The organism is Enterobacter cloacae complex sp. SHL012, from assembly GCF_049237505.1.
Lineage (GTDB): Bacteria > Pseudomonadota > Gammaproteobacteria > Enterobacterales > Enterobacteriaceae > Enterobacter > Enterobacter kobei.
This window is the reverse complement of record NZ_JBMKIZ010000005.1, coordinates 115343-171869: the sequence shown is the minus strand read 5'-3', so window position 1 is coordinate 171869 and position 56527 is coordinate 115343. Positions and strand designations below refer to the sequence as shown.

At 54.7% G+C, this 56527-nt stretch carries 55 protein-coding genes and 1 other RNA gene (2 of these 56 cut by a window edge); 27 read left to right on the top strand and 29 right to left on the bottom strand.

What is annotated here, in order from left to right; genetic code table 11:
* From acrA to ACOTY9_RS17505, 6 genes are all read left to right on the top strand, one after another.
* A protein-coding gene (acrA, locus tag ACOTY9_RS17530; protein ID WP_348565992.1) for a multidrug efflux RND transporter periplasmic adaptor subunit AcrA crosses the window boundary here: on the top strand, positions 1-687 show its 3' portion. The gene continues 507 nt to the left of window position 1, outside the view; 687 of the gene's 1194 nt are visible here — the last part of the coding sequence; the start codon falls outside the window, past its left edge; it ends in the stop codon at positions 685-687.
* Between the two features lie 22 nt (positions 688-709).
* On the top strand, positions 710-3856 hold the full coding sequence (acrB, locus tag ACOTY9_RS17525; protein ID WP_014882803.1) for a multidrug efflux RND transporter permease subunit AcrB: 3147 nt from the start codon (positions 710-712) through the stop codon (positions 3854-3856).
* A gap of 511 nt (positions 3857-4367) precedes the next feature.
* A complete protein-coding gene (tomB, locus tag ACOTY9_RS17520; RefSeq protein ID WP_008499288.1) occupies positions 4368-4742 on the top strand; it encodes an Hha toxicity modulator TomB in 375 nt (124 codons plus the stop codon).
* A gap of 27 nt (positions 4743-4769) precedes the next feature.
* Entirely contained in the window at positions 4770-4988 is a 219-nt protein-coding gene (locus ACOTY9_RS17515; protein ID WP_014882802.1) for an HHA domain-containing protein, read from the top strand.
* A gap of 209 nt (positions 4989-5197) precedes the next feature.
* Positions 5198-5749 carry a maltose O-acetyltransferase gene (gene maa, locus ACOTY9_RS17510; RefSeq protein ID WP_348565991.1) on the top strand — a complete coding sequence of 184 codons (552 nt, stop codon included), beginning with the start codon at positions 5198-5200 and terminating at the stop codon, positions 5747-5749.
* A gap of 118 nt (positions 5750-5867) precedes the next feature.
* Positions 5868-6335: a YlaC family protein gene (locus ACOTY9_RS17505; RefSeq protein WP_014882800.1), complete on the top strand. Its 468-nt coding sequence runs from the start codon at positions 5868-5870 to the stop codon at positions 6333-6335.
* Here the strand turns inward: ACOTY9_RS17505 and ACOTY9_RS17500 are convergent.
* Positions 6307-7767, bottom strand: a complete 1461-nt coding sequence (locus tag ACOTY9_RS17500; RefSeq protein ID WP_348565990.1) for a PLP-dependent aminotransferase family protein — start codon at positions 7765-7767, stop codon at positions 6307-6309. The genes ACOTY9_RS17505 and ACOTY9_RS17500 overlap by 29 nt on opposite strands.
* A 101-nt stretch (positions 7768-7868) precedes the next feature.
* Here ACOTY9_RS17500 and ACOTY9_RS17495 point away from each other — a divergent pair, with 101 nt between their 5' ends.
* A complete protein-coding gene (locus ACOTY9_RS17495; protein ID WP_348565989.1) occupies positions 7869-8579 on the top strand; it encodes a GNAT family protein in 711 nt (236 codons plus the stop codon).
* Here ACOTY9_RS17495 and ykgO read toward each other — a convergent pair.
* Together ykgO and ACOTY9_RS17485 are read right to left on the bottom strand one after the other, a co-directional pair.
* A complete protein-coding gene (gene ykgO, locus ACOTY9_RS17490) occupies positions 8576-8716 on the bottom strand; it encodes a type B 50S ribosomal protein L36 (protein ID WP_003859006.1) in 141 nt (46 codons plus the stop codon). The two genes, ACOTY9_RS17495 and ykgO, sit on opposite strands and share 4 nt — an antisense overlap.
* 2 nt (positions 8717-8718) lie before the next feature.
* Positions 8719-8979 carry a type B 50S ribosomal protein L31 gene (locus tag ACOTY9_RS17485; protein WP_010428154.1) on the bottom strand — a complete coding sequence of 87 codons (261 nt, stop codon included), beginning with the start codon at positions 8977-8979 and terminating at the stop codon, positions 8719-8721.
* 221 nt (positions 8980-9200) lie between these two features.
* Here ACOTY9_RS17485 and ACOTY9_RS17480 point away from each other — a divergent pair, with 221 nt between their 5' ends.
* Positions 9201-10766, top strand: coding sequence for an EAL domain-containing protein (locus ACOTY9_RS17480; protein WP_348565988.1), 1566 nt, complete (start codon positions 9201-9203; stop codon positions 10764-10766).
* A 37-nt stretch (positions 10767-10803) separates the two neighbouring features.
* Here ACOTY9_RS17480 and ACOTY9_RS17475 read toward each other — a convergent pair whose 3' ends face one another.
* The 3 genes from ACOTY9_RS17475 to ACOTY9_RS17465 all read right to left on the bottom strand — a co-directional run bounded on the left by ACOTY9_RS17475 (position 10804) and on the right by ACOTY9_RS17465 (position 15757).
* A complete protein-coding gene (locus ACOTY9_RS17475) occupies positions 10804-13896 on the bottom strand; it encodes a beta-galactosidase (RefSeq protein ID WP_348565987.1) in 3093 nt (1030 codons plus the stop codon).
* A 102-nt stretch (positions 13897-13998) separates the two neighbouring features.
* The gene (locus ACOTY9_RS17470; protein WP_348565986.1) at positions 13999-15069 is read right to left on the bottom strand and encodes a LacI family DNA-binding transcriptional regulator; all 1071 of its coding nucleotides are present in this window, start codon (positions 15067-15069) and stop codon (positions 13999-14001) included.
* Positions 15070-15145: 76 nt separating this feature from the next.
* Positions 15146-15757 (bottom strand): YczE/YyaS/YitT family protein, encoded by a 612-nt coding sequence (locus ACOTY9_RS17465; RefSeq protein ID WP_014882793.1) that lies wholly within the window; start codon positions 15755-15757, stop codon positions 15146-15148.
* An 87-nt stretch (positions 15758-15844) separates the two neighbouring features.
* Here ACOTY9_RS17465 and ACOTY9_RS17460 point away from each other — a divergent pair, with 87 nt between their 5' ends.
* Positions 15845-17266, top strand: a complete 1422-nt coding sequence (locus tag ACOTY9_RS17460) for a PLP-dependent aminotransferase family protein (protein ID WP_348565985.1) — start codon at positions 15845-15847, stop codon at positions 17264-17266.
* A gap of 81 nt (positions 17267-17347) precedes the next feature.
* On the opposite strand, the gene ACOTY9_RS17455 is transcribed toward ACOTY9_RS17460, so the two are convergent.
* From ACOTY9_RS17455 to ffs, 3 genes are all read right to left on the bottom strand, one after another.
* Positions 17348-17563 carry a hypothetical protein gene (locus ACOTY9_RS17455; RefSeq protein ID WP_023310588.1) on the bottom strand — a complete coding sequence of 72 codons (216 nt, stop codon included), beginning with the start codon at positions 17561-17563 and terminating at the stop codon, positions 17348-17350.
* Positions 17560-17811: a hypothetical protein gene (locus ACOTY9_RS17450; RefSeq protein ID WP_023310587.1), complete on the bottom strand. Its 252-nt coding sequence runs from the start codon at positions 17809-17811 to the stop codon at positions 17560-17562. Before ACOTY9_RS17450 ends, ACOTY9_RS17455 begins: the two co-directional genes overlap by 4 nt.
* 261 nt (positions 17812-18072) lie before the next feature.
* Positions 18073-18169: signal recognition particle sRNA small type (gene ffs / locus ACOTY9_RS17445), an RNA gene on the bottom strand.
* Positions 18170-18339: 170 nt separating this feature from the next.
* Here ffs and ACOTY9_RS17440 point away from each other — a divergent pair.
* On the top strand, positions 18340-18651 hold the full coding sequence (locus ACOTY9_RS17440) for an MGMT family protein (RefSeq protein ID WP_014882790.1): 312 nt from the start codon (positions 18340-18342) through the stop codon (positions 18649-18651).
* Positions 18652-18684: 33 nt separating this feature from the next.
* Here the strand turns inward: ACOTY9_RS17440 and ACOTY9_RS17435 are convergent, their stop codons facing one another.
* The gene (locus ACOTY9_RS17435) at positions 18685-19212 is read right to left on the bottom strand and encodes a YbaY family lipoprotein (protein ID WP_014882789.1); all 528 of its coding nucleotides are present in this window, start codon (positions 19210-19212) and stop codon (positions 18685-18687) included.
* Between the two features lie 203 nt (positions 19213-19415).
* On the opposite strand from ACOTY9_RS17435, the gene tesB reads away from it, so the two are divergent.
* Positions 19416-20276, top strand: a complete 861-nt coding sequence (gene tesB, locus ACOTY9_RS17430) for an acyl-CoA thioesterase II (RefSeq protein ID WP_014882788.1) — start codon at positions 19416-19418, stop codon at positions 20274-20276.
* A gap of 95 nt (positions 20277-20371) precedes the next feature.
* Here the strand turns inward: tesB and amtB are convergent, their stop codons facing one another.
* From amtB to ACOTY9_RS17405, 5 genes are all read right to left on the bottom strand, one after another.
* Positions 20372-21658 carry an ammonium transporter AmtB gene (gene amtB, locus ACOTY9_RS17425; protein ID WP_014882787.1) on the bottom strand — a complete coding sequence of 429 codons (1287 nt, stop codon included), beginning with the start codon at positions 21656-21658 and terminating at the stop codon, positions 20372-20374.
* A gap of 35 nt (positions 21659-21693) precedes the next feature.
* The gene (gene glnK / locus ACOTY9_RS17420) at positions 21694-22032 is read right to left on the bottom strand and encodes a P-II family nitrogen regulator (protein ID WP_008503304.1); all 339 of its coding nucleotides are present in this window, start codon (positions 22030-22032) and stop codon (positions 21694-21696) included.
* Positions 22033-22252: 220 nt separating this feature from the next.
* A complete protein-coding gene (locus ACOTY9_RS17415) occupies positions 22253-24034 on the bottom strand; it encodes a SmdB family multidrug efflux ABC transporter permease/ATP-binding protein (protein WP_014882786.1) in 1782 nt (593 codons plus the stop codon).
* Positions 24027-25799 carry a SmdA family multidrug ABC transporter permease/ATP-binding protein gene (locus ACOTY9_RS17410; RefSeq protein WP_045134720.1) on the bottom strand — a complete coding sequence of 591 codons (1773 nt, stop codon included), beginning with the start codon at positions 25797-25799 and terminating at the stop codon, positions 24027-24029. Before ACOTY9_RS17410 ends, ACOTY9_RS17415 begins: the two co-directional genes overlap by 8 nt.
* 30 nt (positions 25800-25829) lie before the next feature.
* On the bottom strand, positions 25830-26288 hold the full coding sequence (locus tag ACOTY9_RS17405; RefSeq protein ID WP_008503307.1) for an Lrp/AsnC family transcriptional regulator: 459 nt from the start codon (positions 26286-26288) through the stop codon (positions 25830-25832).
* 115 nt (positions 26289-26403) lie between these two features.
* Here ACOTY9_RS17405 and ACOTY9_RS17400 point away from each other — a divergent pair, with 115 nt between their 5' ends.
* Complete coding sequence (locus tag ACOTY9_RS17400) at positions 26404-27450, top strand: PLP-dependent cysteine synthase family protein (protein WP_045281687.1); 1047 nt, start codon at positions 26404-26406, stop codon at positions 27448-27450.
* A gap of 41 nt (positions 27451-27491) precedes the next feature.
* Here the strand turns inward: ACOTY9_RS17400 and cof are convergent, their stop codons facing one another.
* A complete protein-coding gene (cof, locus tag ACOTY9_RS17395) occupies positions 27492-28310 on the bottom strand; it encodes an HMP-PP phosphatase (protein WP_348565984.1) in 819 nt (272 codons plus the stop codon).
* Between the two features lie 100 nt (positions 28311-28410).
* On the opposite strand from cof, the gene ACOTY9_RS17390 reads away from it, so the two are divergent.
* Together ACOTY9_RS17390 and queC are read left to right on the top strand one after the other, a co-directional pair.
* Positions 28411-30111, top strand: a complete 1701-nt coding sequence (locus ACOTY9_RS17390) for an SgrR family transcriptional regulator (RefSeq protein ID WP_088126519.1) — start codon at positions 28411-28413, stop codon at positions 30109-30111.
* Between the two features lie 66 nt (positions 30112-30177).
* Complete coding sequence (gene queC / locus ACOTY9_RS17385; protein ID WP_023332238.1) at positions 30178-30873, top strand: 7-cyano-7-deazaguanine synthase QueC; 696 nt, start codon at positions 30178-30180, stop codon at positions 30871-30873.
* A gap of 2 nt (positions 30874-30875) precedes the next feature.
* Here queC and ACOTY9_RS17380 read toward each other — a convergent pair whose 3' ends face one another.
* The 11 genes from ACOTY9_RS17380 to bolA all read right to left on the bottom strand — a co-directional run bounded on the left by ACOTY9_RS17380 (position 30876) and on the right by bolA (position 41957).
* On the bottom strand, positions 30876-31145 hold the full coding sequence (locus ACOTY9_RS17380) for an addiction module antidote protein (protein ID WP_421637390.1): 270 nt from the start codon (positions 31143-31145) through the stop codon (positions 30876-30878).
* 64 nt (positions 31146-31209) lie between these two features.
* Positions 31210-31545 carry a type II toxin-antitoxin system RelE/ParE family toxin gene (locus ACOTY9_RS17375; RefSeq protein ID WP_050862453.1) on the bottom strand — a complete coding sequence of 112 codons (336 nt, stop codon included), beginning with the start codon at positions 31543-31545 and terminating at the stop codon, positions 31210-31212.
* A gap of 48 nt (positions 31546-31593) precedes the next feature.
* Positions 31594-31992 carry a YbgC/FadM family acyl-CoA thioesterase gene (locus tag ACOTY9_RS17370; protein ID WP_252070346.1) on the bottom strand — a complete coding sequence of 133 codons (399 nt, stop codon included), beginning with the start codon at positions 31990-31992 and terminating at the stop codon, positions 31594-31596.
* 99 nt (positions 31993-32091) lie between these two features.
* The gene (locus ACOTY9_RS17365) at positions 32092-32472 is read right to left on the bottom strand and encodes a helix-hairpin-helix domain-containing protein (RefSeq protein WP_014882777.1); all 381 of its coding nucleotides are present in this window, start codon (positions 32470-32472) and stop codon (positions 32092-32094) included.
* Between the two features lie 148 nt (positions 32473-32620).
* Entirely contained in the window at positions 32621-34492 is a 1872-nt protein-coding gene (ppiD, locus tag ACOTY9_RS17360; RefSeq protein WP_023332234.1) for a peptidylprolyl isomerase, read from the bottom strand.
* Between the two features lie 212 nt (positions 34493-34704).
* The gene (gene hupB, locus ACOTY9_RS17355) at positions 34705-34977 is read right to left on the bottom strand and encodes a nucleoid-associated protein HU-beta (protein ID WP_002444653.1); all 273 of its coding nucleotides are present in this window, start codon (positions 34975-34977) and stop codon (positions 34705-34707) included.
* A 210-nt stretch (positions 34978-35187) separates the two neighbouring features.
* Positions 35188-37542, bottom strand: coding sequence for an endopeptidase La (gene lon / locus ACOTY9_RS17350; RefSeq protein WP_014882775.1), 2355 nt, complete (start codon positions 37540-37542; stop codon positions 35188-35190).
* 183 nt (positions 37543-37725) lie between these two features.
* The gene (gene clpX / locus ACOTY9_RS17345) at positions 37726-39000 is read right to left on the bottom strand and encodes an ATP-dependent protease ATP-binding subunit ClpX (RefSeq protein WP_014882774.1); all 1275 of its coding nucleotides are present in this window, start codon (positions 38998-39000) and stop codon (positions 37726-37728) included.
* 126 nt (positions 39001-39126) lie between these two features.
* Complete coding sequence (clpP, locus tag ACOTY9_RS17340; RefSeq protein ID WP_014069126.1) at positions 39127-39750, bottom strand: ATP-dependent Clp endopeptidase proteolytic subunit ClpP; 624 nt, start codon at positions 39748-39750, stop codon at positions 39127-39129.
* 260 nt (positions 39751-40010) lie between these two features.
* A complete protein-coding gene (tig, locus tag ACOTY9_RS17335; protein ID WP_348565983.1) occupies positions 40011-41309 on the bottom strand; it encodes a trigger factor in 1299 nt (432 codons plus the stop codon).
* 330 nt (positions 41310-41639) lie between these two features.
* Complete coding sequence (bolA, locus tag ACOTY9_RS17330; RefSeq protein ID WP_013095855.1) at positions 41640-41957, bottom strand: transcriptional regulator BolA; 318 nt, start codon at positions 41955-41957, stop codon at positions 41640-41642.
* A 305-nt stretch (positions 41958-42262) separates the two neighbouring features.
* Between bolA and ACOTY9_RS17325 the strand changes: the two genes are divergently transcribed.
* From ACOTY9_RS17325 to ACOTY9_RS17290, 8 genes are all read left to right on the top strand, one after another.
* Positions 42263-42841, top strand: a complete 579-nt coding sequence (locus tag ACOTY9_RS17325; protein WP_014882772.1) for a lipoprotein — start codon at positions 42263-42265, stop codon at positions 42839-42841.
* 45 nt (positions 42842-42886) lie between these two features.
* Entirely contained in the window at positions 42887-44362 is a 1476-nt protein-coding gene (ampG, locus tag ACOTY9_RS17320) for a muropeptide MFS transporter AmpG (protein WP_023332233.1), read from the top strand.
* 478 nt (positions 44363-44840) lie between these two features.
* Positions 44841-45788, top strand: coding sequence for a cytochrome o ubiquinol oxidase subunit II (gene cyoA / locus ACOTY9_RS17315; protein WP_014882770.1), 948 nt, complete (start codon positions 44841-44843; stop codon positions 45786-45788).
* 16 nt (positions 45789-45804) lie between these two features.
* Entirely contained in the window at positions 45805-47796 is a 1992-nt protein-coding gene (gene cyoB / locus ACOTY9_RS17310; protein WP_014168864.1) for a cytochrome o ubiquinol oxidase subunit I, read from the top strand.
* Entirely contained in the window at positions 47786-48400 is a 615-nt protein-coding gene (locus tag ACOTY9_RS17305) for a cytochrome o ubiquinol oxidase subunit III (RefSeq protein ID WP_008503324.1), read from the top strand. Before cyoB ends, ACOTY9_RS17305 begins: the two co-directional genes overlap by 11 nt.
* Positions 48400-48726 carry a cytochrome o ubiquinol oxidase subunit IV gene (locus ACOTY9_RS17300; protein WP_006176899.1) on the top strand — a complete coding sequence of 109 codons (327 nt, stop codon included), beginning with the start codon at positions 48400-48402 and terminating at the stop codon, positions 48724-48726. Before ACOTY9_RS17305 ends, ACOTY9_RS17300 begins: the two co-directional genes overlap by 1 nt.
* Positions 48727-48737: 11 nt before the next feature.
* A complete protein-coding gene (gene cyoE, locus ACOTY9_RS17295; RefSeq protein ID WP_014882769.1) occupies positions 48738-49625 on the top strand; it encodes a heme o synthase in 888 nt (295 codons plus the stop codon).
* A 149-nt stretch (positions 49626-49774) separates the two neighbouring features.
* Positions 49775-51136 (top strand): MFS transporter, encoded by a 1362-nt coding sequence (locus ACOTY9_RS17290; protein ID WP_014882768.1) that lies wholly within the window; start codon positions 49775-49777, stop codon positions 51134-51136.
* A 31-nt stretch (positions 51137-51167) separates the two neighbouring features.
* On the opposite strand, the gene ACOTY9_RS17285 is transcribed toward ACOTY9_RS17290, so the two are convergent.
* Entirely contained in the window at positions 51168-51659 is a 492-nt protein-coding gene (locus tag ACOTY9_RS17285; RefSeq protein WP_008503327.1) for a YajQ family cyclic di-GMP-binding protein, read from the bottom strand.
* Between the two features lie 121 nt (positions 51660-51780).
* Between ACOTY9_RS17285 and panE the strand changes: the two genes are divergently transcribed.
* Both panE and yajL read left to right on the top strand, forming a co-directional pair.
* Positions 51781-52692 carry a 2-dehydropantoate 2-reductase gene (gene panE, locus ACOTY9_RS17280; RefSeq protein ID WP_014882766.1) on the top strand — a complete coding sequence of 304 codons (912 nt, stop codon included), beginning with the start codon at positions 51781-51783 and terminating at the stop codon, positions 52690-52692.
* Positions 52655-53248 (top strand): protein deglycase YajL, encoded by a 594-nt coding sequence (yajL, locus tag ACOTY9_RS17275; protein WP_014882765.1) that lies wholly within the window; start codon positions 52655-52657, stop codon positions 53246-53248. Before panE ends, yajL begins: the two co-directional genes overlap by 38 nt.
* A gap of 132 nt (positions 53249-53380) precedes the next feature.
* On the opposite strand, the gene thiI is transcribed toward yajL, so the two are convergent.
* Positions 53381-54829: a tRNA uracil 4-sulfurtransferase ThiI gene (thiI, locus tag ACOTY9_RS17270; protein ID WP_014882764.1), complete on the bottom strand. Its 1449-nt coding sequence runs from the start codon at positions 54827-54829 to the stop codon at positions 53381-53383.
* A 191-nt stretch (positions 54830-55020) separates the two neighbouring features.
* Between thiI and xseB the strand changes: the two genes are divergently transcribed.
* The 3 genes in view from xseB to dxs are tightly spaced (at most 24 nt apart) and all read left to right on the top strand, a layout consistent with a single transcriptional unit that may run on beyond the window.
* Positions 55021-55263: an exodeoxyribonuclease VII small subunit gene (xseB, locus tag ACOTY9_RS17265; RefSeq protein WP_008503331.1), complete on the top strand. Its 243-nt coding sequence runs from the start codon at positions 55021-55023 to the stop codon at positions 55261-55263.
* A complete protein-coding gene (gene ispA, locus ACOTY9_RS17260) occupies positions 55264-56163 on the top strand; it encodes a (2E,6E)-farnesyl diphosphate synthase (RefSeq protein WP_014882763.1) in 900 nt (299 codons plus the stop codon).
* 24 nt (positions 56164-56187) lie between these two features.
* Positions 56188-56527 carry the 5' end (the start) of a 1-deoxy-D-xylulose-5-phosphate synthase gene (dxs, locus tag ACOTY9_RS17255; protein ID WP_014882762.1) on the top strand. The gene runs 1523 nt beyond the window's last position, so 340 of the gene's 1863 nt are visible here — the first part of the coding sequence; its start codon is at positions 56188-56190; its stop codon lies off the right edge, out of view.

Genomic DNA, 56527 nt, shown 5'->3' with positions numbered 1-56527 from the left:
AATCTGGCCTATACCAAAGTGACCTCCCCTATCAGCGGTCGTATTGGTAAATCTTCCGTCACGGAAGGGGCGCTGGTACAGAACGGACAAACCACTGCGCTGGCTACCGTGCAGCAGCTTGATCCGATCTACGTTGACGTAACCCAGTCCAGCAATGATTTCCTGCGCCTGAAACAGGAGCTGGCTAACGGCACCCTGAAACAGGAAAACGGCAAAGCCAAAGTGGAGCTAGTGACCAACGACGGTATCAAGTTCCCGCAGGAAGGGACTCTGGAGTTCTCCGATGTGACGGTCGACCAGACTACCGGTTCCATCACCTTACGGGCGATTTTCCCGAACCCTGACAAAAATCTGCTGCCAGGTATGTTCGTTCGCGCGCGTCTGGAAGAAGGCACCAATCCAACCGCACTTCTGGTTCCACAGCAGGGTGTGACCCGTACGCCACGTGGCGATGCGAGCGCGCTGGTTGTCGGGGCGGATGACAAAGTCGAAATGCGCAACATTACCGCCACTCAGGCGATTGGCGATAAATGGCTGGTGACGGAAGGTCTGAAAGATGGCGATCGCGTGATTGTTACTGGTTTGCAAAAAGTTCGTCCTGGTGCGCAGGTCAAAGCACAGGAAGTGAAATCTGACGATAAACAATCTGCTTCGGCCGCTGACCAGTCAGAAAAAACCAAGTCTTAACTTAAACAGGAGCCGTTAAGACATGCCTAATTTCTTTATCGATCGCCCCATATTTGCGTGGGTGATCGCCATTATCATCATGTTGGCCGGGGGACTTGCGATCCTGAAGCTGCCTGTCGCGCAATATCCAACGATTGCGCCACCGGCGGTGACAATTTCCGCAACCTACCCGGGCGCTGATGCGAAAACGGTGCAGGACACCGTCACCCAGGTTATCGAACAGAACATGAACGGTATCGATAACCTGATGTACATGTCATCAAACAGTGACTCAACCGGTACAGTACAGATCACCCTGACCTTCGAGTCAGGTACCGATGCTGACATCGCGCAGGTTCAGGTGCAGAACAAACTGCAGCTGGCAATGCCGTTGCTGCCGCAGGAAGTACAACAGCAGGGCGTGAGCGTCGAGAAATCGTCCAGTAGCTTCCTGATGGTTGTTGGCGTTATCAACACCAACGGCACCATGACGCAGGAGGATATTTCCGACTACGTGGGCGCCAACATGAAGGATGCCATCAGCCGTACTTCCGGTGTGGGTGACGTTCAGCTGTTCGGTTCTCAGTACGCGATGCGTATCTGGATGGATCCGAACAAACTGAACAACTTCCAGCTGACGCCGGTTGACGTGATTAACGCGATTAAAGCGCAGAACGCCCAGGTGGCAGCCGGTCAGTTAGGCGGTACACCACCTGTGAAAGGCCAGCAGCTTAACGCGTCCATTATCGCGCAAACCCGTCTGACCTCCGCCGATGAGTTCAGCAAAATCCTGCTGAAAGTGAATCAGGACGGTTCGCAGGTTCGCCTGCGCGACGTAGCGAAAGTGGAGCTGGGTGGCGAAAACTACGACATCATTGCGAAGTTTAACGGTAAACCGGCTTCCGGTCTGGGTATTAAACTGGCGACCGGCGCTAACGCCCTGGACACCGCCACGGCGATCCGCGCAGAGTTGAAGAAGATGGAACCGTTCTTCCCGTCAGGTCTGAAAATCGTCTACCCGTACGACACGACGCCGTTCGTAAAAATTTCGATTCATGAAGTGGTTAAAACGCTGGTAGAAGCGATTATCCTGGTCTTCCTGGTGATGTATCTGTTCCTGCAAAACTTCCGCGCGACGCTGATCCCAACCATCGCCGTGCCGGTCGTTCTGCTGGGGACCTTTGCCATCCTTGCGGCCTTTGGATTCTCGATAAATACCCTGACGATGTTCGGGATGGTGCTTGCCATCGGCCTGTTGGTGGATGACGCCATCGTAGTGGTAGAGAACGTCGAGCGTGTCATGGCGGAAGAGGGTTTACCGCCGAAGGAAGCAACCCGTAAATCCATGGGCCAGATCCAGGGCGCGCTGGTCGGTATCGCGATGGTACTGTCGGCGGTATTTATCCCGATGGCCTTCTTCGGCGGCTCTACCGGTGCGATTTACCGCCAGTTCTCGATTACCATCGTTTCCGCGATGGCGCTGTCGGTACTGGTCGCATTGATCCTGACGCCTGCGCTGTGTGCCACCATGCTGAAGCCCATTCAGAAAGGCGGTCATGGCGAGCATAAAGGGTTCTTCGGCTGGTTTAACCGCATGTTTGACAAGAGCACGCACCACTACACCGACAGCGTGGGCAACATCCTGCGTAGCACCGGTCGTTATCTGCTGCTCTATATCATCATTGTCGTCGGCATGGCCTATCTGTTCGTTCGTCTGCCAAGCTCGTTCCTGCCTGATGAAGACCAGGGCGTGTTCCTGACGATGGCGCAGCTTCCGGCGGGTGCATCGCAGGAGCGTACCCAGAAAGTGCTGGATGAAGTGACGGACTACTACCTCACCAAAGAGAAAGCGAACGTTGAGTCCGTGTTTGCGGTTAACGGCTTTGGCTTTGCGGGTCGTGGTCAGAACACCGGTATCGCCTTCGTCTCTCTGAAAGACTGGGCGGATCGTCCGGGCGAAGAGAACAAAGTTGAGGCCATCACTGGCCGTGCAATGGGGACCTTCTCGCAGATTAAGGATGCGATGGTCTTCGCCTTTAACCTGCCAGCGATTGTTGAACTGGGTACCGCGACCGGTTTCGACTTCCAGCTGATCGACCAGGGCGGTCTGGGTCACGAAAAACTGACGCAGGCACGTAACCAACTGTTCGGCGAGGTGGCGAAACACCCTGACCTGCTGGTTGGCGTGCGTCCAAACGGTCTGGAAGATACGCCGCAGTACAAGATCGATATCGACCAGGAGAAAGCACAGGCGCTGGGCGTGTCCATCAGCGACATCAATACCACACTGGGCGCGGCCTGGGGCGGTAGCTACGTGAACGACTTCATCGACCGTGGTCGTGTGAAGAAAGTGTACGTGATGTCAGAGGCGCAGTACCGTATGTTGCCGAACGATATTAACAACTGGTACGTTCGCGGCAGCAATGGTCAGATGGTTCCGTTCGCGGCGTTCTCAACGTCACGCTGGGAATATGGTTCACCACGTCTGGAACGTTACAACGGTCTGCCATCAATGGAGATCCTGGGTCAGGCCGCACCAGGCCGAAGCACCGGTGAAGCCATGAACCTGATGGAAGAGCTGGCGAGCAAATTGCCTTCGGGCATCGGCTATGACTGGACCGGTATGTCCTATCAGGAACGTCTGTCCGGTAACCAGGCCCCTGCCCTGTATGCCATTTCTTTGATTGTGGTATTCCTGTGTCTGGCGGCACTGTATGAGAGCTGGTCGATTCCGTTCTCCGTTATGCTGGTGGTTCCACTCGGGGTTATCGGTGCACTGCTGGCGGCTACGTTCCGTGGATTGACCAACGACGTGTACTTCCAGGTAGGCCTGCTGACAACTATTGGCTTGTCGGCGAAGAACGCGATACTTATCGTTGAATTCGCCAAAGACCTGATGGAGAAAGAAGGTAAAGGGCTTATCGAGGCGACGCTTGAAGCGGTACGTATGCGTCTGCGTCCTATTCTGATGACGTCACTGGCGTTTATCCTCGGCGTACTGCCGCTGGTTATCAGCTCTGGCGCGGGCTCCGGTGCGCAGAACGCGGTCGGTACTGGCGTGATGGGCGGTATGATCACCGCGACCGTGCTGGCTATCTTCTTCGTTCCGGTGTTCTTCGTGGTGGTTCGCCGCCGCTTCAGCCGCAAAAATGAAGATGTTGAGCACAGTCATTCGGTAGAACCGCACTGATACCGGTTTCACATCATAAAAAGGCCGCATTAGCGGCCTTTTTCATTTTAAGAAAAAATCATAAAATACGCTTATTGTGTTTTTATTTATTTTCTGCCAGCGTAACAGGACATATCATAAATAACGGATAACGTAATCCGAGAATACAGGATTTTTTTAAATTCATTTCTTCGGTCAGAGGGTTAGGAATATTCCTAATTAAAAGTTCGGAAAAACAGAACTCCGGATTTGAACTTTTTCTTCAGACGCAAACCTAAGCTAATGAAACGTAAGGAAGCTAACAAAACAAGCGTTAATCTGGATAAAAATGTTCCGTTCCGGATGAACATTTGCGTAGAGTCTCGCAGCCTGCGGTTTTATTTGTAATTTTTCGTAATAGCGCGGTGAAATCCAGACAGGAGTGGCTTATAGTTAGGTTATCAGGAACACAGCACTCATGTAGCTAAGTCAGTTGTATCCATCCCGACAATGATGTTCGGTGAGTAATAAATCACTCAGAAGGGGATGCGCTATGGACGAGTACTCGCCAAAACGGCATGATATCGCGCAGTTGAAATTTCTCTGCGAATCCTTGTACCATGACTGCCTTGCCAATCTTGATGAAAGTAACCATGGCTGGGTAAACGATCCAACGTCTGCCATCAATTTACAGTTGAACGAGCTTATCGAGCATATCGCTACCTTCGCACTTAATTATAAAATTAAGTACAATGAAGATAATAAGCTCATTGAGCAAATTGATGAATACCTGGACGACACCTTTATGTTGTTCAGTAGTTACGGCATTAACGCTCAGGATTTGCAAAAATGGCGCAAATCGGGAAACCGACTATTCCGCTGTTTCGTCAACGTGAGCAGAGCTAACCCCGTTAGCCTTTCCTGTTAAAATTATTACAATTACTAAGGTGAATTTATGTCTGAAAAACCACTCACAAAGGTCGATTATTTGATGCGCTTACGTCGTTGTCAGTCAATTGACACCCTCGAACGTGTCATTGAAAAGAATAAATACGAGCTTTCTGATAATGAACTGGCGGTATTTTATTCAGCTGCTGACCATCGCCTCGCTGAGCTAACGATGAATAAGTTATATGACAAAATCCCCACATCCGTGTGGAAATTTGTTCGTTGATCTTTGAAGTGTGTCTGTAGAGTTTCTACGCCACGTTCTAAGCTGTATTTACCTGTCCCGTTATGCTCCCTGTGCGAAAGCCAGGTCTCCGTGTTAAACGCGCTCATCAGCAACAATGTTGTGACTCTGCTCACATCGGCTTTTCGGGAACGTTCCCCTCCTGGCCAGTTGCGATTACCCTTCAGGAATCACATCCAGAGAGGTTTACGATGAGCATTGAAAAACAGAAGATGATTTCAGGTGAACATTACCGCCCGGGTGATGAGACACTACGAGCCGACAGACTGCGGGCACGCCATCTCATCCATCGCTATAACCACACTGCGCCTGATGAAAAAACAGAACGCCAGACCATTCTGGCGGAACTGCTGGGGCAAAGTGAAGGGGCTTATATTGAGCCGAGTTTCCGCTGCGACTATGGATATAACATTTATCCGGGCAAAAACTTTTACGCGAACTTCGATTGCGTGATGCTGGATGTGTGTCCTGTTCATATCGGCGATAACTGTATGCTCGCGCCGGGTGTTCATATTTATACAGCAACCCATCCCCTGGATGCGGAGGAACGTAATAGCGGCGTCGAGTTTGGTAAGCCCGTCACTATTGGCAATAATGTCTGGATTGGCGGACGGGCGGTCATTAACCCAGGCGTTACCCTGGGTGACAACGTGGTCGTCGCTTCCGGTGCCGTCGTGACGAAAGACGTCCCGTCTAATGTCGTCGTTGGGGGTAACCCGGCGAAGATCATCAAAACGCTGTAAGATCCCGGGGGAGTCAACTGTTATGGTCTTTTAGCGCCTGACTGTTACTTTTTTCAGCGGGATGGCTCCCCTAAAATTGGCAGACACCCTGTATTGTCTACACGCATAAAGGCAAAAAATGACCGAGATACAGCGCCTGCTTACCGCCACCATCGACGATCTTAACCTCCGCGAAAAGCGCGATAATCGCCCGCGCTTTAGCATCAGCTTTATCCGCAAACATCCCGGACTGTTTGTCGCAATGTATGCCGCCTGGCTGGCAACGCTTATTGTGATGCTGAAGTCCGAGACGCTGGTGGACTCCGTCTGGCTACTGGTTGTGTTATTTGTCGTCTTTAACGCTTTTTTCTTTTTCGACGTGAATCCCCGCTACCGTTACGAAGATATCGACGTGCTCGATTTCCGGGTCTGCTACAACGGTGAATGGTACAACACGCGTTTCGTGCCTGCGGAGCTTATCGAGAGCATCATGCACTCTCCGGCCGTTGAAACCGTGCAAAAAGAGAAGCTGCAAAAAATGGTTTCCACCAAAGGTCAGCTCTCTTTCTATGATGTCTTTACTCTTTCCCGCCCTGCTGCTGCGTAATTAACGCCTGCAGGCGTCGGATACCCGGCACAAACTGCGAAGCAGAGGTATTGCCATAGCCTAAAACCAGACCGGTTTGCCCCTGCTTCGCCTCCAGGTAGTACCCGCTCAGCGCAGCGGGTGCCAGCTGAAATGCCCTCGCCTTCTCCGCAAGCCTCTGGTCATCAATACCGTCAATCGTCACCGTCAGGTGCATCCCGCCCTCTCCGGCAAGAATACGGTGTGGGGTGTGAAGCGCTGTGCTCAGCGCCTCGCGCAGCTGGCGGTAACGTTTACGATAAAGCCGACGCATGGCAGTAAGATGACGGGCATAGTGACCTTCTTCAATGAACAGCGCGAGGGCGCGCTGCTCCGCACGATGCCCGCCGCGCAGCAGCGAGCCAATGGCAGCGCGCGACGCCTTCGCCAGTGCGGGCGGCAGCACCATAAACCCCATTCTGAGTGACGGAAACAACGTTTTGCTGAAGGTTCCGAGATACACAACAGGGGCGTTATTCACCATTCCCAGCATGGCCGGTACGGGCTCACCGGCATAACGGAACTCGCTGTCGTAATCATCTTCAATGATCCATGCGTTGTGCTGTCGGGCCAGCTCCAGCAACGCCAGCCGCCGCCGAGCGCTGAGCACGCTTCCGTAAGGGAACTGATGCGAGGGCGAAGTGAAAATCAGCGTGGGGGAAGGCGCATTCCGCCCTTCCCAGCACATTCCCTCATCATCCACCGGCATTCCCGTCATTGTCAGGCCGGTTTTGACAAAGGCACTTTTGGCCCCGGCGTAGCCGGGGTTTTCCACCCAGGCAACATCGCCAGGTTCGCTCAACAGTATCGTGCACAAATTAACCCCTTCAAGCGCCCCTTCGGTTATCACTATCTGGCTGGCGTCGCAGTCAATGCCCCGGGAAAGCGCGAGGTGGCGAGCAATCGCCGCACGAAGCGACGGCTCTCCGGCCGGATCGCCATACCCAAGCAGAGCGTTCCCCTCCTCGCGCAAGACGCGATCGTACAATCGCCGCCACAGCGGCAACGGGAAATAGTTGATGGCGGGCGTTCCCGGCGTAAATGCCATGACCGGAGTATCACGCTGCACCGGCGCAGGCAGATGAGTGACCCGTTTTGCCAGCACAACCTCAGGCGCCGGCAATGCCCGGACGCGTGCGCGATGCGCAAATTGAGCAACCTTTGTCCCCTGCCGGTTACGCAGCAAATAGCCTTCAAGCGTAAGCTGGTCCAGCGCCGCGTTAACGGTGTTCCGGGAAACCGCAAGCTGCTGCGCCAGCGTTCGCGAGCCGGATAGCTGGCTACCGGACTGAAGTTTCCCGCTGAGGATGGCCTCTCGCAAAGCCAGATAGAGCGCCCGCTGGAGTGTCTCGTCCCCACGCTTTTTCAGTGCAGCATGGAGCAAAGTATAAAATTCATCACCCGGTATATTCATCTCATCTCCTTGTGGTACCAACAAAACATAGCCAAGTGGTGCTTTTTAAGGAACCAGCAATTCACTAGTCTGAAGCTCTTTTCAACGTCACGGAAATGAAGATGAAGACATTCAATGAGTTTGGACAACCCGTGGGCGACGCCCTTATCGACTGGCAGCCTCGACCCCATCCGTCCCGGGTGGTACTGCAGGGGCGTTTTTGTCGGCTTGAACCGCTGCGCGTGGCGCATGCCGAGGCGCTCTTCTCCGCCTATTCCCTGGCCGAAGACACCCGTAGCTGGACGTGGCTGCTGCGCGAACCTGATGCCACGGCCGCTGAATATGCCAAATGGGTGGCGAGCGTGAGTGACTTATCTGACCCGATGCACTTTGCCGTCATTGATAATCAGACCCAGTCTCCGGTGGGAACGCTGGCCCTGATGCGGATCGATTCGAAAAACGGCGTCGTGGAGGTGGGTCACGTTCATTTCTCGCCCCTGTTGAGCCGCACGCCAATGTCGACAGAAGCGCAATACCTGCTGATGCGGTACGTGTTTGATACCCTGGGCTATCGGCGATACGAATGGAAGTGCAACAGCCTGAACGCACCTTCACGCAAAGCCGCACTGCGCCTGGGTTTTCAGTTTGAAGGGCGGTTTCGCCAGGCGCTGGTCATAAAAGGCCGTAACCGGGATACCGACTGGTTTTCGATTCTCGACAAAGAGTGGCCGGCGCTGGCGAGCGCCTTTGAAGGCTGGCTTGCCACCGACAATTTTACCGCCGATGGCAAACAGAAAAGATCCCTGGAAAGCTGGCGAGAAATACGCGCCTAGCGTCTTTTCTTACGCCCCTGAACCGCCTTAAAGCGCGGATTGGATTTGCAAATCACATATAAGCGTCCCTTGCGTTTGACTATCTGGCAATCCGGGTGACGCTGTTTTGCACTGCGCAATGAGTTAAGCACCTGCATCATTACCCCCGCTTCGCATTAAGAAAACCGCCAAAACGCTTACGGAAGCGCGCCGCGCTGCCATCTGTGGAGAACGTTTTTTGCTTACCGGTATAAAACGGGTGCGATTTCGAAGAAACCTCGATGGTGATGTATGGATACGTTTCACCGTCGAGTTCAATTTCGCGGTCAGTTTTAATGGTTGAGCCGACTTTAAAGTATTCATTGGCACTGGTGTCGTGGAATACCACAGTGCGATACGCTGGATGGATATCGGGTTTCATCATCAATCTCTCATGTTTTGTTATAACATAACAAAATAATATCCAGCCCTTGTTGAAAAAACAACCCCCCTTTTGCCACTGATATTTTACAGGTTTACCTGAGATAAAATAAAAACCAGGCCGCCCACGTGCTATAACTGTATCATTTCGCGGTAAAATCTTTCTCTTCAGGCAGGGAACTCAGCGTCCGGATTTCGACATATGAGAAAGGAAACGACAGCATGAACACCCGACATCTGGTCAGTCTGGTGACTGGCATACTTATCTTTTCTGTGCTGGTTCCCATTTGCCTGAGCATCTGGCTGGCGCATCGCCAGGCGGAAGAGAAATTTGTCGATGCGCTGGATAACTATGCTTCTCGTGTGCTGATACGAACCGACAGGGTCCTGGCTCAGGCAAAAGATGCGCTTAATCATCTGCAAACGTATGACGGCGTGCCGTGCAGCCCTTCGCATTTAAAAGAGATGCGCCGGGCCGCGTTTTCCTGGCGATATGTCCAGGAAGCGATCTATACCGACAACCTGAAACCACGCTGCTCCTCGCTGGAGCAATCCAGCCATGCCTCCCCCTTCCCCCCACCAACGCGCATTACCCGGGATGGTTACAGCGCATGGCTGACGGCGCAAAACGATCTGGGATTTCACCGCTACATGGTTGTGCTGGGCAAAGGCCGCTACCTTGTCATGATCGATCCTGACTCGCTGGTGGATGTGATCCCCTTCGGGGAAATAGCCATCGATGCCGCCCTGGTCGGAACCGCAACACACCGCATTTTTGCCAGCACTAATCCACTCGCGCCGCATATCCGCGAGATGATTCAGGAACGAGAGGGAGACCGCGTCCAGTACAACGGTTCAATGTACGTGATGAAGCCTGTCCCTGAGTTGGGCTTTAACGTCGTGACCTGGGCTCCGCTCAAACCTTTGGCTGATACCTGGCACAGGCAACTCCTTTTCTGGTTACCGTTTGGCATGTTGATAAGTTTGCTCGCCGCACTGTTTGTCTTGCGGATACTGCGTCGCATCCAGTCGCCCCGCAATCGCCTGCTTGACGCCATTAACAGCCGGGATTTTGTGGTTCACTATCAGCCCATCGTGGCGCTCTGTAGCGGGAAAGTGGTGGGGGCAGAGGCGCTGGCGCGCTGGCCTCAGCCAGATGGCAGCAGCCTCTCACCGGATATTTTTGTTCCCCTTGCTGAACAAACCGGGCTCATCTCGCAGCTCACGCAGTTAGTCATTGAAAAAGTGTTTGAAGATATGGGCCACTGGTTGCAACACCACCCCGAACAGCATATCTCCATTAATCTCGCCCCCGCCGATTTGACCTCCGGCAAACTGCCGCCATTGCTGAGTCAGTTAATGAATAAATGGCAAATTCACCCCCGACAAATCGCCCTTGAGCTCACCGAACGCGGCTTTGCCGATCCCAACATTAGCGCCCCGGCTATCGCCGCGCTGCGCCATTCCGGTCACCCTGTCTATATTGATGACTTTGGCACAGGCTACTCCAGCCTGAGCTATCTGCAGGATCTCGACGTAGATACGCTCAAAATTGATAAATCGTTCGTGGATGCGCTGGAGTACAAAAACGTCACGCCGCACATTATTGAAATGGCGAAATCGCTGAAGCTGGCGATGGTGGCGGAGGGTGTCGAGACCGAAGGGCAGCTCGCGTGGCTGCACCGTCATGGGGTGCAGTATGGGCAGGGGTGGTTCTACAGTAAGGCGCTGCCAAAGACGGAATTTATTCTGTGGGCAGAAAATAACCTCGGGAAGTATTCTGACTAAGCCCCGCGGACACAAAATATGGCCGCGGGACTGCCCGTCAGACCGCCTTCTGACGCCAGATGAAGCGATAACGAAGCTGGCGCGTCTGCAGGAGAAATTCCGGCGAGACGCTGGGGCTCCAGGAGTCATCGCCGCCCACGCCCATGTGGAACGCGTCGAGGTTGAGCCAACACCCCGGCTCTTCGCGCAACAGGTGATGATGGGTCGTCTCGCGCAACTGCTGCTGGCTGTAGCGGCTTATTGAGAAGTGGAACCGGCCATTCAGCAGATGCGTTCCTGCCACAAGTTCGCGGGTATCGCAGCGCAAACCATTTTCCGTCGGGAAGATATACGGCGTGTGCATCGCCTCCAGGGGCAATGTCCAGCGCCCCTGCTGTGCCGCCAGCTTTCTGTCCGGGTAATTTTCGTGCGGCCCCAACCCCAGCCAGTGAACGTTTTCCGGCGCTTCGGCGAGATGAACGCTCAGGCCAATCCGCGCGGGTTCCGGGATATCAGACGCCATATCGACCTGAATATCACCATGCAGAACGCCCTGCTCGTCCACCCGCCAGGTTTTACGGCTCAGGAACAGCGCTTTGCCGTGGTACTCCCAGACATGCAGGGTATTGACCACCACCTCGCGAGCATGCTGCTCTGCATCACAGGACAGTACGCGGGAGGTGAGATCGTACATACCCGCTGCTTTCCAGCGTTCAACCCACGCGTTCGGATCGATTTTCGTCGCTTCGCTCACGCCAATGTCATTATCCAACGGCGCGCGGCTGAAGCTATCCGTCACGGGTGAAATCAACAGTGCCACGCCATCTCGCCACCATTGGGTCAGGTTTCCGGAAGTGCAATCGAACTGCCAGCGCTGCTGCTGATGCGTTATCTCCAGCATGAGGTCATGTTGCGTCAACACGGGAGGTTCGCCCGCAGACACTGTCGGCGCAATAAAGAGAGGAACCGGGAGCGGCCACTGCTCCCACGCGCAGCGATGGCCAGCCGGTGACCACGGCGTTGCCCGCGGCTGGCGAACCTCAACATTCAGCCAAACCTCTCCCGGCCCGGCCTTCGGCGCAGGCAGATCGAGCTCCAGACGCTGGGTGCCCTCGGGAGCCATCGCGAGCGTGACCTCGCCCGCGGCCAGCACCTCTCCATCACGTGCAATCGTCCAGCTCAGCACCTCGTTATCGGTGTGGCGGAACAGGTAGCCGCTTTGCACCTCAATCACCAGCGGAGCAGTGCTCACCAGCGTAAAGGTAAAAAACTGCTGGGCGCGCTGCGCTTCGTACAGCGCCGGATGCGGGGTTCGGTCGGGGAATACCAGACCATTGAGGCAGAACTGCCGATCGTTCGGCTTATCGCCAAAGTCTCCGCCGTACGCCCAGAACGCGTTACCCTTTTCGTCTTGCTTCGTCAGGGCCTGATCGACCCAGTCCCAGACAAACCCGCCCTGCAGGCGAGGATGATTGCGAAACGCCTGCCAGTATTTCGCAAACCCACCAAAGCTGTTGCCCATCGCGTGGGCGTATTCGCAGAGGATCAGCGGACGCGTTTCATCCGGCATGCCGATCCATTTCTTGATTGACCATTTAGGTACTGCCGGGAAAGGCTGATCCTGATCGACCCGGGCGTACATCGGGCAGACAATATCGGTCGCTGCCGTATTCGCCCCGCCGCCTTCATACTGCACCGGGCGCGTCGGGTCGGTGGTTTTCAGCCAGCGGTACAGCGCATCGTGGTTCGCACCGTGGCCGGATTCATTGCCCAGCGACCAGATAATAATCGAAGGATGATTTCGGTCGCGCTGCACCATGCGGGTCACGCGCTCGCTCATGGCAGGTAGCCAGCGCGGATCGTCAGCGAGGCGGCTCATCGGCACCATACCGTGCGTTTCGATATTCGCTTCGTCAACGACGTACAGCCCATAACGATCGCAAAGCCGGTACCACAGCGGATGATTAGGATAGTGCGAGCAGCGCACGGCGTTGAAGTTGTGCTGCTTCATGATTTCGATATCGCGACGCATGGTTGCTTCATCCATCACCTGGCCGTTTTCAGGGTGGTGCTCATGTCGGTTAACGCCGCGGATCAGCAGCGGTTTACCGTTGAGCTTGAGCAGGCCATTGCTGACGTCAACGCGGCGGAAGCCAACGTCGCATGCCTCGACCTCGACCACCTCACCCTGCGAGTTGAGAAGCGCAATCGTCAGGCGATACAGTTCCGGCGTTTCAGCACTCCACAGCGCAGGGTGCTCGACGGGGATCGCCACCGTTAACCGCTCAGCCCAGCCGCCGCGCTCGTCCACAATGGCAGAGCCTGGCCGCTGGGTCGCGCTGGCACAGCGTTCACCGTTGCGCCACAGCGTTATCGTGACATCGCACTCCGCGTAGCGAGCGCCTGTCAGCGCGACCGCCACTTTCAGCACCGCGCGGTCCAGCTCAGCGTTCAGGTCCGTCAACACATGGTAATCGGCGATCTGCGTTTCGGGTTTATGCAGCAAAGTGACGTCGCGGAAAATGCCGCTCATCCGCCACATGTCCTGGTCTTCAAGATAACTGCCGTCGCACCAGCGCAGTACCATGACCGCCAGGCGGTTCTCCCCGGCGCGCAGCGCCGCCGAGAGATCGAATTCGGCGGGCAAGCGGCTGTCCTGGGAATAGCCTATCCACTGTCCGTTGCACCAAAGATGAAACGCCGAGTTCACGCCGTCAAAGATAATGCGGGTTTGCCCGCCGTGGAGCCAGGCGTCATCCACCTCAAATGTGAGCGAGTAACATCCGGTTGGGTTCTCTTGCGGAACAAAAGGCGGCGTGACGGGAATGGGATAGGTGACGTTGGTGTAGATGGGCGTGTCAAATCCCTGCATCTGCCAGTTAGACGGCACGGGCATCGCAACGGCGTCCGCGCAATCTTCCGTTACCCATGCCTCCGGGACTTGCTCGGGTGCAGGAAAATAATTAAACCGCCACGCCCCGTTAAGAGAACGTCTGCTGACTGACTCCTCGTCGTTCAGGGCCGAGGATTCATGGCACCAGCTGTGTAACGGCGCATGAGCCGACAGCCGGTTCCACTGGGTAACGCCGGGGTTTTCCCAGTCCCGTCGGGCCAGAATGGCACCGAGCGTCGGTGATAAAGTGTTGGGCATACTAACCTCTTTGCGAAGCGCTCACAATTTTGGTTAACATGCCCTGGCACTGAGCGAGGGTAAAGCATTCCATCGCGGAGCAGCGAGTCAGATCACAAAGTTTTATTTACGCGCAAGCTGCTCTGCCAGGAGAGCCAGGCGTCTGAGCTGCTCCGCCAGATCCTCTTGTTCGGCCTGCTGCGGATGGCGGCGCGCGGTGGAGTGACGGATCACCAGCGTAACCGGCAGCTGAACCTGCCAGCACGCATCGCCCTGGAGGGGGTCCAGCAGCCACGTCACGCTGCGTTCGCCCGCCTGGCGAAACGCCTGGCGAACGGTCGTCAGCGGCGGCGAAAACCAGGCACTGTCGGCCGTATCGTCAAACCCGACTACCGATAGCTGGCCAGGGATCGCTACCCCTTTTTCCGCGCAGGCGCGCATCACCCCAAGCGCCATTTGATCGTTCGCCACCAGAATCGCCTCCGGTAATACCGTACCCGACAGCAGCATATGCCCTTTTTCATAACCGCTGGCCGCGCTCCAGTCACCGTATTCCACGGCAACCGCGTCAAGGCCGGCCTGTGCCAGCGTCGCTTGCCATCCGGCCAGACGCGCACGCGCAGAGACCGAGCTTTCCGGTCCGCTCAACAAAGCAATATGCTGATGCCCCAGCGAAAGCAGATGATCAACGCCCAGACGCGCCCCCTCCTCTGCGTTAAACACGAGGCTGTTTACCTGCGCTGAGGGCGATACATCCAGAAACAGCACCGGAACGGGCGATGCCAGCGCCCTGAGCTGTTCGGCGTGAGGATCGTCAAGCGGCACATTGACCAGCAGTGCTTCCACCCGCTGCGCCAGCAACGCCTGAAGCGCGGCCTGACACTGGTGCGGTTGCTCTACCATGGAAATGAGGACACTCGCCCCCTGTTCCGCTGCCCGGGATTTTACCGCCGAGACGATTTGTGAAGGCGCGTGCAGCGCCAGATCGGTCGTAATAAGACCCAGCGTACGGGTGCGTTTACCCGCCAGCTGTTGTGCCCGCAGGTTAGGCACATAGTGCAGTTCCGCCATTGCCTGCTGCACCTTTTCCCGCGTGCGGGCAGAGACATGCTCCGCGTCGTTAATCACGCGGGAAACGGTCTGATAAGAAACCCCCGCAAGGGAGGCGACATCATAAAGAGTGATTGCTTTCATGCATTCTGGCATCGCGATAGTCGAAGCGACTATTCTGCCACAGCGATGCCGTTAAAACATGTGAGCGCTTCGCAAATTAAACAACCCGTTCCGGCTGAGGAACGTTCTCATTGCGCGACTTCTGGCGGAACCAGGGCATACAGAGCTGAATAAGCGGACCAATGGTCAGGGCATACAGTACGGTTCCTACGCCAAACGTACCGCCAAGCACGCACCCAATCAGCAGGACGGACACTTCGATTGTGGTTCGCACGCTGCGAATGGACCAGCCCAGCCGGGCGTGAATGCCTGTCATCAGACCATCGCGCGGGCCGGGCCCGAAACCGGCACCAATGTACATACTGGTGGCAATCGCGTTCATCACAATGCCCGATACCAGGAAAGCGATTCGCACAGGTAACGAACTCAGCTCGGGGATGAGCGCCATGCTGGCGTCTGCCGCCAGACCGATACAAATCACGTTACTGATCGTGCCGAGTCCGGGCATCTGGCGCAGGGGGATCCACAGCAGCAGCACCGCAGCGCCGGTCAAAATGATCACCGTCCCGATACTCATCCCCAGCTGCAGCCCGACGCCAAGGTGAAATACATCCCACGGATCAACCCCCAGATCCGAGCGAATAAACATCGTGGTAGAGAGGCCATACAGACCCAAACCGACATAAAGTTGTAGCAGACGACGTACCATTTTTTATCTTCTCCCGATAACCAGGCTTTCATCCTGACCTAAAATGGCACTATGATTAATGTCCAGTTTTCAAATAGTGGACTGCATATGTCATCACGCCGCTTTGGAAGTCAGTCTCTGGTACGCCTTTTAGGCCACTGGCAGCAAGCTTCATCCCGCACCCCGCTCTGGCGCCAGCTGGCTGACGCGTTGCGTCTGTTAATCCTTGATGGCCGACTGGCATTAAATACGCGACTGCCGGGTGAGCGTGAGCTGGCTACGGCGCTGGACGTGAGCCGGACCACCGTCAGCAGCGCCCTCGCCCATCTGCGCGAGGAGGGATATCTTGAAAGCCGCCACGGCAGCGGGTCGCGCGTGATCCTCCCGGATACGCGCGCCGTTCCTACCCTTTCAGCGGCGAGTGCCGCACTGGATCTCTCCACTGCCGCCCTCAATGCCGGGCCAGAGATCCACCAGGCTTATACCCACGCGCTGACGGCTATTACCCAGCACCTCTCGCTGACGGGCTATGACCAGCTTGGGCTGCCTGCGCTTCGGGAAGCTATAGCGGCACGCTATACCGAACGGGGTCTTCCCACCCGCGCAGACGAAGTCATGGTGGTCAACGGTGCCGTCAGCGGTTTTGCGCTGATATTGCGGATGTTAACCGGGCCGGGAGATCGCGTCGTGGTCGATCACCCCACCTATCCGCTGGCGATTGCCGCCATTCAGGGGGCGCAGTGCCGGCCCGTTGGGGTGTCGCTGCCGGATACAGACTGGGACACGGATGGTTTTGCCGCCACGCTTGCCCAGACCGCACCGCGCCTGGCTTACCTGATGCCTGATTTTCACAACCCAACCGGGCGTTGTATGGATATCGCCACCCGTCAGGCGATCGCCGATATTGCCGCACAAACCCGCACGACGCTGGTTGTAGATGAAACGATGGTCGATCTCTGGTTTGACTCGCCCCCACCGCCACCGCTGGCATCATTTAACCGGGAGGCAACCGTCATGACATTAGGCTCCGCCGGAAAAAGCTTCTGGGGCGGGCTGCGTCTCGGCTGGATCCGCGCCTCTTCACGTACCATCGCCACCCTCGCCCAGACGCGAGATACGCTTGATCTGGGCTCGCCGCTGCTGGAGCAACTGGCGACGCTGTGGCTTATCAACAATAGCGAACGTTTTCTGCCCGCTCGCCGCAAGATGCTTGCGGAACGGCGCGATCGATGCAGTGAACTGCTGCGTGAACATTTTCCCGAGTGGCGATTCCATGAGGCGGAAGGCGGACTTTCTTACTGGATCGAACTTCCCGGCATGCTGGCGACACAGCTTGCCGCGCGGGCAGAAATCATCGGGATTAACCTGGGAACGGGCACACGGTTTGGCTTATCGGGGGCGTTTGACCGCTTTTTGCGCATGCCCTTCTCGCTGGAGCCAGCGGAAATGGAAGCGGCGTTACTGCGGATTAAACCCTTATGGCGTGTATTACATTCAAATGAGCCAGCCATCAAACGCAGTCTGGTTTAAGAATAAAAAGTTTGAAGGGGATCATAAAATAAAAACTGCTGACTGTAATATATGCAGTCAGCAGTTTTCACTGGACAACAATTAATGTTGCGGAGGAATAGGGAAACCTTTCAGCGAAATAACGAAGTTATCACCGTCTTTCTTTATTTTTGCACCGGTATCACACCAGTCAGACGCAATACGAAAGAACTCATCGCTTCCAACATTCCAGCCAAGACGTACATGCTTCACATAGCCTGAGCGCAAGAGATCGCAGGCCTCGTTGTAGTCACTGGCAGTTGACAGTTGTTGTTTCATTTTCTCTTCTTCAGAAGTTTACGTAGTGCTTTGATTTCTTTAGGAGTAAAAGGAGAAACACTCTCTTCTTCCGTATGCTGATTATCAATATCTTCTTCCGATACTCCCGCCTCTTCTACTGCTTCAAACGCCAGCAGCAGCAGTTTCTCTGTGGTCACGCTTAAATTCTCGTTATTCACTTCCGCATAGTGGCGAAGCCTTTCTTTTAGCGCGTCGTCAATTTTAACATTTAAAACCGCAGTAGCCATGTTTGTCACTTCCCTTCGGAATAAGTACTTTATGTAATACACGAAGTTAACACTGTTATCCAGATTTATATTTTTTTGAATTTTGGTGTTAAATAGACGTCCAATTATAAAATGCCAGTCTATTATTACAGGTTTATGACAATAATATTTCAGCACGATGAAATATATATTACAGCGTATAGGCGTTATAGTATTGTGGAATAATGACTACAGAGAGAGGTAACGCAGGAAGGTTTGTACGAGGCCGTAAATGGGTGGGGGCCCTGCCAGCTACATCCCGGCACCCACGTCGTCTGCCCTGGCTGCTTCCTTCCGGACCTGACCTGGTGAACAGAGTAGCGTTGCGGGAGAACCAACAGAGCCCCCATTGAGAGCGTTGATAACCAACGCGCTGGCGCATTATCCCTGTGCGAAGACCCAATTGCAAGCGACCCGGAACCGGATGCTGGTTTATTGCGCAAACAGACGCAGCAATCAGGGCAATCTTCGTTTACCATGGCTGTCCAGATGATCCCCACAGGTGCAGGTATGGACGAACACGACTCCTTTCCCCAGCGCGTATGGCAAATTGTGGCCTCAATCCCGGAAGGCTACGTCACAACCTATGGTGATGTCGCACAGCTGGCCGGTTCACCGCGCGCGGCGCGACAGGTAGGCGGCGTCCTTAAACGGCTGCCGGAAGGAAGCACGCTGCCCTGGCATCGCGTGGTGAATCGTCATGGTGCCATCTCGCTGACCGGACCGGATCTCCAGCGTCAGCGCCAGGCATTACTGTCAGAGGGTGTGCAGGTATCGGGATCGGGACAGATAGATTTGCAAAAGTACCGCTGGGTGTACTAACCCCTCCCCCGAAGGAGAGGGTGATAGCAACAATTACATCTGGGTCGGTGGGGTTGGCAGGGACGGCTGATTGGTCTGTGGAGCAACCGGCACTTCGGTTTGCTGTACGGGAACCAGATTCAGGTCGACTTTAGTCCCACCGTGGTTAATGGCTTCCTGAACCGTATCGGTAATAAAGACCAGCTTATCGTTGATCGTTACCGCGGCACTCAGCAGGATACGGGCATTCGGCTGTACGTCTGACGGGTTATATGGCAGGACGAAGCTAAATGGCGCCTGCTTACCTTCAGTACGAACCGCACGCTGAGCCAGGACTTTCGACGGCGCGTCGGCCAGAGAAGCATCAGACAGCGTGACCGTTAATACCGCATCCGGCGGTAAAGCGACTCTCTGTTTGATCCAGATGGTACCGGAAACATTAGGCTGCTGAATGGATTGCTGTGAAAGGGTATTAATCCCGTTTGGATCGGCTGCAGGTACCGGCACCTGGGCGCTCTTACCGGCACAGGCGGACAACGCCACCGCAATAGCTACACCACTTAGCATAGGCACGAGTTTCATTGAAGTCTCCTTATCATCAATGCACCAGCGGGATCGATCCCATCCGATGTCGTTTCAATCACATAACGTATTCAAGTGTGGCACAGATCACCGATTAATGCCTGAAAACGTGCCGATATTAAGATTATTCTACCCATCGGACCACTTACATTTCTGCGTTATACTCAGCCTATCTTTCGCTACGGCGTTTATTGAGGACAACTATGAGTCAGGCACTGAACAATCTGCTGACATTACTGAATCTGGAAAAAATTGAGGAAGGACTCTTTCGCGGACAGAGTGAAGATTTAGGCTTGCGCCAGGTCTTCGGTGGGCAAGTCGTTGGACAAGCGCTGTACGCGGCAAAGGAGACCGTCCCGGCAGACCGTCTGGTGCATTCGTTCCACAGCTATTTCTTACGCCCTGGCGATAGCGCAAAACCGATTGTGTATGATGTTGAAGTTCTGCGTGACGGTAATAGTTTCAGTGCCCGCCGCGTAGCGGCCATTCAGAACGGTAAGCCCATCTTCTACATGACCGCCTCGTTCCAGGCACCGGAACCGGGATACGAGCATCAGAAAACGATGCCGCCGGCACCGTCGCCAGACACGCTCAAATCAGAGACCGATATCGCCCGTGCGCTGGCGCATTTGCTTCCGCCACAGGTCAAAGAGAAATTTCTGTGCGATAAACCGCTGGAGATCCGCCCCGTCGAGTTCCATAACCCGATGAAGGGTCACACCGCCGAGCCGAAACGTCAGGTCTGGATCCGCGCCAACGGTACCGTGCCGGAAGATTTCCGCGTGCATCAGTATCTGCTCGGGTATGCGTCAGATTTTAACTTTCTGCCGGTGGCGCTGCAGCCGCACGGCGTCGGGTTCCTCGAAAAAGGGATGCAGGTCGCGACCATCGACCACTCCATGTGGTTCCACCGTCCCTTCAACATGAATGAGTGGCTGCTTTACAGCGTGGAGAGTACGTCGGCATCGAGCGCTCGCGGGTTTGTGCGTGGAGAGTTTTATACGCAGGACGGCGTGCTGGTCGCTTCAACGGTGCAGGAAGGGGTAATGCGTAATCGCGGTTAATAACGTGCGGCCTGATGCCCTCACCCTGGCCCTCTCCCACAGGGAGAGGGAATAAACATTAAAAACGGCAATCGAGATTGCCGTTTTGCTGTTGGTTATGCGTTATACGCATTCTCACCGTGGCTGTTCACATCCAGACCTTCGCGCTCCTGCTCTTCCGGTACGCGCAGACCCACAGTCATGTCCGCCAGCTTGTAGCCAATAAAAGCGACAACGGCAGACCACACCACAGTGATAGCAATACTTTCCAGCTGCACCAGTACCTGATGAACCATAGTGACACCTTCTGCATAGCCCACGCCACCCAGCGATTTCGCGGCGAAGATACCGGTCATGATACAGCCGACGATGCCGCACACACCGTGCACACCAAATACATCGCAAGGGTCATCAACGCGCAGCACGCGTTTCAGTGCCGTAACGCCCCACAGACCTGCAAGACCTGCAACCAAACCTACCAGCAGCGCACCACCGACACCCACATAACCACAGGCAGGCGTGATACCGACCAGGCCCGCGATTGCGCCAGAACAGGCACCCAGCAGGGAAGGTTTACCGCGCACCGCCCACTCACCGAAGACCCAGGAGAGGATCGCACCGGCTGTGGCCACGACGGTGTTCACGAAGGCCAGCGCGGCGATTTCGTTTGCTGCGCTTGCAGACCCGGCGTTGAAGCCAAACCAGCCAAAGTAGAGGATCGCGGTACCGGTAAAGACCATCGGCAGGTTGTGCGGTTTGAACGCTTCTTTACCGAAGCCCACGCGTTTGCCGATCAGGTATGCGCCAACCAGACCCGCTACCGCAGCGTTGATATGTACGACGGTACCGCCCGCGAAGTCCAGCGCGCCGTGCGTTGCCAGCAGACCGCCGCCCCAGACCATGTGCGCAATCGGCACATAGGAGAGCGTCAGCCAGACCACCACAAAGATCAGAACGGCAGAGAAACGTATACGCTCGGCCAGTGCGCCTACAATCAGCCCGACGGTGATGCAGGCGAACGAGCCCTGGAACGCAACGTGAATATACTGGTAGAAGCTGCCCATCAGCGCGGTCAGCTCAATATTTTTCAGCATCACCCAGTCAAAGTTACCGAAGAAGGCGTTGCCGGTGCCAAAGGCCAGCGAGTAACCGTAAACCACCCACAGCACGCAGACCAGTGCGAAGGTCACGGCTACCTGGGTCAGCATGGAGAGAACGTTTTTGCCACGGATCAGACCGCCGTAGAACAGGGCAATCCCCGGAATTGACATGAACAGCACCAGCGCGGTGCTGATCATCATAAAGGCGTTATCGGCTTTATCTGCCACCGCAGGGGCAGCCAGCGCGAGGCCCGGCAGCAGTGCCAGCGAACCCAGACCCGTTTTAAGTGTTGCTATCTTCATTTTCTCGATCCCTATCACTGTGTGCCAGGAGTTACTTACAGTGCCGCTTCGTCAGATTCGCCGGTACGAATGCGAATGACGCGCTGCAGTTCGGCAACGAAAATTTTGCCGTCGCCAATTTTGCCTGTGTAGGCCGCTTTGCTAATGACATCAATGACTTCATCAAGCTGATCGTCAGCAATCGCGACATCAATTTTTACTTTTGGCAGAAAGTTAACGCTGTATTCCGCCCCGCGGTAAAGCTCGGCATGACCCTTCTGACGACCAAAGCCTTTCACTTCGGTGACAGTCAGTCCCTGAATACCCATGGAAGACAACGCTTCACGCACGTCTTCGAGTTTGAATGGTTTGATTACAACCGTAACCAGCTTCATAGATCCCCTCCAGTCAGAATTCGGTAATGGCCGCAGCTTACGCAGAAGGTATTGCAAGGGGTGTGCCAGAAATGAAAACCAGAAGGAACTGCGGTGCAAAGAGCGCTACACGGCCTTGATAAACGAACCGGTGAAAAAAAACGCACCATGCCGGTGCAGGGTGCGTTTCCGTTTTGCACCAACAGGAATGACTGTTAGCGCGTCGCCTCATTTTGGTGCATCAGGCGCTCAGCGATTCTTCCTCACGCACGCTTGCCGCCAGCTCTTCGCCTGCCAGCTGAAGCTGATACATCTGCCAGTAACGTCCCTTGGCTTCCAGCAGTTCACGGTGCGTACCCCGTTCAACGGCCTGGCCGCGATGTAGCACCAGAATGGTATCGGCATCAACGATGGTGGAAAGACGGTGGGCAATCACCACCAGCGTCGTATGGTCACGCACGGCCGACAGCGCCTGCTGGATGGCCTGCTCGGTACCGGAGTCAATACTGGCTGTCGCTTCATCCAGAATCAGAACCTGCGGCGTTTCAATCAACACCCGCGCCAGGGCGAGGAGCTGTTTTTGCCCGACGGAGAGATTGTTCCCCTGCTCGCCCAGCTTCGTATTGATCCCCTCACTAAACCCGCGCGCCAGATCCGCCAGCTGCACTTTTTCCAGTACCTCCCAGACCTGCTCTTGCGTGTAGTCCCGCCCCAGGGTCACGTTCGCATAGAAGGTATCGGCCAGGACGACCGGATCCTGCTGCACCATCGCGACGCCTTTACGCAACACGTTGTGGCTAAGAGACGCGAGCGGACGTCCGTCGATCCGGATTTCACCGTGCGTAACCGGGTAGTACCCCATTAACAGGCTGGCGAGGGTACTCTTACCGCTTCCCGTATGGCCCACCAGCGCCACGAAACCACGCGACGGAACATCAAGTGAGATATCCTGCAACACCAGCCGGTCTTCGCGATAGGCAAACGAGACATTATCAAAATCAATGGCACCGCTTTGCAAAGGTCGCTCATCGTTGCCGTAGGCCTGTCGCGGCCTGTCCATCAGCTCGAACACACGCTCACCGGCGACCACCGCCTGTTGCAGCATAGACTGCTGGGTGGTGAGCTCGATCAGCGGTTCGTTAAGGCGCCCCAGATAGCTAATAAAGGCGTACAGCACCCCCACTTCAATCGTACCGTTAGCGCTCAGCCCAAACAGCATCAGGAGACCGCAAAGCACCAGCGCAGAGAAAAGGCTCAGCAGCGGACGCAGCAGAAAACCGTCAAGCCGCAGCGTCTGCATGCGTGCCATATAGTGCGAGCGGCTGGCTTCGCCCATCCGTTCACCAAAGCGCGCCTGCTGGCGGAACTGCTGGATAACGCTCATGCCGTTGATGACTTCGTTGAAGCCATCGTTGATGTCGGCCAGATAGGCTCGTACCCGACGCACGATTGGCGTGCTGTAGCGCTGGTAGATGACCATGACGATCAGCACCGCCGGGAAGATCGTGATCGCCACCAGCGCCATGCGCCAGTCGAGACTGAACATTGCCACCAGCATCGCACCAATCAGCGCCGCGCTGCGGAGCACCGTCGCCACCACGGTGACGTACAGATCGCGGATCACCTCGGTATCGTTGGTTACCCGGGAGATAACCTGCCCGACCGGCTGAATATCAAACTCGCTGAGCGGCTGGCGAAGCGCGGCGTCCATTACATCCGTACGCAGCTGCTGAACGACACCGACGGCTGCGCGGTTAAACAGCAGCGACTGCGCATAGTGCAGCCCTGCAGCCGTCAGCTGTAACCCAACGTAAGCGACGCCTAAACCCGCCACCAGCCCCAGGGGCAGGTAGCTTTTGGCGACCATATTGTCGATAAAGTAACTGATGAGCAGCGGCCCGCTCACTTCTGCAATCGCCGCTATCCAGAGTAAAAGCACGGCCACGGACAGCGGTTTACGCCACGGCGAGCCGTAGGCCAGCAGACGTTTGAGCGTCGGCCACATCGTTCCGAGCTTACGCATTAGCGGCCTCCTCATTCTGTTCGGGGGCATCGTCCAGCGCCGCTTCAAGCTGTTGATAGCGATACATATCGCGATACCAGCCCGGTTGCTCAACAAGATTTTCATGCTGCCCGCGCTGGGCAATGTGCCCGTGCTGCAATACCAGAATTTCGCTGGCTTCGGTCAGCGCCGACAAACGGTGAGCGCTGATAATCACCGTGCGACCGTCACCCCACTGACGCAGGTTATGCAGGATCTGGTGCTCGGTACGGCCATCCACAGCGGAGAGCGCATCATCCAGGATCAGGATTTCGGCATTCAGCAGCAGCGCACGGGCAATCGAAATACGCTGTTTCTGCCCGCCGGACAGCATGACGCCACGCTCTCCGACTTCCGTTTCGTACCCCTGCGGCAGACGCAAAATATCATCATGCACGCTGGCTAAACGCGCCACATGCTCGATCTCCTCCTGCGTCGCCGCAGGGCATCCGAGGGCGATGTTATTCGCCACGGTGTCCGAAAATAAAAACGGCGTCTGGCTGACCACCGCCAGGCGGCCACGCCACTCATCCAGCAGCAGGTTCTTCAGGGGGATATCATGGAAACGAATATCCCCTTCGGTGACGTCAAAGTGGCGCTGGAGCAGAGAGAGGACGGTACTTTTTCCGGCCCCCGTCGGACCACAAATACCCAACATCTGGCCGGGCTGAAGCGTAAAGCTAACGTTCTCCAGTACCGGATGCGCCGTCTGCGGATAGACAAATTGACGGACGTCGACCTTCATTACGCCACGCCCTTCCGGGACCGCTTCGCTGCCGTCAGTCACCACCGGCGCTTCGGCCAGCATGGCGCGAATGCGGCTGTAGGCGGCGCTGCCCCGCTCCACAATGTTGAACATCCAGGCTAAAGCCAGCATCGGCCAGATCATCAGCCCGAGATACATCGCAAAACTGGTCAATTGTCCCAGGGTTAACGTCCCCTGTACCACCATCCAGCTACCGCCTCCGATAGCCAGCAGGTTAGCCATGCCAATCGCAACATAGATTGTCGGGTCAAAACGGGCGTCAATGCGCGCGACGCGCATGTTCTTCGCCCCCGTGTCTGCCGCATCGGCGGCAAACAGCGCGGACTGCCGGTCCTCCAGACCAAAGGCTTTGATCATGCGAATGCTGGTCATGCTCTCCTGAGTGCGATCGTTCAGAGACGAAAATGCCGCCTGCGCCAGTTTGAAGCGCTCGTGCAGCTGTTCGCCGTAGCGATTGATCGCCAATGCCATCAGCGGCATCGGCAGCAGCGCCAGAAGGGTCAACTGCCAGCTGATCTGCGTGGACATGACAATCAATACCGCACAGCCCATCACCAGCGAATCCACCAGCGTTAATACCCCTTCTCCGGCGGCGAAGACCACGCGATCAACATCGTTCGTGGCTCGGGCGATGAGGTCCCCGGTGCGATGGCGCAGATAAAATTCGGGATGCTGTCGGCTCAGCTGGCGGTAAAAATCTTCACGCAGCTCAACGGCCAACTGATAGGACGCACCAAACAGCAGCACGCGCCAGACGTAGCGCAGGAGATAAACAATGACGGCCGTCAGCACCAGCGTGCCGACCCACATCAACACCCGTGCGGTGGTGTAATGCTGTTCGGTGACGCCATCCACGACGTACCCCACCACTTTCGGCGGGATCAGCTGCAGAATGGCAATGATAATAAGCAGGGCCACTGCACCGAGGTAGCGTTGCCACTCCCGACGAAAGTACCAGCTTAATTGGGCAAATAATCGCACGCGGTTTGTTCCTGAAGGTTTTTTACGAAGTTATTCAATGGGTAAGGCTGTGGTGTACTTAATCTGTTCCATGGCGAAGCTTGAGGTAACGTCTGATAAGCCCGGGACGCTGTTCACCAGCCGCTTGTAGAAGTCATCATAGCGCTTCATGTCTGCCACCTGGACGCGCATCAGGTAATCGTACTCGCCGGCCATTCGCCAGAAACCGAGCACCTCGGGCATCTCAGAGACCTGAGTAACAAAGCGGCAATACCACTCGCTGCTGTGGTGCTGGGTTTTAATCAGCACAAATGCCGTCAACCCAAGCCCCAGTTTTTCGGGATCGAGCAGCGCGACGCGCCCCAGCAAAATGCCATCATCTTCGAGCTTCTTAAGGCGCTTCCAGCACGGTGTGGTGGTCAGATTAACGGCATCTGCCAGCGCCTGCAAAGAGAGGGTACAGTCACTTTGCAGCAAGGAAAGGAGCTTACGGTCAATTTTATCTAGCATACCCACCTCACAGAGAAAATTTTTCTCCCTTCATTCTATTTTAAAGGCCAGATAGCAACAATTTTTTCTGTGCTTTTCGCTATGCTGGGCACAAAATGACAAACGGATAATTACGATGAATAGCACCTGGGTTAAACATGCCATCAGCGAAATCAATGCCGACTACCAGCGTTCGGCGGATACCCACCTGATCCGCCTTTCCCTGCCGGGATTTGACGGTATTCAGCTCTATCTGAAGGATGAAAGCACCCATCCGACCGGCAGCCTGAAGCATCGCCTGGCGCGCTCACTGTTTTTATACGGTTTATGTAACGGCTGGATCAAAGAAGGCACTCCCATTATTGAATCCTCGTCCGGTTCAACCGCCGTGTCCGAAGCCTATTTTGCCCGCCTGCTGGGCCTGCCGTTTATCGCGGTGATGCCCTCCTGCACTGCAAAACGCAAAATCGAGCAGATCGAATTTTACGGCGGTCGCTGCCACTTCGTTGAGAGTGCCTGCGAAATCTACGCCGCCTCTGAAATGCTGGCCCGTGAGCTCAACGGCCACTATATGGACCAGTTTACCTTCGCCGAACGCGCAACGGACTGGCGCGGCAATAACAACATCGCTGACAGTATTTTCCGCCAGATGACCCACGAGCCGCACCCCGTGCCGTCGTACATTGTGATGAGCGCCGGTACCGGTGGCACCTCAGCCACCATAGGACGCTACATTCGCTGTCAGGGCTACGATACCCAACTGATGGTGGTTGACCCGCAAAACTCGGTGTTCCTCGACTACTGGCAGAGCCGCGATGCCGATCTTCGCAGCCCGTCAGGCAGTAAAATTGAAGGAATTGGCCGCCCGCGCGTGGAACCGTCATTCATCCCGGATGTAGTGGATGAAATGCTGCGCGTGCCGGATGCCGCCAGCGTGGCAACCGCACACTGGCTGGAAACCCAGCTTGGCCGCAAAGTCGGGGCATCGACAGGCACCAATATGTGGGGCGCACTGCATCTGGCGGCACGCATGCGTGAGGAAGGGCGTACCGGCTCCATCGTCACGCTGCTGTGCGACAGCGGCGAGCGCTACCTTGAGACCTACTACAATGCAGAATGGGTACAGGCTAACATCGGCGACATCACGCCGTGGAAAGTGCAGATTGCACAGCTGCTGAAATAAAAAAAAGCCAGACCGACGTCTGGCTTGCTGGAAGGCGCTCGCTATTCGGGGGAATAAGGGAGGTTGTTGTTGTCCAGCCAATGAGTCAAAAAATGGGACACCGCTTCGTTACCGCAGTGTCCGATAACGGGCAGATGAGGAAGCTCGGCAATCAGCTGCGGCATCGCATTCCCCATAATCAAGCCGCGCCCCACGCTGCCCAGCATCTCTCGGTCATTCATGGCGTCGCCAAATGCCATACAATCCTGCAGCGTTAAGCCCAGATGGTCGCTCAGTACCGCCAGGGCGGAACCTTTGTTACAGCCCACGCGTAATACTTCCAGACAATCTACCGCCGAGAAGGTCAGATGCGCCCGGTTGCCGAGCGCCTCATTTAACTGGATGCGCAGGCGTCGCAGATCGTCGTGATCGCCACAGAAGCAAATCTTGGTCACCGCGTGGGCGGGGATCCGGCGCAGATCGATAAGCTGATATTTAAAACCGCTATAGACATGCGCATGCAGTAACTCGGGGATTTCGCTTCCGGTAAACCAGCCTTGATCGTTAAAAACGTGGACACTGGCCTGTGTGTCCCAGGTGCTGTGCAGGACGATATCCGCCACTTCCGGGTTAAGATCCTGACGGTGCAGTACCTCCCCTTCGACGGTGTGAATGCGCGTTCCGTTTCCGGTGATCAGAAAAGCATCAAGAGAAAACGCGCCCAGTAAATGGCGCATCTCCAGAACATGTCGGCCGGTGGCAAATGTCAGAGTGACATCTCGCTCGCGCAGGCGCTTCAGGGCACTCAGCGTTTTCTCTCCCAGACGGTGATCCGGCATTAACAGCGTGCCGTCCATATCAAATGCAGCGAGGCGGGCCATGATGACTCCTGAAATGTGATGCGATTAGCTTGTGCATCAGTATCAGGTGAGATATACGGAAGTAATAGTGAATAGATGATAATTATTGTTCCGGGTTTCTATGCGTCAGCTTAACCGTCTTAACCAGTATCACCGTTTATGGCAGCCGTCCGAAGGTGCGACGCAGCAGGTCACTATCAGCGAGCTGGCAGCCCGCTGTTTTTGTAGCGAGCGGCATGTCCGAACGCTGCTGCGTCAGGCTCAGGAGGCGGGCTGGCTGAGCTGGCGCGCGCAGTCTGGTCGCGGCAAGCGCGGCGAACTGACGTTCCATGCCACCCCGGAGTCCCTGCGCAATATGATGATGGAAGAAGCGCTGAAGAGCGGACAGCAGCATAACGCGCTGGAGCTGGCCCAGCTTGCGCCTGACGAGCTGCGTTCGTTACTGCATCCGTTTTTGGGTGGGCAATGGCAAAACGACACGCCGACGCTGCGCATCCCCTACTATCGCTCGCTGGAACCCCTTCAGCCGGGTTTTTTACCGGGCCGGGCCGAGCAACATCTGGCAGGACAGGTGTTCTCAGGCTTGACGCGATTTAACGGTAACAGCAGTGAACCCACCGGCGATCTGGCGCATCACTGGGAGGTCTCTGCTGACGGGCTGCGCTGGCATTTCTATATTCGCTCCACGCTGCACTGGCATGACGGCGATAAAATAGAAACGGCGCAACTCCAGCGAAGCCTGACGGCGTTGTTAGCGCAGCCCATCATGCGAACGCTTTTTCAGAGCGTCTTGTCTGTCGAAACCACACATCCGCAATGTCTGACGTTTGTTTTACATCAACCGGACTACTGGCTGGCGCACAGGCTGGCAACCTACTGTAGCCGTCTGGCGCATCCCGATCGCCCGGTCGTCGGCAGTGGTCCCTTCCGGTTGACCCTCTTTGAGCCCGACCTGGTACGCCTGGAAAGCCATGAGCAGTACCACCTGAGTCATCCGCTGCTTAAGGCCATCGAGTACTGGATCACTCCCCAGCTTTTTGATTACAGGCTGGGTACCAGCTGTCGCCACCCGGTGCAAATCGCCATTGGCGAGGCCGATGAGCTCGAAAGCCTGCGGCTGGTGAGCAGCAGCACCAGCCTGGGCTTCTGTTATCTCACGATGAAACAGAGCGCGCGGCTGAGTGAGATCCAGGCAAAGCGGCTGATTAATATCATTCATCTCTCCAGGCTTCTGCACACGCTTCCGCTCAACGAAGGGCTCATCACGCCAACTCATGAACTGCTTCCCGGCTGGACAATCCCGGAATGGCCTGATTTAACGGACATTGCCCTCCCTGAGGCGTTGACGCTGGTTTATCATCTGCCCGTTGAGCTTCACACCATGGCCAGCCAGCTGAAGGAGTACCTCGCCCTGCAGGGTTGTGAATTGACCGTCATCTTTCACGACGCGAAGACGTGGGATGGATGCCAGCAGCTTGCCGATGCAGACATCATGATGGGAGATAAGCTGATTGGCGAAGCGCCAGCGTATACGCTTGAGCAGTGGCTCCGCTGTGATGCGCTTTGGCCGCATGTGTTAAGCGCACCGGCTTACGCCCATTTGCAAGCCACGCTGGATGCGGTGCAGGCCCAAGCCGAGTCCCGGGACCGGCACGCGGGGCTGCAAGCCATTTTCAGCCGCTTAATGGAGAACGCGGTGTTGACGCCGCTCTTTAATTATCAGTATCAAATCAGCGCGCCGCCAGGCGTAAACGGGATACGCCTTAACACCCGCGGCTGGTTTGATTTTACCGAAGCCTGGCTGCCTGCCCCCAAATCGTGAAGAAGCTGGTCGCCGCCGTAGCCAGGCGGTAACATAACGTTTTTACCGTAACTGTTGAGATGATTTATGAAACGTGCCGTCGTCGTGTTCAGCGGAGGACAAGACTCTACTACTTGCCTGGTTCAGGCCCTTCATCAGTATGATGAAGTTCACTGTGTGACCTTCGATTATGGTCAGCGCCACCGCGCTGAAATCGACGTTGCCCGTGAACTGGCCCTCAAACTGGGGGCACGCGCGCACAAGGTGCTGGACGTTACGCTGTTAAATGAACTGGCTGTCAGTAGCCTCACCCGCGACAGCATTCCTGTACCGGATTATGAACCCGATGCCAGCGGCATTCCGAATACCTTCGTACCGGGCCGCAATATTCTGTTTCTGACCCTGACGGCGATCTACGCCTACCAGGTGAAAGCCGAAGCGGTAATCACCGGCGTATGCGAAACAGACTTCTCCGGCTACCCTGACTGCCGTGACGAATTCGTGAAAGCATTAAACCACGCCGTCAATCTGGGCATGGCGAAAGAGACGCGCTTTGAGACGCCGTTGATGTGGCTGGATAAAGCCGAAACCTGGGCCCTGGCGGACTACTGGGGCAAGCTGGATCTGGTTCGCAGTGAAACCCTCACCTGCTATAACGGCATCAAAGGCGACGGTTGCGGCCAGTGCGCGGCCTGTAATCTTCGCGCTAACGGGCTGAACCACTATCTGGCCGATAAAGTTGGCGTGATGGCCGCAATGAAGCAAAAGACCGGGCTTAAATAACGCTACTTAACCGTGCTGTCGAACAGTTTTACGCCGGCAGCACGGGTCACTTTCATTAGCGTCGTCAGCGTTGGGTTGCCGTTGTCAGATAAGGTTCGGTATAACTGTTGGCGGGACAGACCGGATTTGGCGGCAATTTCACCTATGCCACCGCGGGATTCGATGACCTGACGGAGTGCAATGAGATAGGCAGGGATCCCCTGGTCTTCATAGATCTCCTCCAGGGCTGTTTGCAGATAAAGCTGAGCACAGGAGGGATCCTCACGCAGCATTTTCACAACAGCATCATGGTGACTAACAGAACTTGAATATTTTCGTTCAGCGGCACTCATCTGATTATCCTTTTGATTGATGATCGTTCCAGAAGTCTATCGCCAGTTGAATATCTGCTTTCTGGCTCTTTTTGCCACCACCCACAAGTAACAATAAAACCTGCCGATTTTCTACCGCAAAATAGATCCTGTAGCCGGGACCACTGTCGATGCGCATCTCCCAGATACCTTCCCTGAGATATCGGTAATCGCCAAAATTACGTTTTATCGCACGGTTAACCCGTACAAGGATCCGGAAAACAACATCCGGATCCTTTCGCTTCATCTTCGCTACCCACTCCTCAAATGGCACTTTTCCGTCACGGGTACGGTAGCGTTCAACAACGTAGTCCCTGTCCATGATTCTATCCCTGGAAAAACGTTTTGTCTTTTATAAAAGACAAAATTTCTAAACGATCATCAGCTCCAGCTTCTCCCGCAACGCCCCTTCCAGCGGCAGAGCCTTCTGGGTTTTCAGATCGATACAGACAAAGGTGATCAGTGCATCAGCCACCACCTCCCCTTCAGGATCGAGCGTCACCACCTGGCTTAATACACCACTCTTGCCGTTGAGCTGTTGCACCTGACTGGTCACCGTGAGTACATCACCCAGCACAGCCGGGCGGCGGTAGTTGATGTTGATATTGACGACCACGAACGCGATGTTATGCGCGGTCAACCACTGAAAGCTTTCGCTGTTTTCCAGCCCGTCCCAGCGCGCTTCTTCAAGGAACTCAAGATAGCGGGCGTTGTTAACGTGCTGGTAAACATCAAGGTGGTAACCACGTACTTTGATTTTTGTCTGCATAGCGCAATAGCCTTTACTGTTGTTATAGGATCAGAGGTCATAACTGGTATGACCTCTTTATCCTGGCAAATTATCGCCGCAGTGCAAGTAATTGTGAGATTACAACGTCAGGTGTGAGAGGTTACGCTCCACCAGCGCGCTGCCCATGCCCGGAACCTGTTTGAGGTCGTCAACAGTTTTGAAAGGACCATACTCTTCGCGGTAGCTGACGATGGCCTGGGCTTTTTTCAGGCCGACACCATTCATTGCGCGGGCGAGATCTTCCGCAGAGGCCGAATTGATACTGACCCGCGTACCGTCATCATCCGCCGTTTTACCGGCATCAGCCGCTTTGGATTGTCCTTGCACTGACGCTGAGGCGTCAGACTTGCTCTGCACCGTCTGTGCTTTGGCAGCGGGCGTCGCGGCCAGCGCGCTCGTGGTCATCCCGGTGGTTGCAATAGCCAGCGCAATTAACAGTGCTTTGATTCCACATTTCATGCTGTTTTCTCCTTGTTTGTTGACAGCCACGTCACGATAGCCGCCCGGAAAAACAGCTACAAACAGCAGATTGCAGAAATGGAAAAGGCCGCGAAAGCGGCCTTTAGTTTTTGCAGAGCGTTACGAAAATCTGCGAGCAGAGACGTAATTATTGCTGCTGAGTCATCACATCGCCCAGCTTGATTTTGGCGTCTTTACGCAGGTTGCTCATCATGGCTTCGAAAGCAATCTGAGCATTGTTCTGGGTAATGCCCTGAACCATCGCCTTCTTCTGCGCTTCTGGCAGGGTACCGGCTTTTACTTCGTCCAGCGCCAGCAGAACAACGTTACCCTGCATATCGGTGGTGGTGCCGAAGCTTGGTTTGTCCTTCGCCGGCAGAGTCAGGCCAAACGCAGCCTGGCTGATGGGGTCCTGACCGGTACGGCTCAGCGTTTTCGCTTCACCGAAGCTCAGGCCTGCCGCTTTCAGCGCATCGTCTTTGCCCGCTTTCAGATCAGCCAGAATCTTCTCAGCATCCAGTTTCGCCTGCTGTTCCGCTTTGTTGTGCTTAACCTGAGCGGCAACCTGATCCTTCACTTCTGCCAGCGGTTTGACCGCTTCCGGCTTGTGCTCGCTGACGCGCAGCACGAACGCACGGTCACCGTCGACGGTAATGATGTCAGAGTTGCTGCCTGGCGTGCCGTTCTCGCCCACCAGACCACCGTTAAAGATGGCGTCTGAAACCGGTTTAAAGTTCAGCTCTTCCGGCAGGTTATCACGACCAAACCAGCCCGTCTCAACCGCTTTCACCCCAGCAGCCTGCTCTGCACCCGCCAGCGATTCGTTGTCGTTGCTGGCGGCATCGCTCACCTTCTGTTGAAGTGCGTAGTAGGCATCCAGCGCTTTTTCCTGTTTCACTTTCGCCGCGATATCATCACGAACGTCAGCCAGCGGCTTGGTTTTCGCCGCGGTGATGTCGTCCAGACGCGCGACCAGGAAACCAACGGAAGACTTAATGACACCAGAAAGCTGGCCTTTCTCTTTCAGACCCGCATTTTTCAGTTCGTCCGGCGTGGTTGCGTCTTCCAGCCAGCCCATATCACCGCCGTTTTTGGCAGAGATAATATCGGTGGATTTTGCTTTCGCGAGGGTGGCGAAATCAGCCCCTTTATTCAGCTCATCCAGTACCGCTTTGGCGTCAGCCTCGGTTTTAGTCTGAATCACGCTGTAGCGGTTACGCTGCGGCTGAGTGAACTGATCCTGATGCTGATCGTAGTAAGACTGAATTTCTGTATCAGACGCCGTTTCCTGCAGCCCGGCAGCATCCAGCTTGATGTAGCTCACGCGGAACTGCTCTGGAGAAACGAAGGTATTTTTGTTCTGCTCGTACCAGGCGTTCAGTTCCGCGTCGCTGACCTGCTGTTTGGCCGCCAGGGCGTTAACATCAATGGTCGCTTCACGGACAACGCGCTGCTGCGCCACCAGCGCGGCAAGCTCTTCCGTCTCACCTTTGAGCATGAAATCGGTGCCCACAACGGCATTGATAAGCTGCTGAGTGGTCAGTTGGTTACGCAGCGCCTGAGCGTATTGGTCGGCCGTCATGCCCATCTGGTTGACGATGCTATTGTAACGGGCGTTGTCGAATTTACCGTTTGACTGGAATGCCTGAGTGGCGAAGATCGCTTTTTTCACCTGCTCATCGCTGATGCCAAGGCCCAGCTTTTTGGCATACTGATCCAGTAACGCTTCGTCGATAAGACGGTTCAGCGTCTGTTGGCGCAGGGTCTTCATATACCCTTCATTCGCCGCCAGTTCAGAGAATTGGTCGCCCAGCTGTTGCTGCATACGGTTACGTTCACCGGCAAAAGCATTCTCGAACTGACCACGGCTGATCTCCTGGCCATTCACTTTTGCGGCATAGTTCGCGCCACCGCCAATAAGGTAACTGCTCACGCCGGTCAATATGAACGACACGATAATGATACCGAAAATAATCTTGAGCACGAGACTGTTAGCAGCCGTGCGTAAGCTGTCCATCATGGTGTAACAACACTCCGCTGTAGGTGACTGGTTACCTGACGCTGACGGAAAATCCTGGCCGTCGCGCGTAAAGGCGTATTGTGACAAGAAAACGGGGCGATTGTCAGCCCACAACTCGCATAAACTCGCACAAATCAGGTCTGGACAAACAAAAAAGGCACATCAAATGATGCGCCCTTGTACTTTCCGGCTTCCCTGAAACGGGAAAGCAATCAATTTACTGCGTCTTTCAGCGCTTTACCTGCACGGAAACCCGGCACTTTAGCAGCAGCAATGGTGATCTCTTTACCGGTCTGAGGGTTGCGGCCAGTACGGGCAGCACGCTCTTTAACAGCAAAAGTACCGAAGCCTACCAGTGCAACGTCGTCTCCAGCCTGCAGAGATTCAGTAACAGAAGCAATTAATGCATCTAACGCACGTCCAGCTGCAGCTTTAGAAATATCAGCACCAGCAGCAATTTTGTCAATCAGTTGAGATTTATTCACTGTTCTCTTCCTCTCTTTATAATTTATATCGCGTCTGAGTCCTTCACAACGCGACCGCGCAGCAGTTATATCAGGCCTGCCATGACCTTACAACACCCGTTGTTGATGGCTGACCTAATCAGCAATCTAAATTAGCTATACAAAAAAAGGCTGGCAAGTGCGAAATGCCTTACCAGCCTTGTTTTTATTGACGCTCTTTGCGCGAGGTCACTATTTTGCGGTTACAACCTGCATTCCGGACGGTTCATTCTGCAATGCGAGAGTAAGAACTTCCTCAATTCGCTTAACAGGATGAATCTGCAGATCGGCAATTACGTTGTCCGGAATCTCTTCCAGATCGCGTTTATTCTCGTAAGGAATCAATACGGTTTTGATCCCACCACGGTGTGCCGCCAGCAGTTTTTCTTTTAACCCGCCGATAGGCAGAACCTGACCACGCAGAGTGATTTCACCGGTCATTGCCACATCAGCGCGTACCGGGTTGCCTGTCAGACAGGAGACCAGCGCCGTACACATGGCAATACCCGCGCTTGGACCATCTTTCGGCGTCGCCCCTTCCGGGACGTGAACGTGGATGTCGCGTTTTTCGTAGAAATCCGGGTTAATACCCAGTTTTTCCGCGCGCGCGCGCACCACGGTCAGCGCCGCCTGAATGGACTCCTGCATCACTTCACCCAGCGAGCCGGTGTAGGTCAGCTTGCCTTTACCCGGCACGCAGGCGGTTTCGATGGTCAGCAGATCGCCGCCCACTTCCGTCCATGCCAGACCGGTCACCTGGCCTACGCGGTTTTCGTTATCCGCACGACCATAGTCAAAGCGCTGAACGCCCAGGTAGGCATGCAGATTGTCGCCGTTGATCACAATGTGTTTCAGGCTCTTATCCAGCAGCAGCTGTTTCACCGCCTTGCGGCACAGTTTAGAGATTTCACGCTCAAGGCTACGCACGCCCGCTTCACGGGTGTAATAGCGAATGATGCCGATAATCGCGCTGTCCTCGACGGTCAGCTCGTTGGCTTTCAGTGCGTTACGCTCAATCTGTTTCGGCAGCAGGTGCTGTTTCGCGATATTCAGCTTCTCGTCTTCGGTGTAACCGGAGAGGCGGATCACTTCCATACGGTCCAGCAGCGGGGCCGGAATGTTCATGGAGTTGGAGGTTGCCACGAACATCACATCGCTCAGGTCGTAGTCCACTTCCAGGTAGTGATCGCTGAACGCCACGTTCTGTTCAGGATCAAGCACTTCCAGCAGCGCAGAGGCCGGATCGCCACGCATGTCCGAAGACATTTTGTCGATCTCATCAAGCAGGAACAGCGGGTTTTTAACGCCCACTTTCGCCATCTTCTGGATCAGTTTACCCGGCATAGAACCGATGTAGGTACGACGGTGACCGCGGATTTCCGCTTCATCGCGTACGCCACCCAGCGCCATACGGATATACTTACGTCCGGTCGCTTTGGCGATGGACTGTCCCAGAGAGGTTTTACCCACCCCCGGCGGTCCTACCAGACACAGAATTGGGCCTTTGATTTTGTTTACACGGCTTTGTACCGCGAGGTACTCAAGAATGCGGTCTTTCACGCGTTCCAGGCCGTAGTGGTCGGTATCCAGGATCTCCTGCGCCTGACGCAGGTCTTTTTTGACCTTGCTGCGGGCGTTCCACGGAACCTGCACCATCCACTCAATGTAGCCGCGTACGACGGTTGCTTCAGCCGACATTGGAGACATCATTTTCAGCTTCTGCAGTTCTGCTTCGGCTTTCTCTTTCGCCTCTTTCGGCATCTTCGCCGCGTCGATTTTGCGCTTCAGCGCTTCGTTTTCGTCCGGCGCGTCGTCCATCTCGCCGAGCTCTTTCTGAATCGCTTTCATTTGCTCATTCAGATAGTACTCACGCTGAGATTTCTCCATCTGCTTTTTGACGCGGTTGCGAATACGTTTCTCAACCTGCAGCAGATCGATTTCAGACTCCATCATCGCCATCAGGTATTCCAGACGTTCGTTAACGTCGGACATTTCCAGCACGGACTGTTTGTCAGCCAGCTTCAGCGGCATGTGTGCTGCGATGGTGTCCGCCAGACGCGCAGGATCGTCGATGCTGTTCAGCGACGTCAGCACTTCTGGTGGGATTTTTTTATTCAGCTTGATATAGCCTTCAAACTGGCTAATTGCGGTGCGCACCAGCACTTCCTGCTCGCGCTCATCAAGCTCAGGCGAATCAAGGTACTCTGCCTTGGCAGAGAAATGTTCGCCGTCATCTGACAGAGTGGTAATACGCGCACGCTGCAGCCCTTCGACCAGCACCTTCACGGTGCCGTCAGGCAGCTTCAGCATCTGCAAAATAGAGGCCACGGTCCCGACGGTGAAAAGATCGTTTACACCCGGCTCATCCGTCGATGCTTCTTTCTGTGCCACCAGCATGATTTTTTTATCATGATCCATGGCGGCTTCGAGGCAACGGATAGATTTTTCCCGCCCTACAAACAAGGGTATGACCATGTGCGGATAAACCACCACATCGCGCAACGGCAATACGGGGATTTCAATGCGTTCAGAACGCTCAGGATTCATAGAGCTCTCTCTTAGTTTAGTGTCCGCCAGGTAAGCTGGTCATGTCACTGTACTTCACATAACCATTAACATGTATCCAGTATATGGGGATGTTTCCCACACATTCAACGCTATGAATACGGAAAAAGTAAAGGGGAGATAAAATCCCCCCTTTTTAATTAACTGCTTGTATGATTTGGTGAATTATTCGCCAGATGCCTGCTGGGCTTCCGGTTTACCGTAAATCAGCAGCGGCTTGGTTTGGCCGCTGATTACGGACTCGTCGATAACCACTTTCTCAACATCTTCCATCGACGGCAGATCGTACATGGTGTCGAGCAGCGCCGCTTCAACGATTGAACGCAGACCACGCGCACCGGTTTTACGGATCATCGCTTTCTTAGCAATCGCATCAAGCGCTTCGTCACGGAATTCCAGGTCAACCCCTTCCAGATTGAACAGCGCCTGGTACTGCTTGGTCAGCGCATTTTTCGGCTCTTTCAGGATCTGAATCAGCGCCTCTTCACTCAGCTCATTCAGCGTTGCCACAACGGGCAGACGGCCAATGAACTCAGGAATCAGACCGAATTTGATCAGATCTTCAGGTTCAACCTGCGAAAGCAGTTCGCCTTCGTTCGGTTTTTCGGACGAGGCTTTTACCGTTGCGCCAAAACCAATGCCGGAGCCGGTTTCAACACGGTGGGAAATGACTTTATCCAGACCGGCAAACGCACCGCCACAGATGAACAGGATCTTGGAGGTATCAACCTGCAGGAACTCCTGCTGAGGATGCTTACGCCCCCCCTGCGGTGGAACGGCGGCAACCGTACCTTCGATCAGCTTCAGCAGCGCCTGCTGCACGCCTTCACCCGACACGTCGCGGGTGATGGACGGGTTGTCTGATTTACGGGAGATCTTGTCGATCTCATCAATATAAACAATGCCGCGCTGTGCTTTCTGTACGTCGTAATCGCACTTCTGCAGCAGTTTCTGAATGATGTTCTCAACGTCTTCACCCACATAACCGGCTTCGGTCAGGGTGGTGGCATCGGCCATGGTAAACGGAACATCCAGCAGGCGCGCCAGGGTTTCCGCCAGCAACGTTTTACCGGAACCCGTCGGTCCGATCAGCAGGATGTTACTTTTACCCAGTTCTACGCCATTACTGGTGTCGCCGTTACGCAGACGTTTGTAGTGGTTATATACCGCTACCGCCAGCACTTTCTTCGCCTGCTCTTGTCCGATGACATAGTCGTCAAGGTGATGACGAATTTCATGCGGCGTTGGCAATGCGCTACGCTCACGGTGCGGCGCAACTTCTTTAATCTCTTCGCGAATGATGTCGTTACATAAATCAACACATTCGTCGCAGATATACACGGACGGCCCGGCAATCAGTTTACGCACTTCATGCTGGCTTTTGCCGCAAAAAGAGCAGTACAGCAGTTTGCCCGAACCATCTTTGCGTTTATCTGTCATGAGTCCAAACCTCTTTTTAAGTTCTTTGTGCCGCACATGACGACGCAAATGCCATTCTAAGACGCGTACTGCTTAAAGCAGCGTGCCGCCCTACCTTAGTATAGCGGCACACTCGCGTCGCGGGCATCAATTACGATGGGTCAATACGGAGTCGACTAAGCCGTACTCAACTGCCTCTGGAGCAGAGAGGAAGCGATCGCGCTCGGTATCGCGCTCGATCTGCTCGAGAGATTGACCTGTATGCTGCGCCATAAGTTCATTCATGCGCGCTTTTACTTTCAGAATTTCGCGGGCGTGGATTTCGATATCCGTCGCCTGCCCCTGGTAACCACCCAGCGGCTGGTGAATCATCACACGGGAGTTAGGCAGGCAGAAACGCTTACCTTTCGCCCCTGCGGTTAACAGGAAGGCACCCATGGATGCAGCCTGACCCATACAGATCGTGCTGACATCTGGCTTGATGAATTGCATGGTGTCATAAATTGACATACCCGCCGTAATCACACCGCCTGGCGAGTTGATGTACAGGTAAATGTCTTTTTCCGGGTTTTCCGCTTCCAGGAACAGCATCTGCGCTACGATCAGGTTAGCCATATGGTCTTCTACCTGGCCGGTCAGAAAGATAACGCGTTCCTTGAGCAGACGGGAATAGATATCGAAAGAACGCTCACCACGTGAGGTCTGTTCAATAACCATTGGCACCAGCGCCATATGGGGTGCAAAGTTATCTCGTTCGCCACTGTATGACATTTCCGTCTCCTGGTTCAAAATTGAAAACACCTGCTGTACTGATTGTAACCTTATGGACGGATTATCAGCCAGTCTCAATCATCGTGATTACATACTTATGGGGTTCGCCACGCCCTATTTCAAGCATAACAACCTTTTGTTGTAACGCTAACACTGAAAGGGCGTTTTAGCACCCTTCCAGGACTAAAGCTGCGATAAAAAAAACCCGTCGCCGGAGGGCAACGGGTTTTTTGGTCAAACTTTAAACCGTTAGGGCGTTATTACGCCTGCTGGTTCATCAGTTCGTTGAAAGAGGTCGCTTTTTCGGTCACTTTCGCTTTCGCCAGAACCGCTTCAACAGCCTGCTCTTCCAGTGCGACGTTGCGCATGTTGTCCATCAGCTCTTTGTTCTTACCGTAGAACTCGATCACTTCTGATGGATCTTCGTATGCGGAAGCCATCTCTTCGATCAGGCCTTTCACGCGCTCTTCGTCAGCTTTCAGCTCGTGGGTACGAATCACTTCGCCCAGCAGCAGGCCAACAACAACGCGACGTTTCGCTTGCTCTTCAAACAGCTCGCGTGGCAGTTCCATCGCTTGCTGCTGGTTGCCACCGAAACGCTGTGCAGCCTGACGGCGCAGCACGTCGATTTCGCTGTCGATCAGGGCTGCAGGAACGTCGATGTCGTTCGCTTTCACCAGACCTTCAATCGCCTGAGATTTCACACGGTTACGCACAGCACCGTTCAGCTCGCGCTCCATGTTTTTACGCACTTCGGTACGCAGGCCAGCAACTGAACCATCTTCCACGCCGAAACGCTTGATGAATTCTTCAGTCAGTTCTGGCAGTTCGCGCTCTTCCACTTTCTTCAGGTTGATCACGAACTTCGCTGCTTTACCTTTCAGGTTTTCAGCGTGGTATTCTTCAGGGAAGGTCACGTCGATAGTGAACTCTTCGCCAGCCTTGTGGCCTTTGATACCGTCTTCGAAGCCTGGGATCATACGACCCTGGCCCATTGCCAGTACGAAGTCAGACGCTTTGCCGCCTTCGAACTCTTCGCCGTCTACAGAACCGGTGAAGTCGATGGTCACACGGTCTTCCGCGTGAACAGCGCCTTCTTTCTCTTTCCAGTTCGCCTGCTGCTTGCGCAGGGTGTCCAGCATGCCGTCAACATCTTCGTCAGTCACGGAGACAATCGGTTTTTCAACTTCGATAGATTCCAGACCTTTCAGCTCAACTTCCGGGTACACTTCGAACTCTACGGAGTAAGTGAAGTCTTCGCCCAGTTTGTATTCGCCTGGAACGTAGTTTGGCGCGCCGGCCGGATTGATTTTTTCTTTGATGATCGCATCAATAAAGTTGCGGCTCATCAGTTCACCCAGCACATCCTGACGCACAGAGGCGCCATAACGCTGAGCAACAACATTCATTGGAACTTTGCCCTTACGGAAGCCGTCAATACGTACTTTTTTTGCTACGTTGACCAGCTCGCTTTTCACAGCAGTTTCGATGCTGTCAGCAGCGATAGTAATCGTTACACGGCGGCCAAGGCCTTGAGTGGTTTCAACTGAAACTTGCATCTTGTTACCTCAAAAAAATCACAGTGCTCGGTCAACTCTGAATCTGTCTGTTATACCGGGATGCTCTCTTAGTGCAGATTCACATTCCCTGTCGCCAGAATCATCCCGAAGACATTCAATAAGACGCGGCATTATAGCGGCATCACTTAGGTGAGTCGAGAACGGTTGGGGCATGTTGCTGCGGCTTTTTTCACACTTTAAGGCTATTTTTAGCCTTAAAATCGCTCCATCCGCTCAAAACTCAGACAAAACAAAACGGCCCGGAGGCCGTTTTGAGGAAATCTGTAAGCAACATACTGGAAAAGCTCCAGCCGTTGCAAATCCGATTTATCAGGCGATGGTGCCTGCACCGCGACACGGCGGTGATGCGAAAACCGTATCCTGCAAGCCTTCCCATTCCTTAATGGTGTAGGTATGCAGTGCCAGCGCATGCACGGTGGTGGAGAGTTCTTCCGTCAAGGTGCTGTAGATCAAGCGGTGTCGGTTCAGGAAACGTTCTCCCGTGAAGCGATCGCTAACCAGAACCACTTTAAAGTGGCTTTCAGAACCTGCCGGCACGTTATGACGATAGCTCTCGTCGACGACTTCGAGGAACACAGGGTTGAACGCTGCCCTTAATTTATCTTCTATCTGCTCACGTATCATCATGAAATTACTCCTCCGACAACGCCAGGATGTCACCCATCCCTTTAAATGTTAGCCGCTTTTACCGTTTCCATTACACCTTGACAACAAATATTTAGCTTTCGTCTGATTTTCTCATTCAAACGAATGAAGTTCACTGCGAGACTCATACCTTTCATCATTCGCGAGAGGGGAAATTGGGTAAGCTGGTCAGTTTTCGGACAAGGCGATGAATTTACATGCGTTGACCACTTCCCCTCGCCGTTGGCGATGTTATGATGACGGCAATTTTTCTCTTTATATGCTTACGATTCGTTGAGAACCCGAAAATGTTAAAAAAACTCTTCTTTCCGTTGGTAGCCCTTTTTATGCTGGCAGGCTGTGCAACCCCGCCTACCACCATTGATGTCTCACCCAAAATTACGCTGCCTCAACAGGATCCAAGCCTGATGGGCGTCACCGTGAGCATTAACGGTGCCGATCAGCGTCAGGACCAGGCTCTGGCAAAAGTGACCCGCGATAACCAGCAGGTGACTCTGACCGCGTCCCGCGACCTGCGCTTCCTGCTGCAGGAAGTGCTTGAGAAGCAAATGACCGCTCGCGGCTATATGATTGGCCCAAGCGGTGCGGTTGATCTGCAGATCATCGTTAACAACCTGTACGCAGACGTGTCTCAGGGCAACGTGCGTTACAACATCGCGACCAAAGCGGATATCGCCATCATTGCTACCGCGAAAAACGGTAATAAGATGACCAAAAACTACCGTGCGAGCTACTCTGTCGAAGGCGCGTTCCAGGCATCGAATAAAAATATTGCTGATGCGGTTAACAGCGTGCTGACGGATACCATTTCCGACATGGCGCAGGACACCAGCATCCACGACTTCATCAAGCAGAACGCACGTTAATCCTGCCGACTGACCCGGTGCTTCACCGGGTCAGTTCATAAGAACATGTCCAGCCATTACTTACGTATTTTCCAGCAACCGAAATCAGCGATTCTGCTGATCCTCGGCTTTGCCTCGGGTTTACCTCTCGCGCTCACCTCCGGCACGCTTCAGGCGTGGATGACGGTCGAAAATATCGATCTCAAAACCATCGGTTTCTTCTCGCTTGTCGGTCAGGCCTATGTCTTTAAGTTCCTGTGGTCTCCGGTCATGGATCGCTACACGCCACCTTTCCTGGGACGTCGTCGCGGCTGGTTAGTGATGACGCAAGTCTTGCTGCTGCTGGCCATTGCGGCGATGGGTTTTCTTGAGCCGACCACACAGCTTCGCTGGATGGCCGCACTTGCGGTCGTGATTGCCTTCTGTTCCGCCTCCCAGGATATTGTCTTTGACGCCTGGAAGACGGACGTTTTGCCTGCGGAAGAGCGCGGCGCCGGTGCCGCGATCAGCGTGCTGGGCTATCGCCTCGGGATGCTGGTCTCCGGGGGACTGGCACTGTGGCTGGCTGACCGTTACCTCGGCTGGCAGGGTATGTACTGGCTGATGGCCGCCCTGCTTATCCCGTGCATTATCGCGACGATCTTTGCTCCCGAACCGAGCGATGTCATTCCGGTCCCCCGCTCGCTGGAGCAGGCCGTGGCCGAACCGCTGCGCGACTTTTTTGGTCGCAATAATGCCTGGCTGATCCTGCTGCTCATCGTCCTTTATAAGCTGGGGGATGCGTTCGCCATGAGCCTGACCACCACCTTCCTGATACGCGGTGTCGGTTTTGATGCCGGTGAAGTGGGTGTGGTAAACAAAACGCTGGGACTGTTTGCGACGATTGTGGGCGCGCTGTATGGCGGCGTGCTGATGCAGCGCCTGACCCTGTTTCGCGCACTGCTGATTTTCGGCATCCTTCAGGGAGCCTCTAACGCGGGCTACTGGCTGCTGTCGATTACCGATAAACATATGATCAGCATGGCCGCGGCGGTATTCTTCGAGAACCTCTGCGGCGGCATGGGCACCGCGGCATTTGTTGCCCTGTTGATGACGCTTTGCAATAAATCATTTTCCGCTACGCAGTTTGCGTTGCTCTCGGCGCTCTCTGCCGTGGGTCGCGTGTACGTTGGACCGATTGCGGGCTGGTTCGTGGAAGCCCACGGCTGGCCAACGTTTTATCTCTTCTCTGTCGTGGCTGCCGTGCCGGGAATTTTATTGCTGCTGGTCTGCCGTCAGACGCTGGAATATACGCAGCGGACCGAACACTTTATGCCGCGCACCGAATATCATACCGCCTACCGTTTTGCGTTACGTCTGTTAATGGTGGGCTGCGTTGCTCTGGCACTCTGGCTTGTGGTGCTGATTATTAACGCCAGCACGTCACTGGCACTCCCGTTCGAAGCGCTTCTTCTGGACGCGGGCGCCCTGCTGGCTATTGCCGGGATCCTGACCGGGGGTCTGCTCGATTTCATGGCGTTGCGTAAAACGCAGATGACCTGAAGAAAAATGCGAAAGGTTATTTCCCGTTGTAATCACTAACCGAAATTATAACGGCGAAATAGCCAGCGCCCCCCCAAAAAAATATTTGTTGTTTTGTGCGGGATAGGATTTGGAAATTATTGGCTCCAGTTCCAAAACGCTATTTTTCATTAAACGATTCAGCATCCGATAGTTTGATTTTTCGTTTTTTAGATGTCTTTTTATTGATAATTAATTGTTAATTTTTTGTTTATTTTTAACAATGGTTATACCAATTGTCCCTTTTAGGGTATGCTTGGGGGTCCTTTCGTTATAAAGCCCACGCCATGCGGCTTCTGTCATAAAAACCGACATAATTTGCAACACTTGTGACACGTGCGGCAGAACCCGGTAACACCTTCCTGACACAGGCCTAATGATGTTTACAGTAATGTAACCTTCCCGTAAAATGCCCCCACACTTTAAACGCCACCAGACTCCGTGGAATTGAGGTCGTTAAATGAGACTCGGGAAATACAATAAAAGTTTGGGATGGTTGTCATTATTCGCGGGCACTGTATTACTCAGTGGCTGCGATTCTGCACTACTAGACCCCAAAGGACAGATTGGACTGGAACAACGTTCACTGATACTGACGGCTTTTGGCCTGATGTTGATTGTGGTTATTCCTGCCATTTTGATGGCTGTTGGTTTCGCCTGGAAGTATCGTGCGAGCAATAAAGATGCGAAGTATAGCCCTAACTGGTCACACTCCAATAAAGTGGAAGCTGTGGTCTGGACGGTACCTATTCTGATCATCCTGTTCCTTGCCGTACTGACCTGGAAAACCACTCACGCACTTGAGCCAAGCAAACCACTGGTTCACGATGAGAAACCTATTACCATTGAAGTGGTCTCCATGGACTGGAAATGGTTCTTCATCTATCCAGAGCAGGGTATTGCTACCGTGAATGAAATCGCCTTCCCGGCGAACACTCCGGTTCAGTTCAAAGTGACCTCCAACTCCGTAATGAACTCCTTCTTCATCCCACGTCTGGGTAGCCAGATCTACGCGATGGCCGGTATGCAGACTAACCTGCATCTGATCGCGAATGAAGCAGGCACCTATGATGGTATCTCCGCCAGCTATAGCGGCCCGGGCTTCTCAGGTATGAAGTTCAAAGCTATTGCAACGCCAGACCGTGCCGCTTTCGACCAGTGGGTTGAAAAAGCGAAGCAGTCTCCAAACACCATGTCTGACATGGCGGCGTTCGAAAAAGTGGCTGCACCTAGCGAATACAACAAGGTGGAGTACTTCTCTAATGTGAAACCTGATTTGTTCAAAGATGTCATTGGCAAATTTATGGATCACGGCAAGAGCATGGACATGACCCAGCCTGAAGGCGAGCACAGCGCGCATGAAGGTATGGAAGGCATGGACATGAGCCACGCGGAAACCGCTCACTAAGGGGCCGAGGAAGAAAATGTTCGGAAAATTGACACTGGATGCAGTGCCCTACCATGAACCGATTATCGTGGTTACGGTGGCTGCAATTATCATTGGTGGCGCGGCCTTACTGGCCCTGATCACTTACTTCGGTAAGTGGAGCTACCTGTGGAACGAGTGGCTGACTTCGGTTGACCACAAAAAACTCGGTATCATGTACTGCATCGTCGGTATCGTCATGTTAATTCGTGGCTTTGCGGATGCGATCATGATGCGTAGCCAGCAAGCACTCGCTTCTGCGGGTGAAGCCGGCTTCCTGCCGCCGCACCACTACGATCAGATCTTTACCGCTCACGGCGTTATCATGATCTTCTTCGTAGCGATGCCGCTGGTTATCGGTCTGATGAACGTGGTCGTTCCGCTGCAAATCGGCGCGCGCGACGTGGCGTTCCCGTTCCTGAACAACCTGAGCTTCTGGTTCACGGTTGTCGGCGTTATCCTGGTTAACCTGTCACTGGGTGTGGGCGAATTCGCGCAGACCGGCTGGCTGGCATACCCGCCGCTATCAGGAATTGAGTACAGTCCGGGCGTTGGCGTTGACTACTGGATCTGGGCGCTTCAGCTCTCCGGTGTCGGTACCACCCTGACCGGTATCAACTTCTTCGTGACCATTATCAAGATGCGTGCCCCTGGCATGACCATGTTCAAGATGCCGGTATTTACCTGGGCATCTCTGTGCGCCAACATCCTGATTATTGCCTCTTTCCCAATTCTGACCGTCACCATCGCGCTGCTGACCCTGGACCGCTACCTGGGCACCCATTTCTTCACGAATGATATGGGTGGCAACATGATGATGTACATCAACCTGATTTGGGCCTGGGGTCACCCGGAAGTGTACATCCTGGTTCTGCCTGTCTTCGGTGTGTTCTCCGAAATCGCGGCAACCTTCTCGCGTAAACGTCTGTTTGGTTACACCTCTCTGGTGTGGGCAACCGTGTGTATTACCGTTCTGTCGTTCATCGTTTGGCTGCACCACTTCTTCACCATGGGTGCGGGCGCGAACGTAAACGCCTTCTTCGGTATCACTACTATGATTATCGCCATCCCGACCGGGGTGAAGATCTTCAACTGGCTGTTCACCATGTACCAGGGCCGTATCGTGTTCCACTCAGCGATGCTGTGGACCATCGGCTTCATCGTGACCTTCTCCGTAGGTGGGATGACCGGTGTACTGCTGGCGGTACCAGGTGCTGACTTCGTTCTGCACAACAGTCTGTTCCTGATTGCGCACTTCCATAACGTTATCATCGGTGGCGTGGTCTTCGGCTGCTTCGCGGGCGTAACCTACTGGTGGCCAAAAGCGTTCGGCTTCACGCTGAACGAGAAATGGGGTAAACGCGCGTTCTGGTTCTGGATCATCGGCTTCTTCGTGGCATTTATGCCGCTGTACGTGCTGGGCTTCATGGGTATGACCCGTCGTCTGAGCCAGCAGATCGATCCGCAGTTCCACCCAATGCTGATGGTTGCAGCGGGCGGTGCGGTGCTGATTGCCTGCGGTATCGCGTCTCAGCTGATTCAGTTCTACGTGTCTATTCGCGACCGCGATCAGAACCGTGACCTGACCGGTGACCCATGGGGTGGCCGTACGCTGGAGTGGGCGACCTCTTCTCCACCGCCTTTCTATAACTTTGCCATCGTGCCGCAGGTTCATGAACGCGACGCATTCTGGGAAATGAAAGAAAAAGGTGAAGCGTACAAGCAACCTGCTCATTACGAAGAGATCCATATGCCGAAAAACAGCGGTGCGGGCATTGTCATTGCCGCCTTCGCTACGGTATTTGGTTTCGCAATGATCTGGCACATCTGGTGGATGGCGATTGTTGGCTTCGCTGGCATCGTAATCAGCTGGATTGTGAAGAGCTTTGACGAGGACGTGGACTACTACGTACCAGTCCGTGAAGTTGAAAAGCTGGAAAATCAGCATTTCGACGAGATTTCTAAAGCGGGGCTGAAAAATGGCAACTGATACTCTGGCGCACTCAACTGCCCACGCGCATGAACATGCGCACCACGATACAGGACCGACCAAAGTCTTCGGTTTCTGGATCTACCTGATGAGCGACTGCATTCTGTTCTGCTGTCTGTTCGCGACCTATGCCGTTCTGGTGAACGGCACAGCGGGCGGCCCGACCGGCAAGGACATCTTTGAACTGCCGTTCGTTCTGGTTGAAACCGCACTGCTGTTATTCAGCTCTATCACCTACGGCATGGCGGCTATCGCCATGTACAAAAACAACAAGAGCCAGGTTGTCTCCTGGCTGGCGTTGACCTGGCTGTTTGGTGCTGGATTTATCGGGATGGAAATCTATGAATTCCATCACCTGATTATGGAAGGCTTTGGTCCGGATCGCAGTGGCTTCCTGTCCGCGTTCTTCGCGCTGGTCGGTACCCACGGTCTGCACGTGACCTCGGGTCTGATCTGGATGGCAGTACTGATGTTCCAGATCTCCCGCCGCGGCCTGACCAGCACTAACCGTACCCGTATCCTGTGCCTGAGCCTGTTCTGGCACTTCCTGGACGTGGTGTGGATCTGTGTGTTCTCTGTTGTCTATCTGATGGGGGCGATGTAATGAGTCATTCTAACGATCATGGCGCTTCCCATGGCAGCGTAAAAACCTACATGACAGGTTTCATCCTGTCGATCATCCTGACGGTGATCCCGTTCTGGATGGTGATGAGCGGTTCTGCGTCTAAACCGGTTATCCTGGGAGCAATCCTGGTGACCGCGGTGATTCAGATTCTGGTGCATCTGGTTTGCTTCCTGCACATGAACACCAAATCCGATGAAGGCTGGAACATGACGGCCTTTATCTTTACCGTGATTATCATCGCTATCCTGGTAGTCGGTTCCATCTGGATTATGTGGAACCTCAACTACAACATGATGGTTCACTAAGAGCGGCGAGTATGTTTAAGCAATACCTGCAAGTAACGAAACCAGGCATCATCTTTGGCAACCTGATCTCCGTGATCGGAGGGTTCCTGCTGGCCTCTAAAGGCAGCATTGATTACGCCCTCTTTATTTACACGCTGGTCGGTGTGTCACTGGTTGTTGCGTCCGGTTGTGTATTTAACAACTACATCGACATGGATATCGACAAGAAGATGGAAAGGACCAAAAATCGGGTGCTGGTGAAAGGCCTGATCGCCCCTTCCGTCTCGCTGGTGTACGCCACCTTGCTGGGTATTGCTGGCTTTATGCTGCTGTGGTTTGGTGCTAACCCACTGGCCTGCTGGCTGGGGGTGATGGGGTTCGTGGTCTATGTGGGCGTCTACAGCCTGTATATGAAACGTCACTCCGTCTACGGCACGCTGATTGGTTCTCTCTCCGGCGCTGCGCCGCCGGTGATTGGCTACTGCGCCGTCACGAACGAGTTCGACAGCGGTGCGCTGATCCTGCTGGCTATCTTTAGCCTGTGGCAGATGCCGCACTCCTATGCCATCGCGATTTTCCGCTTTAAGGATTATCAGGCAGCGAACATCCCGGTTCTGCCGGTCGTGAAGGGCATTTCGGTTGCCAAGAACCACATCACGCTTTACATCATCGCCTTTGCCGTAGCAACGCTGATGCTCTCTCTGGGTGGTTACGCCGGGTATAAATATCTGGCGGTAGCGGCTGCAGTGAGCGTCTGGTGGCTTGGCATGGCGCTGCGCGGATACAAAGTGGAAGATGACAAAGTCTGGGCACGTAAGCTGTTTGTGTTCTCCATTGTCGCCATCACTTCTCTGTCCGTGATGATGTCCGTGGATTTCATGGTGCCAGATTCGCACAACCTGCTGACTTACGTCTGGTAAGCGACAACAGGTCAATAAAAGGGTGCTTCGGCACCCTTTTTTATTCACAAAATCAATTAATAACGCATGTAATATTTGTTAAATAAGCCCTTATTTACCCCGCCCCTTCCCCGCACTACACTATGGCCTGCTTTTGAACTGAGGTGGTAATGAACGATTATAAAATGACGCCAGGCGAGCTACGCGCGACCTGGGGCTTAGGGACTGTCTTCTCGCTACGGATGCTCGGCATGTTTATGGTCCTGCCTGTTCTGACCACCTACGGCATGGCGCTGCAGGGGGCGAGCGAGGCATTGATTGGCCTGGCCATTGGCATTTACGGTCTGGCCCAGGCGGTCTTCCAGATCCCGTTTGGCCTGCTCTCTGACCGGGTTGGCCGCAAGCCACTGATTGTCGGTGGCCTGCTTATTTTTGTTCTGGGCAGTGTGATTGCCGCCCTCTCCCACTCCATCTGGGGGATTATTCTTGGCCGCGCCCTTCAGGGCTCCGGCGCGATTGCCGCCGCCGTGATGGCGCTGTTGTCCGATCTCACCCGCGAACAGAACCGGACTAAAGCGATGGCGTTCATCGGCGTTAGCTTTGGTGTCACCTTCGCCATTGCGATGGTACTGGGCCCGATAATCACCCATGCGCTTGGCCTGCACGCGCTGTTCTGGATGATTGCCGTGCTGGCAACCCTCGGTATTGGCTTAACCCTGTGGGTCGTCCCGGACAGCAAAAACCACGTCCTCAACCGTGAATCGGGAATGGTAAAGGGCTGCTTCAGCAAAGTGCTGGTTGAGCCACGCCTGCTGAAGCTTAACTTCGGCATTATGTGTCTGCACATCCTGCTGATGTCGACCTTTGTCGCCCTTCCCGGCCAGCTGGCCGCTGCGGGCTTCCCGGCAGCCGAGCACTGGAAAATCTATCTGGTCACGATGCTGATTTCCTTTGTCTCCGTCGTGCCATTCATTATCTACGCTGAAGTGAAGCGCAAGATGAAGCGCGTCTTTATTGGCTGCGTAGCACTGTTGCTGATAGCTGAGATTGTGCTCTGGGGTGCCGGCCCGCACTTCTGGGAGCTGATTGCCGGCGTGCAGTTGTTCTTCCTGGCGTTTAACCTGATGGAAGCCCTGCTGCCGTCGCTGATCAGCAAAGAGTCCCCTGCCGGTTACAAAGGCACGGCGATGGGCATCTACTCCACCAGCCAGTTCCTCGGCGTGGCCATTGGCGGCTCGCTTGGCGGCTGGGTGGACGGTCTGTTTGACTCTCAAACCGTGTTTCTCGCGGGCGCACTGCTGGCGACAGTCTGGCTGCTGGTCGCCAGTACCATGAAAGAGCCACGCTACGTGAGCAGCCTGCGGGTAGAAATCCCGGATGATGTTCAGATTAGCGACGCGCTGAAACAGCGTCTGGAAGCAAAAGAGGGTGTGACGGAGGTCCTGATTGTCCCGGAAGAGCGCAGCGCTTACGTCAAGATAGACAGCAAAATGACCAACCGCTTCGAAGTGGAGCAGGCCCTGAAAGCGTGAAAAAAGCCCGGTTGAACCGGGCTTTTGGGTATTAATCGCGGAAGTTTTTAAACTGGAACGGTTGTCCCAGATCGCCGCCACGCACCAGCGCCATCACGGACTGCAGGTCATCGCGGGACTTGCCGGTGACGCGAATCTCTTCACCCTGGATCTGCGCCTGCACCTTCAGCTTGCTGTCTTTAATGAGCTTCACGATCTTCTTCTGCACCGCGCTCTCAATGCCCTGCTTCAGTTTAGCTTCAACGAACCAGGTTTTACCGCTGTGCACAAACTCTTCCGGCACATCCAGAGAGGTCCCTTCAATGCCGCGTTTTAACAGCTTGGCGCGCAAAATGTCGAGCAGCTGATTCACCTGGAAATCAGACTCGCTCAGCACCTTAATGGTCTTATTTGCGTCGTTCAGCTCAAACGACGCCTCAACGCCACGAAAATCGAAACGTGACTCAACTTCGCGGGTTGCGTTCTCAACGCCGTTGCGAACTTCCTGGATATCAACTTCGGAAACAATATCGAAAGATGGCATCTTTTCTTCTCCCTTCACTTTTGTTGCGTTGCATAATACCCGCTACGAGGCATAACTCAACAGAAGCTTAGCTGTATAATTAAGCTGTAACACCTGGCGCAGTTGCAGGTGAGGAGGAACAATGAAAATTACAGTGCTCGGATGCGGAGCGCTTGGTCAGCTATGGCTGACCGCGCTGTGCAAGCACGGACATGAGGTTCAGGGCTGGCTGCGCGTGCCCCAGCCCTATTGCAGTGTAAACCTGATTGGTGAAGACGGAAGCATCTTTAACGAATCCCTCACCGCGAACGATCCCGATTTCCTGGCGCAAAGTGACCTGTTACTGGTGACGCTTAAAGCGTGGCAGGTCTCAGACGCGGTGAAGACGCTGGCTGCGCAACTCCCCTCCACTTCCCCTATACTGCTGCTGCATAACGGCATGGGAACCATTGATGAGCTGAAAGGCATCCCGCAGCCCCTGCTGATGGCGACAACCACGCACGCAGCCCGTCGCGACGGCAACATCATCGTGCACGTCGCCAGCGGCGTGACCCATATGGGACCGGCCAGAACACAGGATGGCGACTACAGTTATCTTGCCGATGTGCTGCAGAAGGTATTGCCGGACGTCGCCTGGCATAACACTATTCGCCCTCAACTCTGGCGCAAGCTGGCCGTGAACTGCGTGATCAATCCGCTGACGGCACTGTGGAACTGCCCGAATGGGGAGCTGAAAAACCATCCGCAGGAGGTTGCATCACTGTGTGCTGAAGTCGCGTCGGTCATTGAGCGGGAAGGTCTGCATACCTCGGCAGAGGATTTGCGCGGTTATGTCGAGCAGGTTATTGAGAGTACGGCAGAAAATATCTCCTCAATGTTGCAGGACGTCCGGGCATTGCGCCACACAGAAATCGACTACATTACCGGCTATCTACTAAAACGTGCCCGAGCACATGGCATCGCCGTGCCGGAAAACGCCCGTTTGTATGACCTGGTTAAACGTAAGGAGAGTGAATATGAGCGCGTCGGCACTGATCTGCCTCGCCCCTGGTAGCGAAGAGACAGAAGCGGTCACCACCATTGATTTGATGGTTCGCGGCGGTATTGAGGTGACGGTCGCCAGCGTTGCCAGCGATGGCAGTCTGGCGGTGACCTGCTCGCGAGGCGTGAAACTGCTTGCGGATGCGCCGCTTGTGCAGGTGGCCGACGGGGATTACGACATCATCGTCCTGCCCGGTGGCCTGAAGGGTGCGGAATATTTTCGCGACAGCCCGCTGCTGGTCGAGACCGTGCGTCAGTTCCACTTATCGGGTCGTATCGTCGCCGCCATCTGTGCCGCCGCCGGAACAGTGCTGGTTCCGCACGATATTTTCCCTATCGGCAATATGACCGGCTACCCCGGTCTGAAGCAGACCATCCCGGAAGACCAGTGGGTGGACAAACGCGTCGTGTGGGATCCACGCGTCAACCTGCTGACCAGCCAGGGCCCCGGCACCGCGATTGATTTTGGTTTGAAGATTATTGACCTGCTGGTCGGGCGCGAAAAAGCGTACGAGGTGGCGTCATCGCTGGTGATGCCGGCGGGAATTTATAACTACTATGAAGAGTAGTGCGTAAAAAAGCCGGGTGGCGCCAGGTTAAAGCAAAACGGCAACCAAAGGTTGCCGTTTTTTATGTTTTCTCCCTCTCCCCGTGGGAGAGGGCCGGGGTGAGGGCATCAGGCCGCATTCCCGCGCAAAAAACTACGGGCGATACACCTTCACATTCGCAAAGCCCTGCTCGCGCAGATACAGTGCCTGCAGGCGGCTCATCACCCCACGCTCACACCACAGCAGATACGTTTTGCTCTGGTCGAGATCGCCAAATTTGGTGCTCAGCTTGTAGAACGGCAGCGACACCACTTCAACGCCTTCCACCTGCAGCGGCTTGTCGTCCTGCTCATCAATAGAGCGGATATCCAGAATCGCATCGTTAGCGCCGAAACCGCTCACGGTTTCCACTTCGACGACGTCCTGCTCGGTCTGCTGGGCGATTTCGCGGATATCAATATTGGACGCTTCCGCCACCACTTTATCCAGGATGCTGAAATCGAAGTGCTCTTCTTCGGCTTCGATCTTCGCCTTCACCGCTTTGACGGTCGGGCTTTTTGAGATCACACCGCAGTATTCCGGCATGGTGCGGGCAAAATCTTCGGTGCCGATTTCACGTGCCAGATCGATGATGTGCTCTTTATCGTGGGAGATCAGCGGACGCAGGATCAGCGTATCAGAGACGTTGTCGATCAGACGCAGGTTGGTCAGCGTCTGGCTGGAGACCTGCCCCAGCGCTTCGCCGGTGACCAGCGCCTGCACGCCGTAGCGCTCAGCCACTTTGGATGCCGCACGCACCATCATGCGCTTCAGGATAACGCCCATCTGGCCGTCGTCCACTTTCTCAAGAATTTCGCCCACCACCGGCTCGAAGTTGATCGCCACAAAACGCACGCGGTGGGAGCTGCCGAAACGGTTCCACAGGTAGTGCGCGACCTGGCGAACACCGATTTCATGCGCCGCACCGCCCAGGTTAAAGAAGCAGTAATGGACGCGACAGCCGCGGCGCATCAGCATATAGCTGGAAACGCCGGAGTCGAAGCCGCCGGAGATCAGAGACAAGACATCTTCCTGGGTGCCGATCGGGAAACCGCCGATACCTTCATAACGCCCTTTCACCAGCAGCAGGCGATCGTTTTCGATCTCCAGGTTAACCGTCACGTCCGGGTGCGTCAGACGCACGCGCGCAGACTCGACGTGCTGGTTCAAACCGCCGCCAACGTAACGTTCCACTTCAATGGAGCTGAATTCGTGCTTACCGCGACGTTTCACGCGTACGCAGAAGGTTTTGCCTTCGATCTGATCGCGGTACTGAACCAGCGCTTTCTCGAAGATATCGTGCATATCGCTGAACGGGACGTCTTCCACTTCCAGAATATGGTGGATCCCCGGAATACGGGTCAGCGCGTCGCGAATATCCTGACGTTTGTTTTCGTCTTTCGCACGGACTTCAACGTGGTCCCAGTGGCGCACCACGGCGAGCGTTTCGTCGTAGTGCTTTAATACGTTACGAATGTTCCCGGTGAGAATTTTAATAAAGCGCAAACGCACAGATTGGCTTTTGATGGTGATTTCAGGGAACAATTTAATGATAAACTTCATGGCGGCAATGTTTCTTAGGCAAGCGTATTAAGGCTTGTAATGGAAAAGAGTACAGCAGCCCACACCCGTGGCTGCATCCAGGCGCGCAAGTATACCACCATCGCGCCGCTCCTGTGCACATTGCGCGTTATTTGCTTATCCGCCCGAGTCCGTTACCATGTCGGGGCGAAGAATATAAGAGTCAATTCACTATGCCGAAGAAGAACGACGCACCGGCCAGTTTCGAAACTGCGCTGAGTGAACTGGAGCAAATCGTTACCCGTCTTGAGAGCGGCGATCTCCCGCTGGAAGAGGCGCTCAACGAATTCGAACGTGGCGTGCAGCTGGCGCGACAGGGGCAGGTCAAACTGCAGCAGGCCGAGCAGCGCGTGCAGATCCTGCTTTCCGACAGCGAAGACGCGAAAACTACGCCTTTCACACCGGACGCCGAGTAAATGGATTTTGCCAACGAGCTTCAGGCGCGTGTAGTTCGCGCCAACGACGCCCTGCGCCGTTTTATTGCACCACAGCCTTTTCAGAACACTCCTCTGGTTGAGGCTATGCACTATGGCGCACTCTTGGGTGGAAAGCGCCTGCGCCCGTTCCTGGTGTACGCCACAGGCAATATGTTTGGTATCAGCGATAACACGCTGGACGCCCCGGCTGCCGCCGTTGAGTGCATCCATGCCTATTCGCTGATCCACGATGATTTACCGGCGATGGACGACGACGACCTGCGTCGCGGTCAACCTACCTGCCATATCAAGTTTGGCGAAGCGAATGCCATTCTGGCGGGCGATGCCCTGCAAACGCTGGCGTTCTCTATTTTGAGCGATGCGCCGATGGCGGAAGTGGCTGACCGTGACCGCCTGGCAATGATTTCTGAACTGGCGATGGCCAGCGGCGTGGCCGGCATGTGCGGCGGACAAGCGCTGGATCTTGAAGCTGAAGGACGTCAGGTTAATCTGGAACAGCTGGAGCGTATTCATCGCCACAAAACCGGGGCATTGATTCGTTCTGCCGTTCGCCTGGGCGCGCTGAGCGCGGGTGAACAAGGGCGCAAAGCCTTGCCGACGCTGGACAGATACGCAGAAAGTATCGGTCTGGCATTCCAGGTTCAGGATGACATTCTGGATGTGGTGGGCGATACTGCAACATTGGGTAAACGTCAGGGTGCAGACCAGCAGCTTGGCAAAAGTACCTACCCCGCCCTGCTGGGTCTTGAGCAAGCCCAACGTAAAGCCCGGGATCTGATTGACGATGCCCGCCAGTCGCTAAATGTACTGGCCGCACAATCGCTGGATACCTCGGCACTGGAAGCGCTAGCGGACTATATAATCCAGCGTGATAAATAAACTATATATCTCGATGAGCCTTTGATGAGTTTTGATATTGCCAAATACCCGACACTGGCGTTAGTTGACTCCACCCAGGAGTTGCGTCTGTTGCCGAAAGAGAGCCTGCCGAAGCTGTGCGACGAGCTGCGTCGCTACCTGCTCGACAGCGTAAGCCGCTCAAGCGGCCATTTCGCCTCCGGGCTTGGCACGGTAGAACTGACCGTGGCGCTGCACTATGTCTATAACACGCCGTTCGATCAGCTTATCTGGGACGTGGGCCACCAGGCCTATCCGCACAAAATTCTGACCGGACGTCGCGATAAAATTGGCACCATTCGTCAGAAAGGTGGCCTGCATCCGTTCCCGTGGCGCGGTGAGAGCG

Coding starts and splice junctions, on each gene's coding strand:
- ACOTY9_RS17505 (WP_014882800.1), top strand. CDS start 5,868: ATGACCGAGATACAGCGCCTGCTTACCGCCACCATCGACGATCTTAAC.
- ACOTY9_RS17455 (WP_023310588.1), bottom strand. CDS start 17,563: ATGAAACAACAACTGTCAACTGCCAGTGACTACAACGAGGCCTGCGAT.
- acrB (WP_014882803.1), top strand. CDS start 710: ATGCCTAATTTCTTTATCGATCGCCCCATATTTGCGTGGGTGATCGCC.
- amtB (WP_014882787.1), bottom strand. CDS start 21,658: ATGAAGATAGCAACACTTAAAACGGGTCTGGGTTCGCTGGCACTGCTG.
- ACOTY9_RS17435 (WP_014882789.1), bottom strand. CDS start 19,212: ATGAAACTCGTGCCTATGCTAAGTGGTGTAGCTATTGCGGTGGCGTTG.
- ACOTY9_RS17475 (WP_348565987.1), bottom strand. CDS start 13,896: ATGCCCAACACTTTATCACCGACGCTCGGTGCCATTCTGGCCCGACGG.
- ykgO (WP_003859006.1), bottom strand. CDS start 8,716: ATGCAGGTGCTTAACTCATTGCGCAGTGCAAAACAGCGTCACCCGGAT.
- ACOTY9_RS17400 (WP_045281687.1), top strand. CDS start 26,404: ATGAATAGCACCTGGGTTAAACATGCCATCAGCGAAATCAATGCCGAC.
- ppiD (WP_023332234.1), bottom strand. CDS start 34,492: ATGATGGACAGCTTACGCACGGCTGCTAACAGTCTCGTGCTCAAGATT.
- glnK (WP_008503304.1), bottom strand. CDS start 22,032: ATGAAGCTGGTTACGGTTGTAATCAAACCATTCAAACTCGAAGACGTG.
- cyoA (WP_014882770.1), top strand. CDS start 44,841: ATGAGACTCGGGAAATACAATAAAAGTTTGGGATGGTTGTCATTATTC.
- ACOTY9_RS17290 (WP_014882768.1), top strand. CDS start 49,775: ATGAACGATTATAAAATGACGCCAGGCGAGCTACGCGCGACCTGGGGC.
- clpP (WP_014069126.1), bottom strand. CDS start 39,750: ATGTCATACAGTGGCGAACGAGATAACTTTGCACCCCATATGGCGCTG.
- ACOTY9_RS17415 (WP_014882786.1), bottom strand. CDS start 24,034: ATGCGTAAGCTCGGAACGATGTGGCCGACGCTCAAACGTCTGCTGGCC.
- xseB (WP_008503331.1), top strand. CDS start 55,021: ATGCCGAAGAAGAACGACGCACCGGCCAGTTTCGAAACTGCGCTGAGT.
- bolA (WP_013095855.1), bottom strand. CDS start 41,957: ATGATGATACGTGAGCAGATAGAAGATAAATTAAGGGCAGCGTTCAAC.
- ACOTY9_RS17405 (WP_008503307.1), bottom strand. CDS start 26,288: ATGCTAGATAAAATTGACCGTAAGCTCCTTTCCTTGCTGCAAAGTGAC.
- yajL (WP_014882765.1), top strand. CDS start 52,655: ATGAGCGCGTCGGCACTGATCTGCCTCGCCCCTGGTAGCGAAGAGACA.
- ACOTY9_RS17285 (WP_008503327.1), bottom strand. CDS start 51,659: ATGCCATCTTTCGATATTGTTTCCGAAGTTGATATCCAGGAAGTTCGC.
- cyoE (WP_014882769.1), top strand. CDS start 48,738: ATGTTTAAGCAATACCTGCAAGTAACGAAACCAGGCATCATCTTTGGC.
- ACOTY9_RS17375 (WP_050862453.1), bottom strand. CDS start 31,545: ATGGACAGGGACTACGTTGTTGAACGCTACCGTACCCGTGACGGAAAA.
- lon (WP_014882775.1), bottom strand. CDS start 37,542: ATGAATCCTGAGCGTTCTGAACGCATTGAAATCCCCGTATTGCCGTTG.
- ispA (WP_014882763.1), top strand. CDS start 55,264: ATGGATTTTGCCAACGAGCTTCAGGCGCGTGTAGTTCGCGCCAACGAC.
- ACOTY9_RS17450 (WP_023310587.1), bottom strand. CDS start 17,811: ATGGCTACTGCGGTTTTAAATGTTAAAATTGACGACGCGCTAAAAGAA.
- ACOTY9_RS17460 (WP_348565985.1), top strand. CDS start 15,845: ATGTCATCACGCCGCTTTGGAAGTCAGTCTCTGGTACGCCTTTTAGGC.
- queC (WP_023332238.1), top strand. CDS start 30,178: ATGAAACGTGCCGTCGTCGTGTTCAGCGGAGGACAAGACTCTACTACT.
- ACOTY9_RS17440 (WP_014882790.1), top strand. CDS start 18,340: ATGGACGAACACGACTCCTTTCCCCAGCGCGTATGGCAAATTGTGGCC.
- ACOTY9_RS17480 (WP_348565988.1), top strand. CDS start 9,201: ATGAACACCCGACATCTGGTCAGTCTGGTGACTGGCATACTTATCTTT.
- ACOTY9_RS17300 (WP_006176899.1), top strand. CDS start 48,400: ATGAGTCATTCTAACGATCATGGCGCTTCCCATGGCAGCGTAAAAACC.
- ACOTY9_RS17325 (WP_014882772.1), top strand. CDS start 42,263: ATGTTAAAAAAACTCTTCTTTCCGTTGGTAGCCCTTTTTATGCTGGCA.
- ACOTY9_RS17390 (WP_088126519.1), top strand. CDS start 28,411: ATGCGTCAGCTTAACCGTCTTAACCAGTATCACCGTTTATGGCAGCCG.
- tomB (WP_008499288.1), top strand. CDS start 4,368: ATGGACGAGTACTCGCCAAAACGGCATGATATCGCGCAGTTGAAATTT.
- ACOTY9_RS17380 (WP_421637390.1), bottom strand. CDS start 31,145: ATGCTGCGTGAGGATCCCTCCTGTGCTCAGCTTTATCTGCAAACAGCC.
- tig (WP_348565983.1), bottom strand. CDS start 41,309: ATGCAAGTTTCAGTTGAAACCACTCAAGGCCTTGGCCGCCGTGTAACG.
- thiI (WP_014882764.1), bottom strand. CDS start 54,829: ATGAAGTTTATCATTAAATTGTTCCCTGAAATCACCATCAAAAGCCAA.
- ACOTY9_RS17305 (WP_008503324.1), top strand. CDS start 47,786: ATGGCAACTGATACTCTGGCGCACTCAACTGCCCACGCGCATGAACAT.
- maa (WP_348565991.1), top strand. CDS start 5,198: ATGAGCATTGAAAAACAGAAGATGATTTCAGGTGAACATTACCGCCCG.
- ACOTY9_RS17500 (WP_348565990.1), bottom strand. CDS start 7,767: ATGAATATACCGGGTGATGAATTTTATACTTTGCTCCATGCTGCACTG.
- tesB (WP_014882788.1), top strand. CDS start 19,416: ATGAGTCAGGCACTGAACAATCTGCTGACATTACTGAATCTGGAAAAA.
- ACOTY9_RS17365 (WP_014882777.1), bottom strand. CDS start 32,472: ATGAAATGTGGAATCAAAGCACTGTTAATTGCGCTGGCTATTGCAACC.
- clpX (WP_014882774.1), bottom strand. CDS start 39,000: ATGACAGATAAACGCAAAGATGGTTCGGGCAAACTGCTGTACTGCTCT.
- ACOTY9_RS17495 (WP_348565989.1), top strand. CDS start 7,869: ATGAAGACATTCAATGAGTTTGGACAACCCGTGGGCGACGCCCTTATC.
- ACOTY9_RS17485 (WP_010428154.1), bottom strand. CDS start 8,979: ATGAAACCCGATATCCATCCAGCGTATCGCACTGTGGTATTCCACGAC.
- ACOTY9_RS17515 (WP_014882802.1), top strand. CDS start 4,770: ATGTCTGAAAAACCACTCACAAAGGTCGATTATTTGATGCGCTTACGT.
- ampG (WP_023332233.1), top strand. CDS start 42,887: ATGTCCAGCCATTACTTACGTATTTTCCAGCAACCGAAATCAGCGATT.
- ACOTY9_RS17470 (WP_348565986.1), bottom strand. CDS start 15,069: ATGAAAGCAATCACTCTTTATGATGTCGCCTCCCTTGCGGGGGTTTCT.
- ACOTY9_RS17465 (WP_014882793.1), bottom strand. CDS start 15,757: ATGGTACGTCGTCTGCTACAACTTTATGTCGGTTTGGGTCTGTATGGC.
- cyoB (WP_014168864.1), top strand. CDS start 45,805: ATGTTCGGAAAATTGACACTGGATGCAGTGCCCTACCATGAACCGATT.
- panE (WP_014882766.1), top strand. CDS start 51,781: ATGAAAATTACAGTGCTCGGATGCGGAGCGCTTGGTCAGCTATGGCTG.
- ACOTY9_RS17370 (WP_252070346.1), bottom strand. CDS start 31,992: ATGCAGACAAAAATCAAAGTACGTGGTTACCACCTTGATGTTTACCAG.
- cof (WP_348565984.1), bottom strand. CDS start 28,310: ATGGCCCGCCTCGCTGCATTTGATATGGACGGCACGCTGTTAATGCCG.